Origin of the sequence: Streptomyces sp. NPDC042638 (assembly GCF_040647235.1) — a bacterium.
In the GTDB taxonomy this organism is placed as follows: Bacteria; Actinomycetota; Actinomycetes; order Streptomycetales; family Streptomycetaceae; genus Streptomyces; species Streptomyces rameus.
The window spans coordinates 61,184-117,821 of the sequence record NZ_JBEZBT010000007.1 but is presented as its reverse complement, the minus strand read 5'-3'; the positions used below and the strand labels follow the sequence as shown (position 1 = coordinate 117,821).

The 56,638-nt window shown below is 71.9% G+C and carries 49 protein-coding genes and 1 tRNA gene (1 of these 50 only partly in view); 28 read left to right on the top strand and 22 right to left on the bottom strand.

Going from position 1 to position 56,638, the window contains the following annotated elements; all coding sequences use genetic code 11:
• The 4 genes in view from paaD to paaA are tightly spaced (at most 26 nt apart) and all read right to left on the bottom strand, a layout consistent with a single transcriptional unit that may run on beyond the window.
• Positions 1-525 carry the 5' portion of a 1,2-phenylacetyl-CoA epoxidase subunit PaaD gene (gene paaD / locus AB0B40_RS08750; protein WP_345047300.1) on the bottom strand. 6 nt of this gene lie to the left of the window's left edge, so only the first 525 of its 531 coding nucleotides appear in the window; its start codon is at positions 523-525; its stop codon lies off the left edge, out of view.
• Entirely contained in the window at positions 519-1,220 is a 702-nt protein-coding gene (gene paaC / locus AB0B40_RS08745; RefSeq protein ID WP_345047436.1) for a 1,2-phenylacetyl-CoA epoxidase subunit PaaC, read from the bottom strand. Before paaC ends, paaD begins: the two co-directional genes overlap by 7 nt.
• 26 nt (positions 1,221-1,246) lie before the next feature.
• Positions 1,247-1,534 (bottom strand): 1,2-phenylacetyl-CoA epoxidase subunit PaaB, encoded by a 288-nt coding sequence (gene paaB, locus AB0B40_RS08740; protein WP_345047302.1) that lies wholly within the window; start codon positions 1,532-1,534, stop codon positions 1,247-1,249.
• On the bottom strand, positions 1,531-2,547 hold the full coding sequence (gene paaA, locus AB0B40_RS08735) for a 1,2-phenylacetyl-CoA epoxidase subunit PaaA (protein WP_345047303.1): 1,017 nt from the start codon (positions 2,545-2,547) through the stop codon (positions 1,531-1,533). The genes paaB and paaA overlap by 4 nt, the downstream gene beginning before the upstream one ends.
• 478 nt (positions 2,548-3,025) lie before the next feature.
• Here paaA and AB0B40_RS08730 point away from each other — a divergent pair, with 478 nt between their 5' ends.
• Genes AB0B40_RS08730 through AB0B40_RS08720 form a run of 3 tightly spaced genes read left to right on the top strand, consistent with a single transcriptional unit; the run spans position 3,026 to position 5,831 of the window.
• The gene (locus AB0B40_RS08730) at positions 3,026-3,832 is read left to right on the top strand and encodes a DUF5819 family protein (protein WP_362263612.1); all 807 of its coding nucleotides are present in this window, start codon (positions 3,026-3,028) and stop codon (positions 3,830-3,832) included.
• Positions 3,829-5,040: an HTTM domain-containing protein gene (locus tag AB0B40_RS08725; protein WP_362263583.1), complete on the top strand. Its 1,212-nt coding sequence runs from the start codon at positions 3,829-3,831 to the stop codon at positions 5,038-5,040. The genes AB0B40_RS08730 and AB0B40_RS08725 overlap by 4 nt, the downstream gene beginning before the upstream one ends.
• Complete coding sequence (locus tag AB0B40_RS08720; RefSeq protein WP_345047306.1) at positions 5,037-5,831, top strand: TrmH family RNA methyltransferase; 795 nt, start codon at positions 5,037-5,039, stop codon at positions 5,829-5,831. The genes AB0B40_RS08725 and AB0B40_RS08720 overlap by 4 nt, the downstream gene beginning before the upstream one ends.
• On the opposite strand, the gene paaN is transcribed toward AB0B40_RS08720, so the two are convergent.
• A complete protein-coding gene (gene paaN, locus AB0B40_RS08715; RefSeq protein ID WP_362263582.1) occupies positions 5,828-7,519 on the bottom strand; it encodes a phenylacetic acid degradation protein PaaN in 1,692 nt (563 codons plus the stop codon). The genes AB0B40_RS08720 and paaN overlap by 4 nt on opposite strands.
• 148 nt (positions 7,520-7,667) lie before the next feature.
• Between paaN and AB0B40_RS08710 the strand changes: the two genes are divergently transcribed.
• The gene (locus AB0B40_RS08710; RefSeq protein WP_362263581.1) at positions 7,668-9,182 is read left to right on the top strand and encodes a 3-hydroxyacyl-CoA dehydrogenase; all 1,515 of its coding nucleotides are present in this window, start codon (positions 7,668-7,670) and stop codon (positions 9,180-9,182) included.
• Positions 9,179-9,766: a TetR/AcrR family transcriptional regulator gene (locus AB0B40_RS08705; RefSeq protein WP_345047310.1), complete on the top strand. Its 588-nt coding sequence runs from the start codon at positions 9,179-9,181 to the stop codon at positions 9,764-9,766. Before AB0B40_RS08710 ends, AB0B40_RS08705 begins: the two co-directional genes overlap by 4 nt.
• 2 nt (positions 9,767-9,768) lie before the next feature.
• Here AB0B40_RS08705 and AB0B40_RS08700 read toward each other — a convergent pair whose 3' ends face one another.
• Positions 9,769-10,269: an Lrp/AsnC family transcriptional regulator gene (locus AB0B40_RS08700; RefSeq protein WP_362263580.1), complete on the bottom strand. Its 501-nt coding sequence runs from the start codon at positions 10,267-10,269 to the stop codon at positions 9,769-9,771.
• A 175-nt stretch (positions 10,270-10,444) separates the two neighbouring features.
• Between AB0B40_RS08700 and pdhA (AB0B40_RS08695) the strand changes: the two genes are divergently transcribed.
• The 7 genes from pdhA (AB0B40_RS08695) (at position 10,445) to AB0B40_RS08665 (ending at position 18,528) form a co-directional block, all read left to right on the top strand.
• On the top strand, positions 10,445-11,620 hold the full coding sequence (pdhA, locus tag AB0B40_RS08695) for a pyruvate dehydrogenase (acetyl-transferring) E1 component subunit alpha (RefSeq protein ID WP_362263579.1): 1,176 nt from the start codon (positions 10,445-10,447) through the stop codon (positions 11,618-11,620).
• The gene (locus AB0B40_RS08690; RefSeq protein WP_345047314.1) at positions 11,617-12,621 is read left to right on the top strand and encodes an alpha-ketoacid dehydrogenase subunit beta; all 1,005 of its coding nucleotides are present in this window, start codon (positions 11,617-11,619) and stop codon (positions 12,619-12,621) included. The genes pdhA (AB0B40_RS08695) and AB0B40_RS08690 overlap by 4 nt, the downstream gene beginning before the upstream one ends.
• On the top strand, positions 12,621-14,039 hold the full coding sequence (locus AB0B40_RS08685) for a dihydrolipoamide acetyltransferase family protein (RefSeq protein ID WP_362263578.1): 1,419 nt from the start codon (positions 12,621-12,623) through the stop codon (positions 14,037-14,039). The genes AB0B40_RS08690 and AB0B40_RS08685 overlap by 1 nt, the downstream gene beginning before the upstream one ends.
• A gap of 70 nt (positions 14,040-14,109) precedes the next feature.
• On the top strand, positions 14,110-15,021 hold the full coding sequence (locus AB0B40_RS08680) for an NTP transferase domain-containing protein (protein WP_345047317.1): 912 nt from the start codon (positions 14,110-14,112) through the stop codon (positions 15,019-15,021).
• Positions 15,018-16,424 (top strand): molybdopterin molybdotransferase MoeA, encoded by a 1,407-nt coding sequence (locus AB0B40_RS08675; protein ID WP_362263577.1) that lies wholly within the window; start codon positions 15,018-15,020, stop codon positions 16,422-16,424. Before AB0B40_RS08680 ends, AB0B40_RS08675 begins: the two co-directional genes overlap by 4 nt.
• The gene (locus AB0B40_RS08670) at positions 16,421-17,518 is read left to right on the top strand and encodes a potassium channel family protein (RefSeq protein WP_362263576.1); all 1,098 of its coding nucleotides are present in this window, start codon (positions 16,421-16,423) and stop codon (positions 17,516-17,518) included. Before AB0B40_RS08675 ends, AB0B40_RS08670 begins: the two co-directional genes overlap by 4 nt.
• Before the next feature lie 29 nt (positions 17,519-17,547).
• A complete protein-coding gene (locus AB0B40_RS08665; protein ID WP_362263575.1) occupies positions 17,548-18,528 on the top strand; it encodes an NAD(P)H-quinone oxidoreductase in 981 nt (326 codons plus the stop codon).
• Positions 18,529-18,550: 22 nt separating this feature from the next.
• Here AB0B40_RS08665 and AB0B40_RS08660 read toward each other — a convergent pair whose 3' ends face one another.
• A complete protein-coding gene (locus tag AB0B40_RS08660; RefSeq protein WP_345047322.1) occupies positions 18,551-19,309 on the bottom strand; it encodes a hypothetical protein in 759 nt (252 codons plus the stop codon).
• Positions 19,310-19,453: 144 nt separating this feature from the next.
• Between AB0B40_RS08660 and AB0B40_RS08655 the strand changes: the two genes are divergently transcribed.
• Positions 19,454-19,999 (top strand): bacterial proteasome activator family protein, encoded by a 546-nt coding sequence (locus AB0B40_RS08655; RefSeq protein ID WP_345047323.1) that lies wholly within the window; start codon positions 19,454-19,456, stop codon positions 19,997-19,999.
• Between the two features lie 127 nt (positions 20,000-20,126).
• On the opposite strand, the gene AB0B40_RS08650 is transcribed toward AB0B40_RS08655, so the two are convergent.
• Positions 20,127-21,776, bottom strand: coding sequence for a protein kinase (locus tag AB0B40_RS08650; RefSeq protein ID WP_362263574.1), 1,650 nt, complete (start codon positions 21,774-21,776; stop codon positions 20,127-20,129).
• 343 nt (positions 21,777-22,119) lie between these two features.
• Between AB0B40_RS08650 and AB0B40_RS08645 the strand changes: the two genes are divergently transcribed.
• Complete coding sequence (locus AB0B40_RS08645; RefSeq protein WP_345047326.1) at positions 22,120-23,772, top strand: protein kinase; 1,653 nt, start codon at positions 22,120-22,122, stop codon at positions 23,770-23,772.
• 85 nt (positions 23,773-23,857) lie between these two features.
• On the opposite strand, the gene AB0B40_RS08640 is transcribed toward AB0B40_RS08645, so the two are convergent.
• Complete coding sequence (locus tag AB0B40_RS08640) at positions 23,858-24,874, bottom strand: phosphotransferase (RefSeq protein WP_345047328.1); 1,017 nt, start codon at positions 24,872-24,874, stop codon at positions 23,858-23,860.
• Between the two features lie 760 nt (positions 24,875-25,634).
• Between AB0B40_RS08640 and pdhA (AB0B40_RS08635) the strand changes: the two genes are divergently transcribed.
• From pdhA (AB0B40_RS08635) to AB0B40_RS08625, 3 genes are read left to right on the top strand one after another with little or no spacing between them, the layout of a single operon-like run.
• Complete coding sequence (pdhA, locus tag AB0B40_RS08635; RefSeq protein ID WP_345047330.1) at positions 25,635-26,843, top strand: pyruvate dehydrogenase (acetyl-transferring) E1 component subunit alpha; 1,209 nt, start codon at positions 25,635-25,637, stop codon at positions 26,841-26,843.
• Position 26,844: 1 nt separating this feature from the next.
• Complete coding sequence (locus tag AB0B40_RS08630) at positions 26,845-27,822, top strand: alpha-ketoacid dehydrogenase subunit beta (protein WP_345047331.1); 978 nt, start codon at positions 26,845-26,847, stop codon at positions 27,820-27,822.
• A 10-nt stretch (positions 27,823-27,832) separates the two neighbouring features.
• A complete protein-coding gene (locus AB0B40_RS08625) occupies positions 27,833-29,242 on the top strand; it encodes a dihydrolipoamide acetyltransferase family protein (protein WP_362263573.1) in 1,410 nt (469 codons plus the stop codon).
• Positions 29,243-29,279: 37 nt separating this feature from the next.
• Here AB0B40_RS08625 and AB0B40_RS08620 read toward each other — a convergent pair whose 3' ends face one another.
• The 3 genes from AB0B40_RS08620 to AB0B40_RS08610 all read right to left on the bottom strand — a co-directional run bounded on the left by AB0B40_RS08620 (position 29,280) and on the right by AB0B40_RS08610 (position 30,688).
• On the bottom strand, positions 29,280-29,477 hold the full coding sequence (locus AB0B40_RS08620) for a hypothetical protein (RefSeq protein ID WP_345047334.1): 198 nt from the start codon (positions 29,475-29,477) through the stop codon (positions 29,280-29,282).
• A 2-nt stretch (positions 29,478-29,479) separates the two neighbouring features.
• A tRNA-Glu gene (locus AB0B40_RS08615) sits at positions 29,480-29,551 on the bottom strand.
• 234 nt (positions 29,552-29,785) lie between these two features.
• On the bottom strand, positions 29,786-30,688 hold the full coding sequence (locus AB0B40_RS08610) for a D-alanyl-D-alanine carboxypeptidase (protein ID WP_345047335.1): 903 nt from the start codon (positions 30,686-30,688) through the stop codon (positions 29,786-29,788).
• Between the two features lie 186 nt (positions 30,689-30,874).
• On the opposite strand from AB0B40_RS08610, the gene AB0B40_RS08605 reads away from it, so the two are divergent.
• Positions 30,875-31,549: a GntR family transcriptional regulator gene (locus AB0B40_RS08605; RefSeq protein ID WP_345047336.1), complete on the top strand. Its 675-nt coding sequence runs from the start codon at positions 30,875-30,877 to the stop codon at positions 31,547-31,549.
• Positions 31,546-32,856 (top strand): MFS transporter, encoded by a 1,311-nt coding sequence (locus AB0B40_RS08600; RefSeq protein ID WP_345047337.1) that lies wholly within the window; start codon positions 31,546-31,548, stop codon positions 32,854-32,856. Before AB0B40_RS08605 ends, AB0B40_RS08600 begins: the two co-directional genes overlap by 4 nt.
• Positions 32,857-33,001: 145 nt before the next feature.
• On the opposite strand, the gene AB0B40_RS08595 is transcribed toward AB0B40_RS08600, so the two are convergent.
• A complete protein-coding gene (locus AB0B40_RS08595; protein WP_345047338.1) occupies positions 33,002-33,826 on the bottom strand; it encodes a maleylpyruvate isomerase family mycothiol-dependent enzyme in 825 nt (274 codons plus the stop codon).
• Positions 33,827-34,009: 183 nt separating this feature from the next.
• On the opposite strand from AB0B40_RS08595, the gene AB0B40_RS08590 reads away from it, so the two are divergent.
• Complete coding sequence (locus AB0B40_RS08590) at positions 34,010-34,828, top strand: carbon-nitrogen family hydrolase (RefSeq protein WP_345047340.1); 819 nt, start codon at positions 34,010-34,012, stop codon at positions 34,826-34,828.
• Between the two features lie 47 nt (positions 34,829-34,875).
• Here AB0B40_RS08590 and AB0B40_RS08585 read toward each other — a convergent pair whose 3' ends face one another.
• Positions 34,876-35,370 carry an LURP-one-related family protein gene (locus AB0B40_RS08585; RefSeq protein WP_345047342.1) on the bottom strand — a complete coding sequence of 165 codons (495 nt, stop codon included), beginning with the start codon at positions 35,368-35,370 and terminating at the stop codon, positions 34,876-34,878.
• 311 nt (positions 35,371-35,681) lie between these two features.
• Between AB0B40_RS08585 and AB0B40_RS08580 the strand changes: the two genes are divergently transcribed.
• The 4 genes from AB0B40_RS08580 (at position 35,682) to AB0B40_RS08565 (ending at position 40,600) form a co-directional block, all read left to right on the top strand.
• Positions 35,682-36,536 (top strand): calcium-binding protein, encoded by an 855-nt coding sequence (locus AB0B40_RS08580; protein WP_362263572.1) that lies wholly within the window; start codon positions 35,682-35,684, stop codon positions 36,534-36,536.
• A 67-nt stretch (positions 36,537-36,603) separates the two neighbouring features.
• Positions 36,604-36,747, top strand: coding sequence for a hypothetical protein (locus AB0B40_RS08575; protein WP_345047344.1), 144 nt, complete (start codon positions 36,604-36,606; stop codon positions 36,745-36,747).
• A gap of 34 nt (positions 36,748-36,781) precedes the next feature.
• Positions 36,782-38,347 carry a recombinase family protein gene (locus AB0B40_RS08570; RefSeq protein ID WP_362263571.1) on the top strand — a complete coding sequence of 522 codons (1,566 nt, stop codon included), beginning with the start codon at positions 36,782-36,784 and terminating at the stop codon, positions 38,345-38,347.
• Between the two features lie 384 nt (positions 38,348-38,731).
• On the top strand, positions 38,732-40,600 hold the full coding sequence (locus AB0B40_RS08565) for an NHL domain-containing thioredoxin family protein (protein ID WP_362263570.1): 1,869 nt from the start codon (positions 38,732-38,734) through the stop codon (positions 40,598-40,600).
• On the opposite strand, the gene AB0B40_RS08560 is transcribed toward AB0B40_RS08565, so the two are convergent.
• The 4 genes from AB0B40_RS08560 to AB0B40_RS08545 all read right to left on the bottom strand — a co-directional run bounded on the left by AB0B40_RS08560 (position 40,588) and on the right by AB0B40_RS08545 (position 45,018).
• Positions 40,588-40,842: a DUF6458 family protein gene (locus AB0B40_RS08560; protein ID WP_161288512.1), complete on the bottom strand. Its 255-nt coding sequence runs from the start codon at positions 40,840-40,842 to the stop codon at positions 40,588-40,590. The genes AB0B40_RS08565 and AB0B40_RS08560 overlap by 13 nt on opposite strands.
• A gap of 66 nt (positions 40,843-40,908) precedes the next feature.
• Complete coding sequence (locus AB0B40_RS08555) at positions 40,909-42,207, bottom strand: M18 family aminopeptidase (protein ID WP_345047350.1); 1,299 nt, start codon at positions 42,205-42,207, stop codon at positions 40,909-40,911.
• 93 nt (positions 42,208-42,300) lie between these two features.
• Positions 42,301-44,127, bottom strand: coding sequence for an acyl-CoA dehydrogenase (locus AB0B40_RS08550; protein ID WP_345047439.1), 1,827 nt, complete (start codon positions 44,125-44,127; stop codon positions 42,301-42,303).
• 132 nt (positions 44,128-44,259) lie between these two features.
• Positions 44,260-45,018, bottom strand: coding sequence for an alpha/beta fold hydrolase (locus AB0B40_RS08545; protein ID WP_362263569.1), 759 nt, complete (start codon positions 45,016-45,018; stop codon positions 44,260-44,262).
• Between the two features lie 135 nt (positions 45,019-45,153).
• Between AB0B40_RS08545 and AB0B40_RS08540 the strand changes: the two genes are divergently transcribed.
• The 3 genes from AB0B40_RS08540 (at position 45,154) to AB0B40_RS08530 (ending at position 48,042) form a co-directional block, all read left to right on the top strand.
• Complete coding sequence (locus AB0B40_RS08540) at positions 45,154-45,630, top strand: SseB family protein (RefSeq protein WP_362263568.1); 477 nt, start codon at positions 45,154-45,156, stop codon at positions 45,628-45,630.
• A 148-nt stretch (positions 45,631-45,778) separates the two neighbouring features.
• Complete coding sequence (locus tag AB0B40_RS08535; protein WP_362263567.1) at positions 45,779-46,750, top strand: pirin family protein; 972 nt, start codon at positions 45,779-45,781, stop codon at positions 46,748-46,750.
• Positions 46,751-46,953: 203 nt separating this feature from the next.
• The gene (locus AB0B40_RS08530; protein ID WP_345047356.1) at positions 46,954-48,042 is read left to right on the top strand and encodes an AI-2E family transporter; all 1,089 of its coding nucleotides are present in this window, start codon (positions 46,954-46,956) and stop codon (positions 48,040-48,042) included.
• A gap of 547 nt (positions 48,043-48,589) precedes the next feature.
• Here the strand turns inward: AB0B40_RS08530 and AB0B40_RS08525 are convergent.
• Positions 48,590-50,725 (bottom strand): SpoIIE family protein phosphatase, encoded by a 2,136-nt coding sequence (locus AB0B40_RS08525; protein WP_362263566.1) that lies wholly within the window; start codon positions 50,723-50,725, stop codon positions 48,590-48,592.
• A 177-nt stretch (positions 50,726-50,902) separates the two neighbouring features.
• On the opposite strand from AB0B40_RS08525, the gene aspS reads away from it, so the two are divergent.
• Entirely contained in the window at positions 50,903-52,666 is a 1,764-nt protein-coding gene (gene aspS / locus AB0B40_RS08520; RefSeq protein WP_345047359.1) for an aspartate--tRNA ligase, read from the top strand.
• Between the two features lie 91 nt (positions 52,667-52,757).
• Here the strand turns inward: aspS and AB0B40_RS08515 are convergent, their stop codons facing one another.
• From AB0B40_RS08515 to AB0B40_RS08505, 3 genes are all read right to left on the bottom strand, one after another.
• Complete coding sequence (locus AB0B40_RS08515) at positions 52,758-53,489, bottom strand: hypothetical protein (protein WP_362263565.1); 732 nt, start codon at positions 53,487-53,489, stop codon at positions 52,758-52,760.
• A gap of 194 nt (positions 53,490-53,683) precedes the next feature.
• On the bottom strand, positions 53,684-55,399 hold the full coding sequence (metG, locus tag AB0B40_RS08510) for a methionine--tRNA ligase (RefSeq protein WP_345047362.1): 1,716 nt from the start codon (positions 55,397-55,399) through the stop codon (positions 53,684-53,686).
• Positions 55,400-55,555: 156 nt separating this feature from the next.
• A partial coding sequence (locus tag AB0B40_RS08505) for a VWA domain-containing protein (protein WP_362263564.1) occupies positions 55,556-56,638 on the bottom strand: 1,083 nt, incomplete at its 5' end.

The window sequence follows — 56,638 nt, the reverse complement described above, 5'->3', positions numbered from 1 at the left end:
CTCCTTGAAGTGGTCGAACGGTTCGCGGCAGGCAAGGCAGCGGCGCAGCGCCTTGCACGCGGTGGAGGAGAACCGGCTCAGCAGCTCGGTCTCGGCCGAGCCGCAGTGCGGGCAGCGGACCGGTTCGGTCGCCGGGGTGTCCTGTGCGCGGGTCGGGCCCAGAGTGAGCGGAACCGGGCCGTCGTCGTGCCGCACCCTCGGGGGAGCGATTCCGAACTCGCGGAGTTTCTCGCGCCCTTCCGGGGTGATGTCGTCGGTCGACCAGGCGGGGGCGAGCACCGTGCGGACGGTGACCTCGCGCATGCCGTGGGCGCGCAGCACCCGCTCGATGTCGAGACTCATCGCCTCGACGGCCGGGCAGCCGGTGTAGGTGGGGGTCAGGTCGACCTCCACCGCGTCGGTGCCGTGCACGTGCACCGCGCGCAGCACGCCCAGCTCACGCAGGGTGAGCACGGGCAGCTCGGGGTCGGGCACCGCCCCGGCCAGCTCCAGCAGCTCCGCCTCCAGGGCGGTGTCCGTCACCATGTCGCCCCCGGATGGCTGCGGTGCAGGTGCTGCATCTCGGCGAGCATCCGGCCGAACGGCTCGGTGTGCAGGCCCTGCCGGCCGGCGCCCGCCGACCAGGCGCCGGTGCGCGGGCCTTCCGGGACGGTCAGACCGGCCCGGCCGAGCACGTCCGTGACCGACGTGAGCCAGTGGTCCTCCAGGGCCGGCCAGTCGGTGTCCAGGCCCTCGACCGGCTGGAACATCTCCCCGGTGAACCGCCACAGCGCGTCCGAGGCCCGCCGCATCCGCTCGTGGCTGGTCTCCGTGCCGTCGCCGAGCCGCAGCGTCCACTGCTCGGCGTGATCGCGGTGGTAGGCGACCTCCTTCACCGCCTTGGCGGCAAGCGGTGCGAAGGGACCGTCACCGGCGGCGAGTTCGCCGTAGAGCAGCTGCTGGTACGTGGAGAAGTAGAGCTGGCGGGCGATGGTGTGCGCGAAGTCGCCGTTCGGCTGCTCGACCAGCTGGAGGTTGCGGAAGGCGCGTTCCTCCCGGAGGTAGGCCAGTTGGTCCTCGTCGCCGGCCAGCGACAGCAGTACCCGGGCCTGTCCGAGCAGGTCCAGGGCGATGTTGGCGAGGGCGACCTCCTCCTCCAGGACGGGGGCGTGCCCGGCCCACTCCCCGAGGCGGTGGGAGAGGACCAGGGCGTCGTCGCCGAGGGCGAGCGCGGCGGTCACCGGGACGGTGCCGTGGCCGGTGGCGGTCACAGGTGCTTCACCCCTTCCGGGATCTCGTAGAAGGTCGGGTGGCGGTAGGGCTTGTCGGCGGCCGGCTCGAAGAAGGGGTCCTTCTCGTCCGGCGAGGTGGCGGTGATCGCGGCGGCCGGTACCACCCAGATGGACACGCCCTCGCCGCGGCGGGTGTACAGGTCGCGGGCGTTGCGCAGGGCCAGTTCGGCGTCGGGCGCGTGCAGGCTTCCGGCGTGGGTGTGGGAGAGGCCGCGCCGGGAGCGCACGAAGACCTCCCACAGGGGCCAGTCGGTGGTGCTCATGCTCGCGTCGCTCCCGTCTCACCGGTGTCGCCGGTGTGCTTGGCCGCGTATGCCGCGGCGGCTTCCCGTACCCAGGCGCCCTCGTCGTGGGCACGCCTGCGCTGGGTTATCCGCTGGTCGTTGCAGGGGCCGTTGCCCTTGAGGACGTCCCAGAACTCGGTCCAGTCGATCGGGCCGAAGTCGTAGTGCCCCCGCTCCTCGTTCCACCTCAGCTCGGGGTCGGGGAGGGTGAGGTCCAGGGACTCGGCCTGGGGGACACAGATGTCCACGAAGCGCTGGCGCAGTTCGTCGTTGGAGTGGCGCTTGATCTTCCACTCCATCGACTGGGCGGAGTGCTGGGACTCGTCGTCGGGCGGGCCGAACATCATCAGTGACGGCCACCACCAGCGGTCCACGGCGTCCTGGGCCATGGCGTGCTGCTCGGGCGTGCCCTTGCTGAGGGCCAGCAGCAGCTCATAGCCCTGGCGCTGGTGGAAGGACTCCTCCTTGCAGATCCGCACCATCGCGCGGGCGTACGGACCGTAGGAGCAGCGGCACAGGGGGACCTGGTTGGTGATCGCGGCGCCGTCCACCAGCCAGCCGATCGCACCGACGTCGGCCCAGGTCAGGGTCGGGTAATTGAAGATCGAGGAGTACTTCTGGCGGCCGGTGTGCAGTTTGTCGAGCAGTTCGTCGCGGCCGGTGCCGAGGGTCTCCGCCGCGCTGTACAGGTACAGGCCGTGGCCGGCCTCGTCCTGGACCTTGGCCATCAGGATCGCCTTGCGGCGCAGCGAGGGCGCGCGGGTGATCCAGTTGGCCTCCGGCTGCATGCCGATGATCTCGGAGTGCGCGTGCTGGGCGATCTGCCGGACCAGGGTCGCGCGGTAGGCGTCGGGCATCCAGTCGCGCGGTTCGATGCGCTCGTCGGCGGCCACGGCCACGTCGAAGGCGTGCTGATAGGCCGCCGTGTCGACGGTGTCCGGCGCGCCGTCCGCCGGTGTTCCGGCCGTGCGCTGCGCGGCTGCTGTGGCCATGCGGTCCCCCTGACCTCGGGCTCTGCGGTGAGCACTGTCCGTTCGCTTCGTCCCGACCGATCGTTCGGTCCATGCGCATCCATGGTGTGCCGGGCCGCCACGGGGTGTCAACCGCTGTGGAAAACTCGGCGGAGCAGCCTGTGGACAGGGCCCCGAGCGGGCCGGAGGCACGCCGGGCGGCCGGCGTGCGGCCCCCGGGCGGCCGGGCGGCGAGGGCCCCGGGCCGTGCCGCGTGGCGAGGACCACCTCCGTCGGCCCGTACCCGGGGCTGCGCCCGGTGCCCGGGGCTGAGTACCGTTCCGTGCGAGCGCCCCGACGTGGCGCTCGGGAAGCCTGCGGCGCCCGCGACGGCGCCGCGCCACCGGGCCGTCCCGCTCGGCCGAGCCGCTGAGGCGGACGGCCGGGCCGAACGACCGAGCTGAACGACCGAGCTGAACGACGAGCTGACCGTATGAGCCGAGACGGGGGACGGGACGGAATGGACGCGTACGACGAGGACTCGCGGGGCCCACAGGCCCTCGACGGGTCGGCCGGGACGCGTCTCCCGGAAGAACCCCCGGAGCGCGCGGGGGGCCCGGAGCGCCCCGAGAGCCCGGAGCGCCCGGAGTGCCCGGAGTCGGATCCGCCGTCCCCGCCCCGCGCCGGCGTCGCCGCGCTCTCCCCCCGCTACCAGATCGCCGCGGCGCTGGCCCTCGCCGTCGTCGGCGTCGCCGGCTGTGTGCACCTGCTGATGGTGTTCCTCAGCCTGGCGCCCGCGAACACGGTGACGAAACAGCACGGCCAGGCGGTACAGGACTGGGTCTATCCGGAGTTCGAGCAGAACTGGAAGCTGTTCGCCCCCAACCCCCTCCAGCAGAACATCGCCGTACAGGTCCGCGCCGAGGTGCGGATGCGTGACGGCGGCCTGCGCACCACCGGGTGGACCGACCTGTCCGCCCAGGACGGCGCCGCCATCGACGGCAACCTGGTGCCCAGCCACACCCAGCAGAACGAGCTGCGCCGGGCCTGGGACTTCTTCGCCTCCACGCACGGTGCCGACAACCGTCCCGTGGGCATGCGCGGCTCGCTGTCCGAGCAGTACCTGCGCCGCATCGTGGTGATGCGCCTGTACCGGGACGATCCGACGAGCCGAGGAGGCGTGATCCAGCGCGTGCAGGTCCGTTCCAGCACCACCAATGTGCGGCCGCCGTCGTGGAGCCGTGAGCAGATCTCCGTCAAGCCGGTCTACCGCCTGCTGCCCTGGTGGTCCCTCACGTCCGACGAGGCCGCGGGAGGTGTGCGGTGAACGGTCCCTCCCTCCCCTTGTCCCGCGGTATCGCGCGGGTGACCGAGGCGGCCCTCGGGCCGTACCAGAGCGCCGTCATACGGATCGGCTTCGCCGGTACCTGGCTGCTGTTCCTGCTGCGTGAGTTCCCCCACCGCCAGGAGCTGTACGGTCCCTCCGGGCCGTGGGGCTGGAACCTCGCCAAGGAGCTGACCGGCGACAACCACGCCTTCACGGCGCTGCTGTGGTCCGACGGACAGCTCTGGTTCGAGTGCTGCTACGCGCTGGCCGTCCTCGCCGCCGCGGCCCTGATGCTCGGCTGGCGCACCCGGACCGCCTCCGTGCTGTTCATGGTCGGCGTGCTGTCGCTGCAGAACCGCAGCGTCTTCGTCGGCGACGGCGGCGACAACGTTCTGCACCTGATGTCCATCTACCTGGTCTTCACGCGCTGCGGACAGGTGTGGTCCCTCGACGCCCGCCGCGCGGCACGCGACGCCGCGGCACGCGCGCGTGGGGCACACGTGCCCGCCGACCGGACGGGGCCGGTGCTGTGGGCGGTGCTCGGCCTGGCTCTCGGCACGGCGACCCTGACCGGGCGGTTCGACGGCGACTGGCTGGTCCCGACGCTGCTGTGGACGTCCTGGGCGGCCCTCGGCCTGTGGTGGGCCGTCGGACGCCGGGAGGCCTGGCGCGAGCCCCGGACCCTGCTGGACGTGCTCGCCAACGTCCTGCACAACGGAGCCCTGGTCGTGATCATGGCCGAGGCGTGCCTGATCTACGCCACGGCCGGCTGGTACAAGATCCAGGGCTCGCGCTGGCAGGACGGCACCGCGGTCTACTACCCGCTGCACCTGGACTACTTCTCCCCCTGGCCCGGACTCGCCGACCTCATGTCCTCCAGCGGCACGATCATGTTGATCGTGGCCTACGGCACGGTCATGGTGCAGGTCGCCTTCCCGTTCACCCTGTTCAACCGGCGGGTGAAGAACGTCCTGCTGGTGCTGATGATGACCGAGCACGCGGTGATCGCGGTCGTCCTCGGCCTGCCGTTCTTCTCGCTGGCGATGATCGCCGCCGACGCGGTCTTCCTGCCGACGTCCTTCCTGCGCCGGCTCGGCGATCTGTCGGCACGCGCGCGGGGACGGCTCGCCCGGCACCCCGGCCGTACGGTCCCGGCGCCGCGCTCCCCGGAGGAGAGCACGGCCGACCACGTAGGGTTCACCGCATGACCGACCCGCTGAGCGGCTGGCGTGCGCACGCGGAGGGGGCCGTCTTGCTCGACGGCTTCCACGCCCTGAAGCACGCGCTGCGCTTCGGCGCCGAGGTGCCGTTCGCCGTCACCACCGACCGGGCGGCCGCACTGGCCCTCGCCGAGGAGCTGGCCGGGGACGTACACGCCACTCTGGACGACCTGCTGACGGAGGTGTCCGAGCAGGAGTACGCCACCCTCGTGCCGCGCCCCCATCCGACCGGCGTGGCCGCCCTCGCGGTACGGCCGTCCCGCGAGGCCGGTCTGCGCGCGCTCGCCCGTACGCCCCGCACCGCCCCCGTCGTGGTCCTGGACAACCCGCGCAACCTGGGCAACGCCGGCGCCGTGATCCGGCTGGCGGCCGGCTTCGGGGCGACCGGCGTGGTCACCACGGGCACGCTCGACCCCTGGCATCCCACAGTGGTACGCGGCGGCGCGGGCCTGCACTTCGCCACCGCCGTGGAACGCCTCGCTGTCGCCGAGCTGCCCGCCGGACCGCTGTTCGCCCTTGATCCGGAGGGCGAGGACATCCGCGGCGTCCGGCTGCCCGACGACGCCGTGCTGGCCTTCGGCTCGGAACGCACCGGCCTGTCGGCACAGCTGCGCGCCCGCGCCGACCATCTGCTGGCACTGCCGATGCGCCCCCAGGTCTCCAGCTACAACCTGGCCACCAGCGTGGCGATGGCGCTCTACCACTGGAGCGCGACCGGGGGCGCACCCGCCGCCCAGGGTCCTTGCGGGAGGACCCTGGGGCCTCTCCGGAACCCCTAGGCCTCCCGTCGCACCTCCACCATCCGGAAGCGGTTGGCCACGAACGCGCTGTCGGTGAGGGCCGCGTTCGCCGCCGGGTTGCCGCCCGAGCCGTGGAAGTCGGAGAAGGCGGCCGTCTGGTTGACGTAGACCCCGCCGGTGAGGTTCAGGGAGAGCTGGGCGGCCTCCTCCAGGCAGACCTCCTCGACGGCCCGTTCGGTCCCGGCGTCCGTGGTGTACGCGCCGACCGTCATCGCGCCCTTCTCCCGGACCGTACGGCGCAGCAACTCCACCGCGTCCGTCACCGAGTCGACGGCGACCGCGAAGGAGACCGGGCCGAAGCACTCGCTCATGTAGGCGGCCTCGGCGTCCGGCTTGGCGCCGTCCAGCTTGACGATGACGGGGGTGCGGACCACCGCGTCCGGGAACTCCGGGTTGGTGATCTCGCGGGAGGCCAGGGCGACCTCGCCGAGACCGGCCGCGGCCTCCAGGCGCGCCTTGACGTCCGGATTGACGATCGCGCCCAGCAGGGCGTTCGCGCGCGCGTCGTCGCCGAGCAGGCCGTCGACCGCGCGGGCGAGGTCGGCGGTGACCTCGTCGAAGGTCTTGGGGCCCTGGTCGGTGCCGATGCCGTCGCGGGGGACGAGCAGGTTCTGCGGGGTCGTGCACATCTGGCCGCTGTACAGCGACAGGGAGAACGCCAGGTTGGACAGCATGCCCTTGTAGTCGTCCGTGGAGTGCACGAGCACCGTGTTGACGCCGGCCTTCTCCGTGTAGACCTGCGCCTGGCGGGCATTGGCCTCCAGCCAGTCACCGAAGGACGTCGAACCGGTGTAGTCGATGATCCGGATCTCGGGGCGGGTGGCGAGGGTCTTGGCGATGCCCTCGCCGGGGCGCTCGGCGGCCAGGGCCACCAGGTTCGGGTCGAAGCCGGCCGCGGCCAGCACGTCCCGGGCGGCCTGGACGGTCAGCGCGAGCGGCAGCACCGCGCGCGGGTGCGGCTTGACCAGGACCGCGTTGCCGGTGGCCAGGGAGGCGAACAGGCCCGGGTAGCCGTTCCAGGTCGGGAAGGTGTTGCAGCCGATGACCAGGGCGGTGCCGCGCGGGACGGGTGTGAACCGCTTGGTGAGGGTCAGCGGGTCGCGCTTGCCCTGCGGCTTGGTCCACTCCGCCGTCCCGGGCGTGCGGACCTGCTCCGCGTACGCGTAGGCGACCGCTTCCAGGCCGCGGTCCTGGGCGTGCGGGCCGCCGGCCTGGAACGCCATCATGAACGCCTGTCCGCTGGTGTGCATGACGGCGTGCGCGAACTCGTGCGTCCGGTCGCTGATCCGCTTCAGGATCTCCAGGCAGACCACCGCCCGGGTCTCCGGCCCCGCGTCCCGCCAGGCCCGCTGCCCGGCCCGCATCGCCGGAAGCAGCACGTCGACGTCCGCGTGCGGGTACGTCACGCCCAGCTCGACGCCGTACGGCGAGACCTCGCCGCCCACCCAGTCGTCCGTGCCGGGCTGGCCCAGGTCGATCCGGCTGCCCAGCAGGGCGTCGAAGGCGGCCTTGCCCGCCGCCGCGTCCAGGCTGCCGTTCTCGCCGTAGGCCTTCGGGTGCTCGGGGTGCGGGGACCAGTACGCGCGCGTACGGATCGCTTCGAGTGCCTGGTCCAGGGTGGGCCGATGCTTCTCGATCAGCTCGTGCGCGGTCAGTTCGGCGGCCATGCGGGACCAACTCCTCGTCTGGAGAGCTCTTCGTCGAGTCCGTGACCTGGGCAGGGGCTGCCAGTCAGAGATAGAGTAACCGAACGATCGGTCGGGACAAGGGGGTCCGGCGCATCTGTGGAAAACGCCGTGCGGGAGGATCGCGCACATGACAGCACTCGACCTCAGCAGCCCCGTGGCCGTCGTCGGCACCGGCACCATGGGTCAGGGAATCGCCCAGGTCGCGCTGGTCGCCGGCCATCCCGTGCGGCTGTACGACGCCGTTCCCGGGCGGGCCCGGGACGCGGCCGGAGCGATCGGCGCCCGCCTCGACCGGCTCGTGGAGAAGGGCCGGCTCGCCGCTGACGACCGGGACGCGGCCCGTGCCCGCCTCAGGCCCGCGGACGGCCTCGCGGAGCTGGCCGACTGTGCCCTGGTCGTGGAGGCCGTCCTGGAGCGGCTGGACGTCAAGCAGGAACTCTTCGGCCGGCTGGAGGAGATCGTCGCCGAGGACTGCCTGCTCGCCACCAACACCTCCTCGCTGTCGGTGACGGCCATCGGCGGCCCGCTGCGCCACCCGGGCCGTCTCGTCGGCCTGCACTTCTTCAACCCGGCGCCGCTGCTGCCGCTGGTCGAGGTGGTCTCCGGGTTCGCCACCGACGTCACGTCGGCCACGCGCGCGTACGAGACGGCCCGTGTCTGGGGCAAGACACCGGTGGCCTGCGCGGACACCCCCGGCTTCATCGTCAACCGCATCGCCCGCCCCTTCTACGCCGAGGCGTTCGCCGTCTACGAGGCGCAGGCCGCCGACCCGGCGACCATCGACGCGGTCCTGCGCGAGTGCGGCGGCTTCAGGATGGGCGCCTTCGAACTGACCGACCTGATCGGCCAGGACGTCAACGAGTCCGTCACCCACTCCGTGTGGCAGTCCTTCTTCCAGGACGTGCGCTTCACCCCCTCCCTGGCCCAGCGGCGGCTGGTGGAGTCGGGCCGGCTCGGCCGCAAGAGCGGGCGCGGCTGGTACGACCACGCCGACGGCGCCGACCGGCCCGAGCCGCACACCGCCGACAAGGAGCAGCCGCCCGCCTACGTGGTCGCCGAGGGCGACCTGGGCCCGGCGGCCGGGCTGCTCACCCTGGTCCGCGAGGCGGGCATCCAGGTCCGCGAGGAGGACGAGGACAACGGCTCCCGGCTGGTGCTGCCCAGCGGCGGCCACCTGGTCCTCGCCGACGGCCAGACCTCCGCGGAGTTCCGGGACGTCGTCCACTTCGACCTCGCCCTGGACTACCGCACGGCCACCCGGATCGCCCTGTCCGCCTCCCAGGACACCTCGCCGCACACCCTCGCCGAGGCGACCGGGCTGTTCCAGGCCCTCGGCAAGGAGGTCAGCGTCATCGGGGACGTCCCCGGCATGATCGTCGCCCGCACGGTCGCCCGGATCATCGACCTCGCCCACGACGCCGTCGCCAAGGGCGTGGCCACCGAGGAGGACATCGACACCGCGATGCGCCTGGGCGTCAACTACCCGCTCGGCCCATTCGAATGGGACCGCCGGCTCGGCCGCGAGTTCGCCTTCGACATCCTGGACGAGATGCACGAGCGTGACCCCTCCGGACGCTACGCGCCCTCCCTCGCGCTCTACCGCCACGCGTACGCCATCGACAAGCGGGAGGGCTCCGTATGACCACCGCCAGACGCGACACCTACACGCCCGAGACGCTGCTCTCCGTCGCCGTGCGGGTCTTCAACGAGCGCGGTTACGACGGCACCTCCATGGAGCACCTGTCCAAGGCGGCCGGCATCTCCAAGTCGTCGATCTACCACCACGTCAGCGGCAAGGAGGAGTTGCTGCGCCGGGCCGTCAGCCGTGCCCTGGACGGCCTGTTCGCCACCCTGGACGAGGAGCACGCGCGCGTGGGGCGGCCCGCCGACCGGCTGGAGCACGTCGTGCGCCGCATGGTCGAGGTGCTCATAGCCGAACTGCCCTACGTGACGCTGCTGCTGCGGGTGCGCGGCAACACCGAGACCGAGCGGTGGGCGCTGGAGCGCCGCCGCGACTTCGACCACCGCGTCGCCGAGCTGCTGAAGGCGGCGGCGGCCGAGGGTGACGTGCGCGGTGACGTGGAGGTCCGCCTGGCCACCCGGCTGGTCTTCGGCATGATCAACTCCATCGTGGAGTGGTACCGGCCGGACGCGCGGGGCGCGAGCGGCCGGGAGGTGGCCGACGCCGTCGTCCGGCTGGTCTTCTCGGGGCTGCGCGAGGCCTGACCTCAGGTGTCCGGCTCCAGGTCCTCCTCCTCGAACACCAGCAGCGTGCGGGTGCTGAGCACCTCGGGGATCGCCTGGAGCCGCGTCAGCACCAGCTCGCGCAGCGCCCTGTTGTCGGGTGTGTGCACCAGCAGCAGCACATCGAAGTCGCCGCCCACCAGGGCGATGTGCGAGGCGCCGGGCAGCAGCCTGAGCCGTTCGCGGACCGTGCGCCAGCTGTTCTGCACGATCTTCAGCGTGATGTACGCGGAGGTGCCGTGGCCCGCCCGCTCGTGGTCCACCCGGGCGCTGAAGCCGCGGATCACCCCGTCCTCGACGAGCCGGTTGATACGCGCGTAGGCGTTGGCGCGCGAGACGTGGACGCGTTCGGCGACGGACCGTATCGAGGCCCGGCCGTCCGCCTGCAGGATCCTGAGGATGTCCTGGTCGATGGCGTCCAGCGGACGCGGCGGCGCAAGCGTGACACGTTCCTGCGGCTCTTCGGCCATTTGTTCAGGCTCCATGTCCCCCCGCTCCCTCGCCGTGGACGTCCTGCGTTCATTCCAGGCTGTGCAGAACCGTTTGTCCACAGCCTGGAGGGGCCTGTAGCCAAAATGTGCCGGCGACCGAACAATCGGTAGGTGAGACGGGTCACAGCCGACTCGTCTCCCGTAGCCGCTCCCACGAGGAGGTGCCGTCATGACGGTTCTGGAGCAGCGGGGCGCGTACCGGCCATCGCCGCCGCCCGCCTGGCAGCCCCGTATGGACCCCGCGCCGCTGCTGCCCGACGCCGAGCCCTACCGCGTCCTCGGCACCGAGTCGGCCGCGAAGGCCGACCCCGGCCTGCTGCGCCGGCTGTACGCCGAGCTGGTGCGCGGGCGCCGGTACAACACGCAGGCCACCGCCCTGACCAAGCAGGGCCGGCTCGCCGTCTACCCGTCCAGCACCGGCCAGGAGGCCTGCGAGGTCGCCGCCGCCCTGGCGCTTCAGGAGCGCGACTGGCTCTTCCCCAGCTACCGCGACACGCTCGCCGTCGTCGCCCGGGGGGTGGACCCGGTCGAGGTGCTCACCCTGCTGCGCGGCGACTGGCACAACGGCTACGACCCCTACGCCCACCGGGTGGCCCCCCTCAGCACCCCGCTGGCCACCCAGCTGCCGCACGCCGTCGGCCTCGCCCACGCCGCCCGCCTCAAGGGCGACGACGTGGTCGCGCTCGCCATGGTCGGCGACGGCGGCACCAGCGAGGGCGACTTCCACGAGGCACTGAACTTCGCCGCCGTCTGGCAGGCGCCGGTCGTCTTCCTGGTGCAGAACAACGGCTTCGCCATCTCCGTCCCGCTCGCCAAGCAGACCGCCGCGCCCTCCCTGGCGCACAAGGCCGTCGGCTACGGCATGCCGGGCCGGCTGGTCGACGGCAACGACGCCGCGGCCGTGCACGAGGTCCTCGCCGACGCCGTACGGCACGCGCGCGCGGGCGGCGGACCCACCCTGGTCGAGGCGGTGACGTACCGCATCGACGCCCACACCAACGCCGACGACGCCACCCGGTACCGGGGCGACGCCGAGGTCGAAGCCTGGCGCGCCCACGACCCGGTCGAGCTGCTGGAACGCGAACTGACCACGCGCGGGCTGCTGGACGAGGCCGGTGTGGAGGCCGTCCGGCAGGACGCCGAGACGATGGCCGCCTCCTTGCGGGAGCGCATGAACCGGGACCCCGAACTCGACCCGATGGACCTCTTCGACCACGTCTACGCCGAGACGACGGCGCAACTGCGCGAGCAGCGCGCCCTGTTGCGGGCCGAGCTGGAGGCCGGGCAGGAGCAGCACGGCGAGCACGGCGAGGAGCCCGGCGCGCGGGAAGGCGGCGCCCGATGACGACCGTCGCCGTCAAGCCCGCCACCATGGCGCAGGCCCTCACGCGCGCGATGCGCGACGCGCTGGCCGCCGACCCCACCGTGCACGTCATGGGCGAGGACGTCGGCACCCTCGGCGGTGTCTTCCGCGTCACCGACGGCCTCGCCAAGGAGTTCGGCGAGGACCGCTGCACCGACACCCCGCTCGCCGAGGCCGGCATCCTCGGCACCGCCGTCGGCATGGCCATGTACGGCCTGCGGCCCGTGGTGGAGATGCAGTTCGACGCCTTCGCCTACCCGGCGTTCGAGCAGCTGATCAGCCATGTCTCCCGGATGCGCAACCGCACCCGCGGCAGGATGCCCCTGCCGATCACCGTGCGCGTCCCCTACGGCGGCGGCATCGGCGGCGTCGAGCACCACAGCGACTCCTCCGAGGCCTACTACATGGCGACCCCGGGGCTCCATGTCGTCACCCCGGCCACCGTCTCCGACGCCTACGGACTGCTGCGCCAGGCCATCGCCTCCGACGACCCGGTCGTCTTCCTGGAGCCCAAGCGGCTGTACTGGTCGAAGGACACCTGGAACCCCGAGCGGCCGACGGAGGTCGAGCCCATCGGCCGGGCCGTGGTGCGCCGCTCCGGCCGCAGCGCCACCCTCGTCACCTACGGTCCCTCGCTGCCGGTCTGCCTGGAGGCCGCCGAGGCCGCCCGGGCGGAGGGCTGGGACCTGGAGGTCGTCGACCTGCGCTCCCTGGTGCCGTTCGACGACGAGACGGTCTGCGCGGCCGTGCGGCGCACCGGCCGCGCGGTCGTCGTGCACGAGTCCACCGGGTTCGGCGGGCCGGGCGGCGAGATCGCGGCCCGGATCACCGAGCGCTGCTTCCACCACCTGGAGGCGCCGGTGCTGCGTGTCGCCGGGTTCGACATCCCGTATCCGCCGCCCATGCTGGAGCGGCACCACCTGCCCGGCGTCGACCGCATCCTGGACGCCGTGGCCCGGCTGCAGTGGGAGGCCGAGGGCTGATGGCTCAGGTGCTGGAGTTCAAGCTGCCCGACCTCGGGGAGGGACTCACCGAGGCGGAGATCGTCCGCTGGCTGGTCCAGGTCGGTGACGTGGTCACCGTCGACCAGCCGGTGGTCGAGGTCGAGACGGCCAAGGCGATGGTCGAGGTGCCCTGCCCCTACGGCGGCGTGGTCACCGCGCGCTTCGGCGAGGAGGGCACCGAACTGCCCGTCGGCTCTCCGCTCCTGACGGTCGCCGTGGGCGAACCGGCGGCGGAGCCGGAAGGCTCGGGCAACGTCCTGGTGGGCTACGGCACCCAGGCCCCGGCGGCACGCCGGCGCCGGGTCCGGGCGGCCACGACCGCAGCCGACGGGCGGGCGCGGCCCACCGGGAGGGCGGGTACGGCCACCGGCAACGGGCAGGCCCCGAAACCCGGCATCACCGCGACGGCACCCCCCACGCGCGGGACCGCACCGGCCACGGCGCGGACACCCGCGGCCCCGCCGGTGTCCGCGGCCGTGCCGGTGTCCGCGGCCGTGCCGGCCGAGGGCCCGGTCCCCGTGATCTCCCCCCTCGTGCGCAAGCTCGCCCGGGACAACGGCGTGGACCTGCGGCGGCTGACCGGCTCCGGACCGGACGGGCTCATCGTGCGCGCGGACGTCGAGGACGCGCTGCGGACCGGCACCGCGCCCGCCCGCACGGCCGGCGACCGGGCCGTACCGGCCGCCGCGGTCGCCCCACGTGCCGAGGGCGAGGTCCGGATCCCGCTCAAGGGCCTCCGCGGTGCCGTCGCCGACAAGCTCTCCCGCAGCCGCCGGGAGATCCCGGACGCGACCTGCTGGGTCGACGCCGACGCGACCGAGCTCATGCGCTCCCGGACCGCGATCAACGCCGCGGGAGGCCCGAAGATCTCCCTCCTGGCGCTGCTCGCCCGCATCTGCACGGCCGCCCTGGCCCGGTTTCCCGAGCTGAACTCCTACGTCGACACCGAGGCTCGCGAGATCGTCCAGCTCGGCCACGTCCACCTCGGGTTCGCCGCGCAGACCGAACGCGGGCTGGTCGTGCCGGTCGTCCGGGACGCCCACGCGCGCCACGCCGAATCCCTGACCGCCGAGTTCGCCCGGCTCACCGAGGCCGCCCGCACGGGCACGCTGACCCCCGCGGAACTCACCGGCGGAACCTTCACGCTGAACAACTACGGCGTGTTCGGCGTCGACGGCTCCACCCCGATCGTCAACCACCCCGAGGCGGCCATGCTGGGCGTCGGCCGCATCGTCCCCAAGCCGTGGGTGCACGAGGGCGAGCTGGCCGTCCGCCAGGTCGTACAGCTCTCGCTCACCTTCGACCACCGGGTGTGCGACGGGGGCACGGCGGGCGGCTTCCTGCGCTATGTGGCGGACTGCGTGGAACAGCCGGCGGTGCTGTTGCGCACGCTGTGAGAGACGCGCGGGCGCACGCCGTGGCGTCCGACAGGTCCGCAAGGAGGGGCCGGCAGGACATACTCGGGGGGTGACCGAGACCGCACCCGCCGTTTTCGGGGCGCCCGCGCCGTACGACGCCGTCGTGCTGGCCGGCGGCGCCGCCCGGCGGCTCGGCGGGGCCGACAAACCCGGGCTCCGGGTCGGGGGCCGCGCGCTGCTCGACCGGGTGCTCACGGCCTGCGCGGACGCCCGGACGACCGTCGTCGTGGCCGCTCCCCGGCCCACCGTCCGGCCGGTGCGCTGGGCGCGCGAGGAGCCGCCCGGCGGCGGACCGGTCGCCGCGCTGGAGGCCGGCCTGCGGTGCGCCACCGCAGGCCACACCGTCGTGCTCTCCGCCGACCTGCCCTTCCTCGAAGGGGACACGGTGGGAAGGCTGCTGACCGCCCTTCAGGACAGCGGTGCCGACGGCGCGCTGCTCACCGACGCCGACGGCCGGGACCAGCCGCTCGTGGCCGCCTACCGCACCGCGGCCCTGCGCCACGGCCTGACCGCCCTCGCCGCCACGCACGGCGGCCTGACCGGCCTTCCCCTGCGCCGGCTGACCGGCGCCCTGCGTCTCACCCGCGTTCCGGACCCACTCGCGTCGTTCGACTGCGACACCTGGGACGACATCGCCAACGCCAGGGCACGGATCAGGGAGCATGGGTACGTGTTGGATGAATGGATCTCCGCAGTCAAGGACGAACTGGGTATCGACCTGGACGTCGACACCGGCGTCCTGCTCGACCTGGCCCGTGACGCCGCACACGGCGTGGCCCGCCCCGCCGCGCCGCTGACGACCTTCCTCGTCGGCTACGCGGCGGCGAAGGGCAAGGGCGACCCCGAGGCCGTCGCCGAGGCCGCCCGCAGGATCGCCGCACTCGCCCTCCGCTGGGAAGAGGAGAGCGACGGCGGCAAAAACGAGAACAAGGGGGGCCCGAGCGCCCCGGACGCCGGATGACCGCCCCCGGCACCCGGGCGCAGACGCCCGCCGAGGACACGGACGACCTCGACGTCGAGGAGGCCCTGGCGCTGGTGAGAGAAGGCCCCCGGGAGAACCGGGACGACGGCGCGGACGACGGCACGGGCCGGCCGCCCGGGCCGCCCCCGCAGCCCTCCGGTGAACGGCCCGCCGAGCGGCACAGGGCCGTTCCCTGGCCCCGGGCCCGGGAGACCGCCGCCCGGGCCGCGCGGACCCAGGGCCCGAAGGGCACGGGCGGCGCCCGACGCGTCCCCGTCTCCGTGCCCCTCGCCGACGCCCTCGGACTGGTCCTGGCCGCCGCCCTCGACGCGCTCACCGACCTGCCCTCCTTCGACACCTCCGCGATGGACGGCTGGGCGGTCGCCGGGCCCGGCCCCTGGCAGGTACGGGACGAGGGGGTGCTCGCCGGACACGCGCAGCCCGAACCGCTCACCGACGGCGAGGCCGTGCGTATCGCCACCGGCGCCCGGATCCCCGCCGACACCACCGCCGTCCTGCGCACCGAACACGGCCGGATCGACGCCCAGGGGCGGCTGCACACCACCCGCGAGATGCTCCACGGCCAGGACATCCGGCCCCGCGGCCAGGAGTGCCGCATCGGCGACCAGTTGCTGCCCGTGGGCACCCTGGTCACTCCCGCCGTCCTGGGCCTCGCTGCGGCGGCCGGCTACGACACGGTCACCGTCGTCCCGCGTCCCCGTGCCGAAGTCCTCGTCCTCGGCGACGAGTTGCTGACCGAGGGCCTGCCGCACGACGGGCTGATCAGGGACGCGCTCGGCCCCATGCTGCCCTCCTGGCTGCGCGCGCTCGGGGCAGAGGTCATCGCGGTCCGCCGGATCGGCGACGACGCCCAGGCGCTCCGCAAGGCGGTCACCGGGTCCAAGGCCGACCTGATCATCACCACGGGCGGCACCGCGGCCGGGCCCGTCGACCACGTCCACCCGATCCTGGAACGCATCGGCGCCGAACTCCTCGTCGACGGCGTCAAGGTGCGCCCCGGCCATCCCATGCTGCTGGCCCGCACCAAGGACCACCAGCACCTCGTCGGCCTGCCCGGCAACCCCCTCGCGGCCGTATCCGGCCTGCTCACGCTCGCCGAACCGCTCCTTCGTACCCTCGCCGCCCGCCCCGCCCCCGAGCCGTACAGGCTGCCGCTCAGGGAGGCGGTGCAGGGGCACCCGTACGACACCCGGCTGATCCCCGTGGTGCTGCGCGGGGACCATGCCGTGCCGCTGCACTACAACGGCCCGGCCATGCTCCGGGGCATCGCCGCCGCCGACGGGCTGGCCGTCGTACCTCCGGGCGGGGCCCGGCAGGGTGAGGAGGCGGAAGTGCTGGACCTGCCGTGGGCCGCGGCCGGGATCGGGGTGTGTTTCACGTGAAACTTCCGGGTCACGACGCCATCGCCCGCCAAGCGGGCGAACACCTGGTGACCCAACGGGTGAAACTCCCGAGAAAAGTGGTGGAGCGCCCGATCCGCCAGGTCGTCCAGCGGCTGATCATGGCCCTGGTGGTGCTGGTCGCCACCGCGTTCGTCGTCTACGTCGACCACGACGGCTACCACGACAACTCCGACGGCTCCGTCGACCTGCTCGACGCCTTCTACTACGCGACCGTCACCCTCTCCACCACCGGTTACGGCGACATCACCCCGGTCAGCGACGGTGCCCGGCTCACCAACATCTTCGTCATCACGCCCCTGCGCGTGCTGTTCCTGATCATCCTCGTCGGCACCACGCTGGAGGTCCTCACCGAGCGCACCCGTGAGGAATGGCGCCTGAACCGCTGGAGGTCCACCTTGCGTGACCACACCGTCGTCATCGGCTTCGGCACGAAGGGGCGGTCGGCCATCCAGACCGTCTGCGCCACCGGGCTGAGGAAGGAGCAGGTGGTCGTCGTCGACCCCAGCTCCAAGGCGGTCGACGCGGCGACCGCGGAGGGGTACGCGGGGGTCATGGGCGATGCCACCCGCAGCGAGGTGCTCAAGCGCGCCGAGGTCCACAAGGCCCGGCAGATCATCATCGCCCCGCAGCGCGACGACACCTCGGTCCTCGTCACCCTGACCGCCCGCCAGCTCAACCGCAGCGCCAAGATCGTGGCCGCCGTCCGCGAGGAGGAGAACGCCCCGCTGCTCAAACAGTCCGGCGCCGACGCCGTCATCACCAGCTCCGGCGCGGCCGGCCGGCTGCTCGGACTGTCCGTGCTCAGCCCGGCCGCCGGCATGGTGATGGAGGACCTCATCCAGCAGGGCAGCGGCCTGGACCTGGTCGAGCGCCCGGTCGTCCGTGGTGAGGCGGGCAAGAGGCCGCGTGAGACCGACGACCTCGTGGTGAGCGTCGTCCGCGGACACCGGGTGCTCGGCTACGACGATCCGGCCATCGGCACCCTCCAGCTGACCGACCGGCTCATCACCATCGTCCGGGCCGGCCCGGACGCCCGGGTGACCCCGGACACCCGCCCCCTGCCGCACGAGTGACGGGACCGGTGGGGAGTAGCGTCATCGGCATGCATGCGATCACGATTCCCGAACCTGGTGGACCGGAGGCACTGGTGTGGGACGAGGTCCTCGATCCGGTGCCCGGCGAGGGCGAGGTGCTGGTCGAGGTGGTGGCCAGCGCCGTCAACCGCGCCGACATCCTGCAGCGTCAGGGCTTCTACAACCCGCCGCCCGGCGCCTCTCCCTACCCCGGCCTCGAATGCTCCGGCAGGATCGCCGCGCTCGGCCCCGGTGTCTCCGGCTGGGCCGTCGGCGACGAGGTGTGCGCGCTGCTCGCGGGCGGCGGCTACGCCGAGAAGGTGGCCGTACCGGCCGGGCAGCTGCTGCCCGTGCCCGAGGGTGTCGATCTCACCCGGGCGGCGGCGCTGCCCGAGGTGGTCTGCACGGTCTGGTCCAACGTGTTCATGATCTCCCACCTGCGTCCGGGTGAACGGCTGCTGGTGCACGGCGGCTCCAGCGGCATCGGCACGATGGCGATCCAGCTCGCCAAGGCCGTCGGCGCCGAGGTCGCGGTGACCGCCGGCACCAAGGAGAAGCTGGACTGCTGCGCCGAGCTGGGCGCGGACGTGCTCATCAACTACCGCGAGCAGGACTTCGTCGCCGAGATCAGGCAGGCCAGCGACGGTGCGGGTGCCGACGTCATCCTCGACAACATGGGCGCCAAGTACCTGGACCGCAACGTCCAGGCCCTCGCCGTCAACGGGCGGCTCGCGATCATCGGCTTGCAGGGCGGTGCGAAGGGGGAGCTGAACATCGGCGCGCTGCTCAACAAGCGGGCCGCGATCAGTGCGACCTCGCTGCGCGCCCGGCCGCTGAGCGAGAAGGCGGCCATCGTCGCCGCCGTGCGCGAGCACGTGTGGCCCCTGATCGCCGCAGGGCAGGTCCGCCCGGTGGTGGACCGTGAGCTGCCGATGCAGGAGGCGGCAGAGGCCCACCGCCTGGTGGAGGAGAGCGGTCACATCGGGAAGGTGCTGCTGGTGGCGCCGTAGCGGCTGGGCCGGTGCCGGGCGGTCAGTTCCTGCGCAGTCGCAGGCCCAGGAGCGCCAGCCCCAGGCCCAGGCCTATGAGGACCAGGCCGCTGCCCAGCGGGAGGATCCGCAGGACCGGCTCCGCGGGGGCCTCGCCCTGCTGGGCCGCCTGCTGGGTGTCGGACTGCGGCGCAGGCGTGGCGGGGTCGAGTCCGGATTCCGCGGGCGACTGGGAGGCGGCCGGCAGGTTCGTGGTCTCCGGCTCCGCCGGCTGTGCGGCGGGAGTGGCTGTGGCCAGGTCGTCGTCGCCCTCCACCTCGGTCGCGAGCCCGTCCGCCCGGCCCGGCCGCATCCGCCCCTCACCGGGCCTGCTGCCCGCCCGGGACGGTGACGCGGAGGTGAGGGAGAGGTAGGGGCGCACCGACGCCGAGGCGGAGTCGGACGGCACGGGCACGGGCGAGTCGTGGTGCGCCGGACCTGCGGAGGCGGACGGCTCCGGGCTCGGGCCGTCGTCGCCCGGCCGTTCCCGCTCCGGGTGCCCGCGGACCGGGGCGGGGTGCCGGGGCGGGGAGTGGTCCGGGGACGCGTGCCGCGTCGGCGCCGGCTGCTCCTCCCCGTGTCCCCTGGCGGACGCGCGGGCGGGGCCCGGCTCGGCGGTGTACGCGGCTGTGCTGCCGTACGCGGCGGCGGCGCCGTACACCGGCACGGCCGTCGCCGTCAGGACGACCAGCAGCCGCAGACAGCGGAGCGTGAGTCGCTGGCGTGGAGTCACGTCGGTGACCTCCCGGAACCCAGGTGCCATGACCTACGGATAACCAACGGAAACAAGCCTCACATTGAGCGCTTGATGGGGCATTTCGGATTGAGCCGACAGGTCTAAACGGTGGATCAACGCCACGAGGGGGCACCACGGTGATGAGCTGTCCGCGTGCGAGAGAATGGCGGCATGGAGATGCCGAGGAACGAACGGTCGCCCGAGAATCCCCAGATCCTGGTCGTGGGCCAGGACGGTATGGCGCTCGGCGGCGGCGGTGGCGGGGACGACGGCTCCCGTGAGACCCCGCTGACGGAGCAGGTCGAGCAGCCGGCCAAGGTCATGCGGATCGGCAGCATGATCAAGCAGCTCCTGGAGGAGGTGCGCGCGGCTCCCCTCGACGAGGCCAGCCGGGTCCGGCTGAAGGAGATCCACGCCAGCTCGGTGAAGGAGCTGGAGGACGGCCTGGCCCCGGAACTGGTCGAGGAACTGGAACGGCTCTCCCTGCCGTTCACCGACGAGGCCACCCCGAGCGACGCGGAACTGCGGATCGCGCAGGCGCAGTTGGTGGGCTGGCTGGAGGGCCTCTTCCACGGGATCCAGACGACGCTGTTCGCCCAGCAGATGGCCGCGCGGGCCCAGCTGGAGCAGATGCGCCGCGCGCTCCCGCCGGGCGTCTCCGGCCACGAGGGCGGCGACGACCCCATGGGCGGCCGCTCGGGCGGACCGTACCTGTAAGCAGCCCGCCGGCCCACTCGGCCGGAGCACCGGACACGACACACGCAGGGCCCGGCGGACGACCGCCGGGCCCGACCTATTCGCCGGGCCGCCGGAGCCGGCGGGGGCTACGCCCGGGTGCGGGTCACTACGCGGGATTGCCCGTCGACACACTCAGCTCGATGGTGCCCACGTTCTTCGGGTCGACGTCGGTGCCCTGGGCGGGGAACTGGTTCATGACCGTCCCGTCGCCCCAGGTGTTGTCGTCCTGCTGCTTGATGTCCCACTTCCAGCCCGCGGCCTGGAGGCACTCCTTCACGGAGTCGATGTCCTTGAACCGGAAGTCGGGCATCTGGGCCTTCTTCGGGTCGGTGTAGGACTCCTGCGGATCGGTGCACTTCTGCTTGTCGATCCGCCGGGTGTGGTCCGGACCGCGATATCCCGCACGGTGGGACGCGGACTGCGAGGCCGCCGAGCCGCCGCCCTGCGCCTCGTCGGTGCCACCGCCGGCGTTCTTCAGGGACAGCGCGACGATCAGCCCGGCGACCACGATGGCCGCCATCGCGACCGCGGCGATGACCCTCGGCCGCTTGTCCCGGACGCGCACGCCGGGCCCCCCGGCCGTGGCCGGGGAACCCGCGTACGGCGGCGGGGTCTGCGGGCCGTAGCCGACGGGAGGTGTCGGGTACCCGGCTGCCGCGGGAGGGGGCTGGTACGCGCCCTGCTGCGGATAGCCGTAGGAAGGGGCGGGCGCCGGGTGGCCGTACGGGCTGGGGGCCGGAGCCGGCTGGTACGGCGTCTGCACCTGGCCCTGGGGCGCCGAGGGCGCCTGGCCGACCGGCGGGAACACCGCGGAACCGACACCCGCCCCGCTCTGCCGCGGCCCGGCACCCGGCACGATGCTCGGCGGGGCCGCCTGGAAGGAGGCCGCGACGCGCAGGCACTCGGCACGCATGGACTCGGCGGTCGGGAAACGCTCGTTCGGGTTCTTCTTCAGCGCGCGGGCGACCAGCGCGTCCACGGCGGGCGGCAGCGCACGGTTGACCGAGGAGGGCGCCACCGGCTCCTCCTGCACGTGCGCGTACGCGATCGCCAGCGGCGAGTCGGCGTCGAACGGCAGCCGTCCGGTGACCAGTTGGAAGAGCATGATGCCGACCGAGTACAGGTCGGAGCGGGCGTCCACGCTCCGGCCCAGTGCCTGCTCGGGCGAGAGGTACTGCGGGGTGCCGACGACCATGCCGGTCTGCGTCATCGAGGTGACGCCGGACTGCATGGCGCGGGCGATGCCGAAGTCCATCACCTTGACCACGCCACGCCTGGTCGTCATCACGTTGCCCGGCTTGATGTCGCGGTGGACCAGCCCCATCTCGTGGCTGATCTCCAGGGCGGCGAGCACGTCGGCGGTGATCCTCAGGGCCTTGTCGGCGGGCATCGCGCCGTACTGCCGGATGTCCTCCTCCAGGACCGAGCCCAGCGGCCGGCCCTCGACGTACTCCATGACGATGTACGGCGTCGCCGTGCCGGTCAGCTCGTCCTCGCCCGTGTCGAAGACGGACACGATGTTGGTGTGCGTGAGCTTCGCCACGGCCTGCGCCTCGCGGCGGAAGCGCTCGCGGAAGGCCTGTTCGCGGCCCAGTTCGGTGTGGAGCGTCTTGATGGCGACCTGGCGGTCCAGCACCGTGTCGTACGCCAGGTGCACCGAGGCCATGCCGCCCTCGCCCAGCAAGTCGCGCAGCTGGTAGCGGCCACCGGCCAGCGCTTGCCCCGCGTACCGGCCGTGTGCGCCGTCCTGGCTCATCTCTCCGCGTCCCCCACTGGCCGTCCGGCGCCGTCGACCAGCGGACAGGCCTTGATCGAATCTCTCATTCCCGGCCAAGTCTGCCCCAGGGCCCCGGCACGTCAAGCTCGGTGCCCGTTCCGTGACCGTACGGGCAGGAAGCGTCGCGCAAGCGTTACAGGTGATGTACGACCGGCACACAGAATTTGCACGACAGCGCCTGCTACAGGTTTCATGGCCGGTCCGTCACGGGTCGGTCCCGGTTGCCGTTCCGAACCGGCGGCCCCCATGGAGGCTGTAGCGTGGCCGACGGAGACCGTGACAACACCGCGCGCACCGCGGGCAGAAACGACGGCGAGGACTGATGGCACAGACGCAGCGCTCTCAGGGCCCGTCCGACCCCGAGGCGACTGGCGGCGGCGTGTCGGACGCGCCGGAGCTGTGGGGCAACGGCGGGCTCGTCGGCGACGGCCGGTACCGGCTGACGCACCGGCTGGGCCGGGGCGGCATGGCCGAGGTGTTCGCGGCCGAGGACGTCCGCCTGGGCCGCACGGTCGCGGTCAAGCTGCTCCGCGCGGACCTGGCCGAGGACCCGGTCTCCAAGGCGCGCTTCACACGCGAGGCGCAGTCGGTCGCGGGCCTCAACCACCACGCGATCGTCGCCGTGTACGACTCCGGCGAGGATGTGGTGGGCGGCCAGTCCGTGCCGTACATCGTCATGGAGCTGGTCGAGGGCCGGACCATCCGCGACCTGCTGCTGAACGCCGAGGCGCCGGGCCCCGAGCAGGCCCTGATCATCACCTCCGGCGTGCTGGAGGCGCTCGCCTACTCGCACCAGCATGGCATCGTGCACCGTGACATCAAGCCGGCGAATGTCATCATCACCCACAGCGGCGCCGTCAAGGTGATGGACTTCGGCATCGCCCGCGCCCTGCACGGCGCGTCCACGACGATGACGCAGACCGGCATGGTCATGGGCACCCCGCAGTACCTCTCCCCGGAGCAGGCGCTCGGCAAGGCCGTCGACCACCGCTCCGACCTGTACGCGACCGGCTGCCTGCTCTACGAACTCCTCTCGCTGCGGCCCCCGTTCACCGGTGAGACCCCGCTGTCGGTGGTCTACCAGCACGTCCAGGACATGCCGGTACCGCCGTCGCAGGTCGCCGACGGGACCTGCCCGCCCGAGCTGGACGGCCTGGTCATGCGCTCTCTCGCCAAGGAGCCCGACGACCGGTTCCAGACGGCCGAGGAGATGCGCGGCATGGTCCAGTACGGCCTGCAGATGCTGTACGAGCAGGGCGGCCACACCGGCACCTGGAACACCGGCCCGGTCCAGACGCACGACGGCCGGCACACCCCGGCGGGCGGCTTCGCCGGGACGACCGTCATGCCCCACTCCACGGAGGGGGCCGGCACCGCGCAGATCCCGCAGCCGATCCTGCCCGCCGGCTACGGCAACGGCGACGACGGCGGTTTCGAGGGGCACGGCAACAAGGGCAGCGGGCGCGGCAAGCTGGTGGTGCTGGCCGTGCTCGCCGTCATCGCGATCGCGGCGGGCGTCGCGCTGGCGCTGAAGGGCGCGGGCGGCAACGGCGGCAGCGGCACCGACACCAAGCCGAAGACGACGCACTCCAAGAGCACGAAGGACACGTCGCCCTCCCCGACCCCGTCCGACAAGAACCAGACCGACCAGCCCACCGATACCTCCACGGACACCGGCTCGGACACGGGCACCGGGTCCGGCTGGCCGCCGGCGACCACGCCGTCCTACAGCCAGTCGCAGTCGGCCAGTTCCACCCCGAGCGACGAGCCCTCGAACCCGGAGCCCTCGCAGTCGCAGCCCACGAACCCGACGGACGGCGGGACCACGGCCGGCGGCGACACGACCGACGGGACCACCGACGGGGGGACCACCGACGCCGGCGCCACCGACGGCGGAGCCACGCAGGGCGGCACCGGCACCACCACCGACGGGACCACGACGGACGGCACCTCGGGCGCCACCGCCGGCGGTTGAAGGACGCCCACGGCGGCCGGGACGGCGCCGGCCGGCCCGGGCGGCCCGGCCTGATCCGAGGGTGTCCGCGGCGGGCCGCCCCGGCTCACTGCACGAACGCGTCGCACACCGCGTCGTACTCGCGCGTCCACCACACCGCGAGTGCCGACGCGGCCGGGAACTGGCAGTCCGCGCGCGTGTCGCCGCGCTCGTAGTGCCAGCGCAGCATCCAGAAGTCGTTCAGCCGCTCCCACCACACCCGGTGCACGGCCGCCGCCAGCTCCGAGGGCGTGGCACCGGCCGCGCGCCGGTACGTGCGTGCGTAGGCACGCACCTTCGGCAGGTCCAGCGTCCCGCCGGGCCGGACGAAGAAGATCACGGCGGCGCGGACCGCCTCCTCCGCGCGCGGCTGCACGCCGAGCCGGTCCCAGTCCACGATGGCGGCCGGGGCGTCGTCCTTGTAGAGCAGGTTGAACGGGTGGAAGTCGCCGTGCACCCAGCCCACCGAGCCGCCGCGCGGCGGGCGCCGGCCCGCGTGCTGCTCCAGGAGCGCGCGGCGCTCCAGCAGCCGGTGCCGGGCGAGTTCGTCGAAGGCGTCGGCGGGCCGGTGCCGGCGTACATGCGCGAGCAGGTCGTCGATGAGGGCGAAGGTGTCCGCCGGGTCGGCGCTCTCCACGGGGTGCGGGCTCGTCGCCGGACGCGTGCGTCCCTTGGGGGGCATCACACGCTCCAGACAGGCGTGTACGGCCCCCAGGAGCGCTCCGAGGCGGGCGCTCTCCCCGCGGGTGAGCTGACCGCCGTGACGGTGCCTGCCGTCGATCCAGGGGTGCAGTGCGTAGGCGTGGCCGCCGACGACGGCGACCGTGCGGCCCTCCCGGTGCGCGAGCGGCGGGGCGACCGGGACGCCGAGGTCGGCCAGGCGCTGGGTGGCCCGGTGCCGGCGTTCGATGGCGGCCGGGTCGGCGGTGTCCGGGTCGAAGTGGTGTTTGAGGAAGTAGCGGCCGCGTGTGGTGCACAGCCGGTAGCCGCGGTTGAGCAGTCCCTGGTCGACCGGCTCACAGGTGAGGGCGGTACCCGCCGCATACAGGCGGAGCAGGGCGCCCAGAGGGGGCGCATGGGGCACAACGGGGGGTACACATGAGCGCGGCACGCGCCAGATGGTAGGGCACGCGCGGCCCCTGTGAGCTGGGCCTTGTCACAGCCAGTCGCCAATGGTCGCTTTCAGTCATCGCGCGGGCTTTTCCGCCTGCATACGGGCGACAAGGGCAGCGGCCGGAGAGGGTGTCACCGCATTCCGGATTCGGTGAGCGGGCCCGAGGCGGAATTCTTGATCGTCTTTCTCCGTCGGATGACCGGATGACCGGACGCCAGGAAGGAGGCCGGAAGGAGCCGGAAGGAGCCGGAAGGAGCCGGAAGGAGCCGGAAGGAGCCGGAAGAAGGCCGGAAGGACGCCGGAAGGACGCGGGAAGGACGGCCGGACGGAGGACATCTCCTCTACGTCGCGGCGTGCGGTCTCCTGGCTATCGCGCGGAAAAACCCCTATATTTCCCGCTTCGCGCACGAGGTACGTCTCACATGGAACTCTTCCCGGGACCCGGGTGGGCGAGATAACGTGCGGTTGCTCCGGACGGCCGCAACGCTGTGACCAGCGCGCTTTCGCATTGCCTCGATTTACTTGGAAATCCAAGCAAAATCGCAGGTCAAACGAGGTTTCACAGAAATGTGAGGCACTGGGTAACGTAATGGTTGCAGGGCGCTCGCCGGGGCACCTGTCACGCCTGTTCCCGGCCGAGTGGCACCCACCCCGTGCCCGGTGGTCGACAACAGGTGAGCCGCACTGGCCTACCGGCAACCCCGGGGGCCGGAACGACGGAGGAGCACACGTGACCGTGGAGAGCAGTGCCGCGCGCCAGCCGCGACGCAGCGCCGCAGGCAAGGCCGGCACCACCGGCAGCAGTACCGGAGCCACCGGCACCAAGCGCACCACCCGCAGTACCGCGAAGAAGAGCGCCGACCCCGAACTCGTGCAGTTGCTGACCCCGGAGGGCAAGCGGGTCAAGAACGCCGAGTACGACGCCTACGTCGCCGGCATCACCCCCGAAGAGCTGCGCGGCCTCTACCGCGACATGGTGCTCACCCGTCGCTTCGACGCCGAGGCCACCGCCCTGCAGCGCCAGGGCGAACTGGGCCTGTGGGCCTCCCTGCTGGGGCAGGAGGCGGCACAGATCGGCTCCGGCCGGGCCACCCGCGAGGACGACTACGTCTTCCCGACCTACCGCGAGCACGGCGTCGCCTGGTGCCGCGGGGTCGACCCGACCAACCTGCTCGGCATGTTCCGCGGCGTGAACAACGGCGGCTGGGACCCGAACAGCAACAACTTCCACCTCTACACGATCGTCATCGGCTCCCAGGCGCTGCACGCCACCGGCTACGCCATGGGCATCACCAAGGACGGCGCGGACTCGGCGGTCATCGCCTACTTCGGCGACGGCGCCTCCAGCCAGGGCGACGTCGCCGAATCGTTCACCTTCTCCGCGGTCTACAACGCCCCGGTGGTGTTCTTCTGCCAGAACAACCAGTGGGCGATCTCCGAGCCGACCGAGCGCCAGACCCGCGTCCCGCTCTACCAGCGCGCCCAGGGGTACGGCTTCCCCGGCGTCCGCGTCGACGGCAACGACGTGCTGGCCTGCCTCGCGGTCACCAAGTGGGCGCTGGAACGCGCCCGCAGCGGCGAGGGCCCCACCCTCGTGGAGGCGTACACCTACCGCATGGGCGCCCACACCACCTCCGACGACCCCACCCGCTACCGGGGCGACGAGGAGCGGATGGCCTGGGAGGCGAAGGACCCGATCCTGCGCCTTCGCCGGCACCTGGAGGCCTCAAACCACGCGGACGAGGGATTCTTCGCGGAACTCGAGGCCGAGTCCGAGGCGTTGGGCAGACGAGTGCGCGAAGCGGTCCGCGCCATGCCCGACCCGGACCGCTTCGCCATCTTCGAGAACGCGTACGCGGACGGGCACGCGCTCGTCGACGAGGAGCGCGCCCAGTTCGCCGCATACCAGGCGTCGTTCGCCGATGAAGGGGGTCACTGAGATGGCCGAGAAGATGGCGATGGCCAAGGCCATCAACGAGTCGTTGCGCCATGCGCTGGACACCGACCCCAAGGTGCTGGTCATGGGCGAGGACGTCGGCAAGCTCGGCGGTGTCTTCCGGGTGACGGACGGCCTGCAGAAGGACTTCGGCGAGAGCCGGGTGATCGACACCCCGCTCGCCGAGTCCGGCATCGTCGGCACCGCCATCGGCCTGGCCCTGCGCGGCTACCGCCCGGTGGTGGAGATCCAGTTCGACGGCTTCGTCTTCCCGGCCTACGACCAGATCGTCACCCAGCTCGCGAAGATGCACGCGCGCTCGCTGGGCAAGGTCAAGCTGCCGGTCGTCGTCCGCATCCCCTACGGCGGCGGCATCGGCGCGGTCGAGCACCACTCCGAGTCCCCCGAGGCGCTGTTCGCGCACGTGGCGGGCCTGAAGGTGGTCAGCCCGTCCAACGCCTCGGACGCGTACTGGATGATGCAGCAGGCCATCCAGAGCGACGACCCGGTGATCTACTTCGAGCCCAAGCGGCGGTACTGGGACAAGGCCGAGGTCGACTTCGAGGCGATCCCGGCCCCGCTGCACAGGGCGCGCGTGGTCCGCGAGGGCACCGACCTCACCCTGGCGGCCTACGGCCCGATGGTGAAGCTCTGCCAGGAGGTCGCCGACGCGGCGGCCGAGGAGGGCAAGTCCCTGGAGGTCCTGGACCTGCGCTCGGTCAGCCCCCTCGACTTCGACGCCGTCCAGTCCTCGGTGGAGAAGACCCGCCGCCTGGTCGTGGTGCACGAGGCGCCGGTGTTCTTCGGCTCCGGCGCGGAGATCGCCGCACGGATCACCGAGCGCTGCTTCTACCACCTGGAGGCACCGGTCCTGCGGGTCGGCGGCTACCACGCCCCGTACCCGCCGGCCCGCCTGGAGGAGGAGTACCTGCCCGACCTCGACCGCGTGCTCGACGCCGTCGACCGCTCGCTGGCGTACTGAGGAGAGGGTCGTGACGACGATGACAGAAGCGTCCGTACGCGAGTTCAAGATGCCCGACGTGGGCGAGGGACTCACCGAGGCGGAGATCCTCAAGTGGTACGTCCAGCCGGGTGACACGGTCACCGACGGCCAGGTCGTCTGCGAGGTGGAGACCGCCAAGGCGGCGGTGGAGCTGCCCATCCCCTACGACGGCGTGGTCCGCGCGCTGCACTTCCCCGAGGGCACCACGGTGGACGTGGGCACGTCCATCATCGCGGTGGCCGTGGCCGGTGCCGGGGGTGCCGCACCGGAGGCGCCCGCCGAGCAGCCGAAGCCGGAAGCGGCTGAGCCGGAGGAGGAGCCGAAGCCGCAGGGCCGCCAGCCGGTCCTCGTCGGCTACGGCGTGGCCACCTCCGCCACCAGGCGCCGCCCCCGCAAGGGCCCCGAGGCCACGGTCCCGGCACAGGCGGCACAGGCCGTCCAGGCGGAGCTGAACGGCCACGACGGCGCGGTCACCGACAAGGCCCGCCCGCTGGCCAAGCCGCCGGTGCGCAAGCTGGCCAAGGACCTGGGCGTCGACCTGGCCGCGATCGTCCCGTCCGGCGCGGACGGCATCATCACCCGCGAGGACGTCCACGCGGCGGCCACGGCCACCACCGCTCCCGAGCCGGTGGTGAAGACCCCCGCCGCCGTCCGCCCGGCCCCGGCCCCCGCGGCCCCTGCCGCGACCTTCGACGGCGCGCGTGAGACGCGGGTCCCGGTCAAGGGCGTGCGCAAGGCGACGGCTGCGGCGATGGTCGGTTCGGCGTTCACGGCGCCGCACGTCACGGAGTTCGTGACGGTCGACGTGACCCGCACGATGAAGCTGGTCGAGGAGCTGAAGCAGGACAAGGACATGCAGGGCCTGCGGGTCAACCCGCTCCTGCTGATCGCCAAGGCCCTGCTGGTCGCCATCAAGCGCAACCCGGACGTCAACGCGTCCTGGGACGAGGCCAACCAGGAGATCGTGCTCAAGCACTACGTCAACCTGGGCATCGCGGCGGCGACTCCGCGTGGGCTGATCGTGCCGAACATCAAGGACGCCCACGCCAAGACGCTGCCACAGCTGGCGGAGTCGCTGGGCGAGCTGGTGTCGACGGCCCGCGAGGGCAAGACCTCGCCGGCCGCGATGCAGGGCGGCACGGTGACCATCACCAACGTGGGCGTCTTCGGCGTCGACACGGGCACCCCGATCCTCAACCCGGGGGAGTCGGCGATCCTCGCGGTCGGCGCGATCAAGCTCCAGCCGTGGGTCCACAAGGGCAAGGTCAAGCCGCGCCAGGTCACCACGCTGGCGCTGAGCTTCGACCACCGCCTGGTGGACGGCGAGCTGGGCTCGAAGGTGCTGGCTGACGTGGCGGCCGTCCTGGAGCAGCCGAAGCGGCTGATCACCTGGGCGTGAGCCGAGAGGGCCGCGCACCCGTCCCCGGGCGCGCGGCTCAGCCCTCGCCGGCGGTCAGGCGGCCGTTCGCCATGCCGTCCAGGACGGCACGCCGCCGGCGCCCGCGTTCCCGCGCGCCCCGGCGGGTGTCCGGGTTCCCGTGCGTGGCGGCGGTACGGAGTGCGGCGGCCAGTCGGCCGGCCGCGTAGCCGGGGTTCGCCTGGGCGAGGGGCTGCTGCTCAGCGTCGTCGTTCATAGCCGACGTGGCGGGTTCCGCCCCCGCGCCCTCCGGGCTGAGAGCCCGGTGCTCTGCTGCTGAGCTACACGTCGATGGGCCGACGGCAGACAGCCACAGCCGGTGCGTACGAACGGATTTTCCGTCCGGATGCGGACATGAGCGGCTCCCGGCCCGGTCATGGGTGCCGGCGCAGCGCAAAGGGCCCGCCGCGTGCGCGACGGGCCCCCGGGGCTTGACCGTGTGTCAGCGGAGCCGGCTGTGCGTCAGCCGGCCGGGCCGACTGTCGCCGGCCGAACCGACTGGGTGTCAGCCGAGCCGACTGGGTGTCAGCCGAGCCGGGCGAAGCCGTAGGTGAGGAGCTTCTTGGCGTCCGCCTCGCGCTGGGCGATGGAGGAGGAGGCGAGGACGGTGCCGATGACCGTCTTGCCGTTCCGGGTCGCGGCGAAGACCAGGCAGTACTTGGCCTCCGGGCCGGAGCCGGTCTTCACGCCGATGGTGCCGCTGTAGCTGCTGAGCAGCCCGTTGGTGTTCTTCCACGGGGCCATCGTGCGGGTGCCGCCCGACTTGGTCCTCGTCGTGGCGGTGTACGTCTTCGTCTTGACGACCGTGCGGAACGTGGAGTTCTTCATCGCGCTGCTGGCGATCTTCGTCAGGTCGCGCGGCGTCGAGTAGTTGTCGCCGTTGCCGATGCCGTCGAAGGAGTCGAAGTGGGTGTGCGTCAGACCCAGGTTCCTGGCAGCGGTGTTCATCTTGCCGATGAAGTTCTTCACGCGCGCCGGGCGGGTGGTGCCGGTACCGAACTTGTCGGCGAGCGCGTAGGCGGCGTCACAGCCGGACGGCAGCATCAGGCCGTACAGCAGCTGGCCCACCGTCACCTTGTCACCGACGATCAGGTGCGCCTGGGAGGCGTTGTTCCTGACGACGTAGTCGCTGTACGCCTTGTCGATCGTGACCGTGCTCTTCAGGTTGAGGTGCGGCTGTGCGAGCACGACCTTGGCGGTCATGATCTTGGTGGTGGAGCCGGTGGCGAATTGCGTGTCCGCCTTCTTCAGGAACAGCGACGAGCTGTTGGAGTTGTTCATGAGGTACCCGCCCTTGGCCACGATCGATGGCGTGGCGACGGCCTGCGCGGGCGCTGCGGTGAGGGCACCGGTGGCGAGCAGCGCACCGGAGGTGACGGCGACGGCGGCGGCTCGACGGAGGCGGGTGCCCGTAATGCCGGTAATCAACGTGATGTACCTCGAAGTCTTGAATGCCCCTGATGTGCGGCCGAGTTGGGTGGGGTGAAAGGGAGCCGCATGTGTGTGACACGTAAGTAGCACAGAAGGTTGTGCGGCCGCTGCGAGAGGCGTTCATCACGTCCGCATGATGGACGGCCCTGCCGCATGCGTACGTGATGTATCTATCCTGTGGGCATGAAAACGGCCGTCGAGCAGCCCGCCCCGCAGTCCCTCAAGCCGCCGCCCGCCGCCGAGCGCGTGTACGCCCACGTCAAGCAGGGAGTGCTCGACCGCCGCTACGAGGGCGGCACCCTGCTCACCGAGGGTGAGCTGGCCGAAGCCGTCGGGGTCTCCCGCACGCCGGTCCGGGAGGCGCTGCTGCGGCTGGAGGTGGAGGGTCTCATCCGCCTCTACCCGAAGAAGGGCGCCCTGGTCCTGCCGGTCTCCGCCCAGGAGATCGCCGACGTGGTGGAGACCCGGCTGCTGGTGGAGGGACACGCGGCCCGTAAGGCCGTACCCGCCCCGCCGGGCCTGCTGGAGCGGCTGACCGGGTTGCTGGAGCAGCAGAAGGCGCAGGCCGAGGCCGGTGATCTGGCCGCCGCCGCGGTCACCGACCGCTGCTTCCACGCCGAGATCGTGCGCAGCGGGGGCAACGAGATCCTCTCCCGCCTCTACGACCAGCTGCGCGACCGCCAGCTGCGGATGGGCGTGGCCGTCATGCACTCGCACCCCGACCGGATCGCCAAGACGCTCGCCGAGCACGAGGAGATCCTCCAGGCGCTGCGCGCCGGGGACGCGGAGGCGGCTGTCGCGGTCGTGCACCGGCATGTGAGCTGGTTCTCGCACCTCGCCCGGGGTGAGGTCCGATGAGCGCTCACGAGCGCAACGCCACCCTCCCGGGTGACCCGCCGGGCGGACGCCGGGCCGTCGCCGTGTGGTCCATAGGTGTGGCCGTCTACTTCGTCGCCGTCATCTTCCGTACGTCACTGGGTGTGGCCGGCCTCGACGCGGCCGACCGCTTCCACGTCAACGCCTCCGCCCTCTCGACGTTCTCCATACTCCAGCTGCTGGTCTACGCGGGCATGCAGATACCCGTCGGCCTGCTGGTGGACCGCCTCGGCACCAAGAAGGTGCTGAGCATCGGGGCCGTGCTGTTCACCGCCGGGCAGCTGGGCTTCGCCTTCTCCCCCTCGTACGGCACCGCGCTCGCCTCCCGGGCGCTGCTGGGCTGCGGCGACGCGATGACCTTCATCAGCGTCCTACGGCTCGGCACCCGCTGGTTCCCGGCCCGGCGCGGGCCGCTGGTCGCGCAGCTCGCGGGGCTGGTCGGCATGGCCGGCAACCTGGTGTCCACACTGGTCCTGGCCCGGCTGCTGCACAGCATCGGCTGGACCCCGGCGTTCGCGGGCAGCGCGCTGGCGGGCGCCGTCGTCCTGGTCCTGACCCTGCTGTTCCTCAAGGACCATCCCGAGGGGCAGGAACCGGAGCCGTCCGCCCACCGGGGCGCGGCCTACGTCCGCCGGCAGATCGCCGCGGCCTGGCGCGAGCCGGGCACCCGGCTGGGCCTGTGGGTGCACTTCACCACCCAGTTCCCGGCGATGGTGTTCCTGCTGCTGTGGGGTCTGCCGTTCCTGGTCGAGGCGCAGGGCCTCAGCCGCGCCACGGCCGGCGAGCTGCTCACCCTCGTCGTCCTGTCCAACATGGTGATCGGCCTGGTCTACGGCCAGATCGTCGCCCGGCACCACGCGGCGCGGCTGCCGCTGGCGCTGGGCACGGTGGGCGCCACCGCGCTGCTGTGGGCGGTGACGCTGGCGTATCCGGGGGAGCGTGCGCCGATGTGGCTCCTGCTGGTGCTGTGCGCGGTGCTGGGCGCGTGCGGGCCGGCGTCGATGCTCGGGTTCGACTTCTCCCGGCCCGCGAATCCGCCCGAGCGGCAGGGCACGGCGTCCGGCATCACCAACATGGGCGGCTTCATCGCCTCCATGACCACGCTGTTCGCGATCGGCGTGCTGCTCGATGCGACCGGGGACGACTACACCGTGGCCTTCTCGGCCGTGTTCGTCCTCCAGGCGCTCGGCGTCAGCCAGATTCTGCGGCTGCGGGGGCGGGCGGCCCGGCGGGAGCGTGAGCGGCTGGTCGCCAGCCGCGTGGAGACGGTGCACGTGCCCGCGGCTTGAGCGCGTTCCGCCGGGTGAGCGCGTTCCTCGGGTGAGCGCGTTCCGCCCGCCCGGGTGCCCCCGCTTCCGGCCGACGGGCCGCCCGACCGGCTCGTAGGGGTACCCGCCCGTCGGCGGACGGACGCGGCGGTCCCGTCCGAAGGCGCTACGGCGTCACCGTGAAGTGGTGCAGGATCGCCGATGCCAGGTCCTGGTCGCCCTCCGTCTTCACCCGGTCCGCCACCGCCTCGGGAGTGACGCGGCCACACGCCAGACGGACGTAGGTCTCCCAGTCCAGGACGAGGGTGGCGGCGGGGCCGAGGGCGGGGGCGGTCTCCACCGTGCCGCGGCCCTGGATGTCGACGCGGACGGTGCGCAGGAACTCGACCGGGCCGTGCACGTCGATCACGACCGCCGAACTGCGGGGGGCGTCCGCCTTCTTCGCCACGACCTTCGGCAGCGCCTCCAGCAGCACGTCCCGGGTGACGTGGGCGCCCGGCGAGTCCAGGTTGCCGGGGCGGCCGAGGGCCGTGCGCAGGTCCTGCTCGTGCACCCAGACATCGAACGCACGGGCACGGTAGGCCTGCTCCAGCGTGATCTCCGTGCTCAGCGGCCCGCGTACCAGGGTGCCGGGGTCCCGGGACTCGTTGCGCAGCTGGCGGTTGCGCCGGATGACCGTGTACTCCAGCTCGGCCGTCATCTCCGGCGCCGTGTGGTGGCGGCGGACGTCGACCTGCATCTCCATGTAGCGCTGGTGCTCGGTGGTGACGTGGAACAGGTCGCGCGGCAGGGCGTGGATGGGGCGCGGATCGCCCAGCATCTCGCAGTCCAGGCCGATGACATGGGACACGATGTCCCTGACCGACCAGCCGGGGCAGGGCGTCCGCCGGTTCCACTCGCCCTCGACGAGCGACTGCACCATCTCGGATATCGCTTCGATGGAGTGCGTCCAGGCATCGGCGTAGGGCTGGAGGGTGGGATGCAGACTCACGGAACGGGACCCCTCGGCGGTCGGTACACGGGCAGGTTGTGGCGGCAATGCCAGCGGGCGGCGGCTGCACTTCGGCGGGTGTCTTGAGAGGCTAAGTTACGCTGCTGAAAGGCACCCCGGCAGTGCTTTCGTGTGACGATCGTAGGCCCGTGTGGACGGCTCGAATGCCAGGACGGTGGTAGTGTGCGCGCCTCGCTGATCCAGATCGACGTGGACGAGGGGGAACCGGTCGACTCCCGGCGGCGGCGCGTGGCCGCGCTGGTGCGGGAGCAGAGCGGGGCCGACCTCGTCGTCCTGCCCGAACTGTGGACCACCGGCGCCTTCGCCTACGAGGAGTTCGGCAGCGAGGCCGAGCCGCTCGAAGGGCCGACGTACGAGGCGATGGCCAAGGCGGCGAGCGACGCGGGCGTGTGGCTGCACGCCGGCTCCATCCCCGAGCGGGCGGCGCCCGGCAGCGGCCTCGCCGCGGACGAGGGGTCTCTCTACAACACGTCTCTCGTCTTCTCCCCCTCCGGTGAACTGGCCGCGGCCTATCGCAAGATCCACCGCTTCGGCTTCGACAAGGGCGAGGCCGTGCTGATGGGGGCGGGCCGTGACCTGGTGACGGTGCGGCTGCCCGGGACCACGCTCGGCGTGGCCACCTGCTACGACCTCCGTTTCCCCGAACTCTTCCGCGGACTGGTCGACGCCGGCGCCGAGACGCTGGTGGTCCCGGCGGGCTGGCCCGAGCGGCGACGCGCGCACTGGACGCTGCTGGCTCAGGCGCGGGCGGTGGAGAACCAGGCGTTCGTGCTCGCGTGTGGAACGGCCGGGACCCATGCCGGAGTTCCGCAGGCGGGTCACTCGATCGTGGTGGATCCGTGGGGCGAGGTGCTCGCGGAGGCCGGCGCCGGCGAGGAGGTCCTCACGGTCGACATCGACCCGGCGAAGGTGGCCGCGACCCGCGAGCAGTTCCCGGCGCTGAAGGACCGGGTCCTGGGCCTGGAGCCACCCCGGCGGTGAGGCCGGCACGCCTGCGGTGAGGCCGGCACGCCGGCGCCCGCCCCGGCTCAGTCCTCCTCCCCTTCCTTCTCGGCGAGGTGGATGACACACACCGCCACCGCGATCACCAGCGCCGGGTCGGCGTCCTCCCGTACGACGTCGACGCCGTACGTGTCGCGGACGGTCAGCCAGCGGCGGGAGATCACCGCGAGGAGTTCGCCGTCGTACTCGACGGCGAACTCCCGGTCCATGATCTTGCCGCTGACGTCCAGTTCGGTGCCGTCCACCAGGGCGACCCGGTAGTGGTTGCGCAGCAGGGACAGCCGCTTGCGCCTGATCCTGGCCAGGGGCTCGCCGTCCCGTTCGATCACCATGGTGTCGCGCAGGGCGAGCATCTTCTGGTGAATGTCGATCAGGACCCGCCCCTGGGCGTCCTTCAGCTCGAAGGTGTCCCGCAGGCGCATCGCCTTGCCGTCGACGAGGAACACCTTCCGGCCCTGCTCGTCCTCGATCCACCAGTCGTCACCGATGCCGAGGATGCGGTCGCGCACGAGGAATCTCATACGGAGGATGCTTCCCCGGGGCGGGCGGATCGTCACGGAAGCGGGAGAAGGCGGCGCAGTCGTACCCGGCCGGCCGCGGGCCGCGGGACCCGTCGGGCACCGGCCGCTCCGCGGGGCGCCGCCGCGAGCGCGGACGCGGCCACGGGCCACGAGGCGTCCTGGCCGGATGCCGTCATCCACCCGTACACCAGGTGTTCGACAAATGAACTTCGGCCTATGCCAAGGGAGTTGACCAACCAGGGGGCCACTGCCCGAGTCGAACGGTACGGAAGTCGGCACACCGAACCGTCCGTTCCTCCCGGAGGTCCACCATGTCCCCTCGTCCTGACCGCCGCCGCCCGGTGCGCGCCCTCGTCCTGGCCGTCGGCACGGCCGCTCTGGCGGCGCCGTTCGCCCTGACCGGCACCGCGGGCGCCGCCACGGCGTCGGCCACCGCCGAGGTCAACCAGTACGACTGGCAGCTCACCTACCAGGCCGCCGCCGGCCAGACCAACAAGGCGGCGGTCACCGCGTCCCTCACCGCCGACCGGACCGGCATCACCTACGTGATCGACGACGTCGTCCCGATCACGGCGGGCCACGACTGCGCCTACCCGGACGGCGCCGATCACACCAAGGTCTCCTGCACGGTCACCAGCGTGGACAGCCAGGACCCCTACGCGGCCCTGGTCATGAACCTCGGCGACCGCAACGACACCGTCGCGTACAAGAACGCCACCGGCCAGGTCTACGCCTACGCCGAGATCTCCCTGGGCGCGGGCAACGACAAGGCGACCGACACCGGCCGCCTCGACGGCGCCTACGTCTCGGGCGACGCGGGCGACGACACCCTCAGCGTGGGCAGGTCGGGCCTGGCCTGGGGCGGGGACGGCAACGACACGGTCAACGCGGGCGGCGGCGACAACATCGCCAAGGGCGGCAAGGGCGACGACGTCCTGCGCGGCGGCGCCGCGGGCCAGGACCTCGCCGGCGACGACGGCGACGACACGGTCTACGGCGGGTCCGGCGCCGACACCCTGTACGGCGGCAAGGGCGACGACGTCCTGTTCGGCAACAGCGGCGACGACACGCTGTACGGCAACAGCGGGAACGACAGGCTGTACGGCGGCCAGGGCCGCGACAAGCTCTCCGGCGGCCCCGGCCGGAACGTGGTCCACCAGGACTGACGGCGCCCGGCCGGGGTTGTCCACAGGCGCCGGGCGGTCTGCCGGCGCCGGATGGCACCCTTGAGTCATGACCGACTCCGCACCCCGACGTGCCCGAGTACGCGCCCCCGAGCTGATCGGCAAGGGCGGCTGGCTGAACACGGGCGACCAGCACTACACCCTCGCCGACCTGCGCGGACGCATAGTCGTCCTGGACTTCTGGATTTCCTGAACCGATGTGAGCACTTCTCGCTAGCGTCGGGAAGGTGCACCAACACACCACGGCTGACCTGTACTTGCGCCTGTCCCTGGACCGGGAGGGCAAGACTGCGATCGACCGCCAGGAAGCCGACTGCCGCGCATGGGCGGAGCGCAACGGACTGACCGTCCGCAAGGTCCATATCGACCGTGGACGTTCCGGTTACAAGAACGTCAGCCGCAAGGGGTTCGATGCGGCGATCACAGCAGCCACGGCCGGCGTCGTGGGCGTTCTGGTCGTCTGGAAGCTCGACCGCCTGTCCCGCAAGGGCATCGGCGAGGTCGGAAAGGCGCTGGACGACATAGGCCGGGTCGGCGGGCGGCTGGTCTCTGTCATGGACGGCCTCGACACGCAGGACGACAGTGCCCGCGTCACCATCGCGATGTTGGCGGAGCTCGCGCGTAATGAGTCACGCAATCTGGGAATGCGCGTGGGCAGTGCCAAGCGGTACCTGCGGCGGCGAGGGCAATGGATCGGCGGACAGCCGCCCTACGGGCTCCTGGTGGACCCGGAGACGAAGAAGCTCGTCCACGACCCCGAGACCGCCGTGTACGCCCGCCTGATCGCCGACGAAGCACTGTCCGGGAAGGCTCTCGTTCACATCGCCCGCCTGCTGAACGAGCGCGGGGTGGAGTCGGCCCGCGGAGGCGAGTGGAACTCGTCCAGTGTCATGCAGCTCCTTCGCTCACCAGCCTTCGCCGGACTCATGCCGCAGACCGAGTACGAGGAGCAGGCAGACGGGACACGCAAGTACATGAACCGGGTCTCCCCCTACCGAGACCCCGAGACGCTCGAAACGGTGAGCATCGGCGAGGGGATCATCACGGTCGGGGAGCGCGAGCTCATCCTCCGCCAGCTCGAGGCGCGGACGTTCCCTCTGGCGGGAAAGCGGCACGGCCACAAGCAGGGCAAGTCGCTTCTCACGGGCTTGGCGCGCTGTGGGCTCTGCGGCGCCCGGATGAGCAAGGCCGGCACGTCGTACCAGTGCTCCAGCCACCGGATGGGGCGAGGATGCTCCGGCGTCTCCGCCCGCATGGAGAGCATCGACGACTACGTGACCCGGGCGTTCCTGTCACGCCTGCCGTCCCTGGAGCCCCAGGACCCGCTGCTCGCTGTGATCGCCGATCGCTGGGTGCGGAGGGAGGACCCGGAGGTTTTCGCGAAGCAGGACGCGATCGAGGCGGAGATCGTGGACGAGGAAGCCCGTCTGGCGGACCTGGAGGAGGCCAGGTACGTCCGTGGCGAGTTCACCGGCGCAGACGCGATCGACCGGTACGACCGGCTCGCAGGACGCCTTCGTACCCGGATCGAGGGGTTGCGCGCAGACCTGCTTCGGATGCCTGCCCCTTCCGTGGACATCTCTCCGCTCCTGGACGCGGGCCGGCTGCGTGAAGCCTGGGAAGCCGACGATGCGGCCGGAAGACGTGAACGCCTTGGCCTCGCAATCGATCGAGTAGAAGTCCAGCGAGGCAGAGTGGGTGTGAGGTTCAGCGGTGACGAGCGCTGCCGGATCGTCTGGGCGACCAGAGACGAGGCTGGGGCGGAGTCAACGGGTGACGAAGTGACGGAATGACGGTCGAAGCCCGTTACCTCTTCAAGTTCGGGGCCATCGGAGGGCCGGCATGCGCATATCGACCGCTGAAGGCGCGAGAGCGACAGCGTCAAGGCCCTGCAAAGCCCGCCGAACGCCCCATGACGCCGCCCGGAGGGCAGCGCAGCACCACGAGCCTTCGCACTCGGCACCCCTGATTCGAGCTGGTCTCGGGCTACCGGTAGAGCTGCCGCTGCGAACCGATCCAGAGCCCCTACCGGCGGTCGGTTCACTGGCCGGACCGGGCATATGACCTACCTCCGGGATTTTCGGAGGTTGCCGTGGTGGAGCGGATCCCATAGCTGCGAGGGAACGGCGTCGTACGGCCGTGACCCGGTGTTCATGGGCCAATGGCAAGCTTGAAACATGAACGATGCTGCCCCGGCGCCCACCCCTGCGCCCGCACCCCGCAAGCGTGCCCGAGTCCGTGCCCCCGAGCTGGTCGGCAAGGGCGGCTGGATCAACACCGGCGGGAAGGACCTGAAGCTCGCCGACTTCCGAGGTCGCACATTGATCCTCGACTTCTGGACCTTCTGCTGCATCAACTGCCTGCACGTCCTGGACGAGCTGCGCGAGCTGGAGGAGAAGCACCGGGACACGCTCGTGGTGATCGGGGTGCACTCGCCGAAGTTCGTGCACGAGGCCGAGCACCAGGCGGTCGTGGACGCCGTGGAGCGCTACGGCGTGGCCCACCCGGTCCTGGACGACCCGGATCTGGCCACCTGGAAGCAGTACGCGGTGCGGGCCTGGCCGACTCTCGTGGTGATCGACCCCGAGGGGTACGTCGTCGCCCAGCACGCGGGCGAGGGACACGCGCACGCCATCGAGCGCCTGGTCGAGGAGCTGGAGGCCGAGCACGCGGCGAAGGGCACCCTGCGCCGCGGTGACGGCCCCTACGTGCCGCCGGAGCCGGAGCCGACCACCCTGCGGTTCCCCGGCAAGGCGCTGCTGCTGCCGTCGGGGAACTTCCTGGTCAGCGACACCACCCGGCACCAGCTGGTGGAGCTGGCCGAGGACGCCGAGACCGTCGTACGGCGCCTCGGCTCGGGCACGCGCGGGCTGGCCGACGGCGGCCCCCGGGAGGCGGCCTTCAACGAGCCGCAGGGTCTCGCGCTCCTCGACGACGGCTCGGTGGTGGTCGCCGACACCGTCAACCACGCCCTGCGCCGGCTGGACCTCGCCACGGGCGAGGTGACCACCCTGGCCGGCACCGGCAGGCAGTGGTGGCAGGGGTCGGCGACGTCCGGCCCGGCCCGCGAGGTCGACCTCTCCTCACCCTGGGACGTGGCGCTCTTCGGCGGCAAGGTCTGGATCGCGATGGCGGGCGTCCACCAGCTGTGGACGTACGACCCGGCCACGGGGACCGTCGCCGTGGCGGCCGGCACCACCAACGAGGGACTGGTGGACGGACCCGGTGCCGAGGCGTGGTTCGCCCAGCCCTCCGGCCTGGCTGCCACCGCCGGCCGGCTGTGGCTCGCCGACTCCGAGACGAGCGCCCTGCGCTGGGTGGACCCGGACGGGCAGGTGCACACCGCCGTCGGTACCGGCCTGTTCGACTTCGGCCACCGCGACGGTGCCGCGGACCAGGCTCTCCTGCAGCACCCGCTGGGCGTCACCGCCCTGCCGGACGGCTCGGTCGCCGTCGCCGACACCTACAACCACGCCCTGCGCCGCTACGACCCCGCCACCGGCGAGGTCACCACGCTGGCCACCGATCTGCGCGAGCCCAGCGACGCCGTCCTCGTCGGCGAGGACATCGTGGTCGTGGAGTCGGCCCGGCACCGGCTGACCCGCCTGCGTCTGCCCGAGGAGGCGGTGCGGGTGGAGTCGGTGGCCCACCGCACCCGCCGGGCGGCCACCGAGGTCGCCCCCGGGCGCCTCAGCCTCGACGTGATCTTCCAGGCGCCCACGGGGCAGAAGCTCGACACCCGCTACGGCCCCTCGACCAGGCTGCTGGTCTCCTCCACCCCGCCCGAGCTGCTGCTCAAGGGCGCGGGAGCGGACACGGACCTGTCCCGCGAGCTGGAGCTGGACCCGGCCGTCCCGGAGGGCGTCCTGCACGTCTCCGCGATGGCCGCGAGCTGCGACGACGACCCTGCCAACGAGTACCCCGCCTGCCACGTCCACCAGCAGGACTGGGGCGTCCCGGTCCGCCTCACCGAGGGCGGGGCGGACCGCCTGCCGCTCGTGCTGGCGGGCATGGACGAGCGGGAGGCGGCGCCTCAGACGCCGTAGCCGTCGGAGTAGCCGTCGACACGGTGGTGGTGGTGCGGTTCCTCCTCGACGACCGGCGTCGTCGGCGGCACCACCACACGGCGGCGCCGGGCGATTCCGCTGAACGTCGCGACGCCGATCAGGCCCACGGCCATCAGGATCAGGCCGACGACGGTGACGTTGACGCCGTGCATGTGCCAGTCCGTCGCGAACGTGAGGATGGCCCCCACGGCTATCAGGATGATGCATCCGCCGAGCCCCATGAGGCTTCGCCTCCCCTTCCGGTTCCGGAACCTCCGGTGCCGTCCGGGTACCCGGCGAAAGCCGAACTAGCCCTCCAGGAAGGCCGTCAGGGCGTTCGCCAGCAGGAACGGGTCGTCGGCGCCGCACAGTTCACGCACACTGTGCATGGAGAGGATGGCGACGCCGATGTCGACGGTGCGGATGCCGTGCCGGGCCGCGGTGATGGGGCCGATGGTGGTGCCGCACGGCATGGAGTTGTTCGAGACGAAGGTCTGGAAGGGGACGTTCGCCTTCTCGCAGGCCGCGGCGAACACCGCGCGGCCCGAACCGTCCGTGGCGTAGCGGTTGTTGACGTTGACCTTGAGGATCGGGCCGCCGTTGACCCGCGGGTGGTGCGTCGGGTCGTGCCGCTCGCCGTAGTTGGGGTGCACGGCGTGGCCCGTGTCGGAGGACAGACAGACCGAGTCGGCGAAGGAGCGGGCCCGGTCCTCGTACGACCCCCCGCGCGCGAGGACCGAGCGCTCCAGCACCGTGCCGAGCAGCGGGCCGTCCGCGCCGGTGTCCGACTGGGAGCCGTTCTCCTCGTGGTCGAAGGCGGCCAGTACGGGGATGCGGGTCAGGGGGGTGCCGGAGGTTGCAACGGCGGCGAGGGCGGCGGCGCCGGCGTGCACGGACAGCAGGTTGTCCATCCGCGGACCGGCGACCAGCTCCCGGTCCCGGCCGAGGTAGGCCGGCGGCTCCACCGGGTGCGCCATCAGGTCCCAGCCGGCCACCGAGCCCGCCGCCAGCCCGGATTCCCGCTCCAGGAAGGCGATGAGATCGCCCTCCAGCACATCGTCGCCGAGGCCCCACACCGGCTGCATGTGCCGCTGCTTGTCGAGCTTGAGTCCCTCCGCGCTGACCGAACGGTCCAGGTGGATGGCGAGCTGCGGCACCCGCAGCAGCGGCCGGTCCACGTTCACCAGGACCGAGGAGCCGTCGCGCAGGGTCAGCCGGCCGGCCAGGCCGAGATCCCGGTCCAGCCATGAGTTGAGCAGCGGGCCGCCGTAGATCTCCACGGCGACCTGGCGCCAGCCGTGCGCCCCGCTGTCCGGGCGCGGCTTGACCCGCAGGCTCGGCGAGTCGGTGTGCGCGCCGATGATGTGGAACGGCGTGTGCGGCTCGGCGCCCTCGGGCACGTACCAGGCAACGATCGCGCCGCCGCGCAGCACGTACCGGCCGCCGTGCGTCCCGTCCCAGGCGTCCGTCTCCGCCACCTGACGGAACCCTGCCTTCTCCAGCCGCTCGGCGGTGTTCGCCACGGCGTGGTACGGCGACGGCCCGGCCGCCAGGAAGGACATCAGGTCGTCGGTGTGGCCGCGGTCGAAGCGGGCTGCTGCGCTCATGGGATTCACCTTAACGACGTGTACGGGCCCGCTCCCGGAAAGGAGCGGGCCCGTGACAGGAATCGACGGGGACGTCCGTAAACGTCTGAACCTTTAGAAAGCGGCCTCGTCCAGTTCCATCAGGTCCAGCTCGACGCCCGAGGCGATCTTGCGGGCGAGCGTGACGCCCGGCAGGACGTTCGCCGCGAAGAACTTCGCCGCGGCGATCTTGCCGGTGTAGAACGCCTTGTCCCTGGCAGAGGCCGTGGTCAGCTTCTCGGCGGCGATCGCGGCGCCCTTGAGGAGCAGGTAGCCGACGACGACGTCACCGGAGGCCAGCAGCAGGCGGGTGGTGTTCAGGCCGACCTTGTAGATGTTCTTGGTGTCCTGCTCGGTGGCGGCGAGGTCGGTCAGCATCAGGCCGACGATCGCCTCCAGCTCCACGGCCGCCTTCGCCAGGTGCTCGCGGGCGCCGGCCAGCTCCTCGCCGCCGGTGCCGAGCGCCAGGAACTTCTTGATGTCCTCGGCGAGGGAGTTCAGCGCGGCACCCTGGTTGCGGACGATCTTCCGGAAGAAGAAGTCCTGGCCCTGGATCGCCGTGGTGCCCTCGTACAGGGTGTCGATCTTGGAATCCCGGATGTACTGCTCGATCGGGTACTCCTGGAGGAAGCCGGAGCCGCCGAAGGTCTGCAGCGACTGGGCGAGCTGCTCGTAGCCCTTCTCGGAGCCGTAGCCCTTGACGATGGGCAGGAGCAGGTCGTTCAGCGCCTCCTCGGCGGAGGCGTCCTCGCCGTTCGCCTCCTTGAGCTGGATGGCGTCCTGGATGGAGGCGGTGTAGAGGACGAGGGCGCGCATGCCCTCCGCGTACGCCTTCTGCGTGATCAGCGAGCGGCGCACGTCGGGGTGGTGGGTGATGGTGACCTTGGGTGCGGTCTTGTCCATGAAGTTGGCCAGGTCCGGGCCCTGCACGCGCTCCTTGGCGTACTCCAGCGCGTTCAGGTAGCCGGTGGACAGCGTGGAGATCGCCTTCGTGCCGACCATCATGCGGGCGAACTCGATGATGCGGAACATCTGGCGGATGCCGTCGTGCTTGTCGCCGATCAGCCAGCCCTTGGCGGGGTGCTTGTCGCCGAAGGTCATCTCGCACGTGTTGGAGGCCTTCAGGCCCATCTTGTGCTCGACGTTGGTGGCGTAGACGCCGTTGCGCTCGCCCAGCTCGCCGGTCTCGAAGTCGAAGAGGTACTTCGGGACGAGGAAGAGGGACAGGCCCTTGGTGCCGGGGCCGGCGCCCTCGGGACGCGCGAGCACGTAGTGGAGGATGTTCTCCGACATGTCGTGCTCACCGGAGGTGATGAAGCGCTTCACGCCCTCGATGTGCCAGGAGCCGTCCTCCTGCTGCACGGCCTTGGTGCGGCCGGCGCCCACGTCCGAGCCGGCGTCCGGCTCGGTGAGGACCATGGTGGAGCCCCACTGCTTCTCGGTGGCGACCTTGGCTATGTGCTTCTGGACCTCGTTGCCCTCCTCGAAGAGGATGCCGGCGAACGCGGGGCCGGAGGAGTACATCCACACGGCCGGGTTGGCGCCCAGGATCAGCTCGGCGTAGGCCCAGATGAGGGAGCGCGGCGAGGTGGTGCCGCCGATCTCCTCGGGCAGGCCGAGCCGCCAGTACTCCGAGTCCATGAAGGCCTGGTAGCTCTTCTTGAAGGACGCCGGGACGGGCGCGGTGTTGGTCTCCGGGTCGAAGACCGGCGGGTTGCGGTCGGCGTCGGCGAAGGACTCGGCCAGCTCGTTCTCGGAGAGGCGGGTCAGCTCCTCCAGGACGCTCTTGGCGGTCTCGACGTCCATCTCCTCGAAGGGGCCGGTGCCGTACACCTTGTCGCGCCCCAGTACCTCGAAGAGGTTGAACTCGATGTCGCGGAGATTGGACTTGTAGTGCCCCATGGCGACGGCTCCGTAGAGGGATCGGCGAGGCACTGACTCCTCGCACCTAGTTCACGTACCAACAAGTAGCAATGATGATGCTACCCGTCGGTAATAAGAAGCAACCCCTGCCCGGCCAAGTGTGAGAAGGGTCTACTCCCGCGCGCCCGTGAGCAGCGTCGCCCACCGGTCCGGCTGTTCGGCAAAGGGAAGGTGACCGCCCGGTATCTCCACCAGCCGGGCTCCCCGTATCCCCGCCGCCACCGCCCGGTGCAGCCGGGGCGGCACCAGGGAGTCGTCGGCAGGTGAGACGACCAGTGCGGGTGCGCCGATCCGGGCCAGGTCCGCGGTCACGTCCAGCCGCTCCACCAGCTCCACCTGCTCCGGAGTGCCCGCCGGGGCGCCCGCCCCCGTCTCCCGCACGGCCGCCTCCACCTCCTGCGGGGTCATCGCGTCCAGGGCGGCCGGGCTCAGGGCGCGCGCGAGCAGGAACCGCCCGAGCATGTCCTGCTCGCCGGCCTCGGCGAGCCCCCGCCACACCCGGGCGGCCAGCCGGAGTCCGGTGTCGGCGCGGGCGAACGGCGCGGTCAGGACGAGCGAGGTCACCCGCTCCGGGTGCCGGGCGGCCAGCCGGAGCGCCACCGCCCCGCCCAGTGAGTATCCCGAGACGGCGAACCGCCGTGCCCCGGCCGCGTCGGCGGCGAGGAGCAGCTGGTCGGCCAGCGCGTCCAGGTCCAGCGGGCCGGTGGCGCGTGGAGTGCCGCCCGCGCCCGGCCAGTCGACGCCGACCACCGCGTACCGGCTCGTCAACCGGTCCATGACCGGGCCGTAGTTGGCCGCGGTCGAGCCGCCCGCGCCGTGCGCGAGGAGCAGGAAGGGGCGGGAGTCGGTGCTGGAGCCGGACATGGTCATGGGGCACCCCCGGGGCGTACGGAACGGCCGCCATCTGTAGCGGCCGATACAAAAACCGTACCCCAATTCCCTAGCGACCGCTACATAAGTTTCCCGGGCGCCCGCCCGGGGCGGAGCTGTCGGTACGCTTGCGCCATGTACGGCTACGACCAGAACGTGGGTGCTCAGCAGCAGTACGCCCCGCCGCAGCAGCAGATGCCGGGCGGTGTCGGCGGGTACGGCCAGCAGCCGCCGCTCTACCCGGAGCCGTCACCGCCCTCCCTCGCGGACGCGGTGCGTGCCTTCACCACGGGCCAGATGGCCGCCGAGGACTTCCAGCAGATCTTCGCCACGTCGAAGGTGTACTGCCCGCGCGGCGACAGCCCCGGCTTCCTCGCCCTGCACAACACCCAGCAGCCGGTGATCCCGATGTTCACCTCGCTCAAGGAGCTGCGCCGGTACGCGGGCAAGGAGTCCAAGTACTTCGTCATCACCGGCGCGGAGGTGATCGACCTGCTGCCGACCGGCTACGGCTTCGTCCTGGACATGGAGGGTGAGCACCGGATGGTGTTCGACGCGAAGGCGGTCGAGCAGATGGTGGACTTCGCGATGCGCCGGATGTACGGCGGCTGAGTCCGTCCCTTCCGTCGCCGGGGGTCGACCACCGTGCCGGCGTGGTCCGTAGGGGTGGCCCGGGGGAATTACCTCCGGGCTTTCTTCGTTAGGGCTGGCAGGAAGTTCAACGCTCAACTAATGTGGGCGTACCAAGGAGGTTCCCACCATGCCTGCAGTGACCGTCGAGAACCCGTTGACGCTGCCCCGCGTGACCGCTCCCACCGACGCCGTGGCACGCCCCGTGCTCACCGTCACGACCGCCCCGAGCGGTTTCGAGGGTGAGGGCTTCCCGGTGCGCCGGGCGTTCGCCGGGATCAACTACCGTCACCTCGACCCGTTCATCATGATGGACCAGATGGGTGAGGTGGAGTACGCGCCGGGTGAGCCCAAGGGCACCCCCTGGCACCCCCACCGCGGCTTCGAGACCGTCACCTACATCATCGACGGGACCTTCGACCACCAGGACTCCAACGGCGGCGGCGGCACCATCACCAACGGCGACACCCAGTGGATGACCGCGGGCTCCGGCCTGCTGCACATCGAGGCCCCGCCGGAGTCCCTGGTCGTGTCCGGCGGCCTCTTCCACGGCCTCCAGCTGTGGGTGAACCTCCCCGCCAAGGACAAGATGATGGCCCCGCGCTACCAGGACATCCGCGGGGGCAACGTCCAACTGCTCACCACCCCCGACGGCGGCGCGCTCCTGCGCGTCATCGCCGGCGAGCTGGACGGTCACCAGGGCCCGGGCATCACGCACACGCCGATCACGATGATCCACGCGACGATCGCCCCGGGTGCCGAGATCACGCTCCCCTGGCGGGCGGACTTCAACGGCCTGGCGTACGTCCTCGCGGGCCGCGGCAGCGTCGGCAGCGAGCGCCGCCCGGTCCACACGGGCCAGACGGCCGTCTTCGGCGCCGGCTCCTCGCTGACCGTCCGCGCGGACGAGCGGCAGGACTCCCACACCCCGGACCTGGAGGTCGTCCTCCTCGGCGGACAGCCCATCCGCGAGCCGATGGCCCACTACGGCCCGTTCGTCATGAACACCAAGGACGAGCTGATGCAGGCATTCGAGGACTACCAGAAGGGCCGGCTGGGCACGGTCCCGGCGGTGCACGGGATGACCGAGGGCGGACTCTGAGTCTTCCCGGTACCCGGCCGGTCAGCGCACCGGCCGGGTACCGGAAGAGAGCCGGTTCGCCGGCCGAGCGCGTGCCGTCGTAGAGCGAGACGTCCGGTCCGCGGAAGGTGAGACCCGTCCGGCGGCAGGCGTTCCCGCCTCCTTCTCACCCGCCCGGCCTCGCGCGGCAGGACAGCCGGCGGGGTTCGTGATCGGCTGGAGTCGTGCGTCTGCTGCCCGAACCCGTTCGCCGGCTCGCCGCCTGGTGCGCCGTGCTGCTGCTCGTCGCGGGGGTCGGCTGGATCGGGGTGCGGCTGTGCGGGGAGCTGCGTACGGCCGTCACGCCGGTGCTGCTGGCTCTGCTCGGTACGGCGCTGCTGGGGCCGCTGTACCGGTGGCTGGTGCGCAGGGGGGTGCAGCGGTCGGTGGCGGCCGGGCTCACCTGCGTCGCCGTCCTGGCAGTCGTCGGCGGTGCCGTCTACATCGTCGTCGCCGCGCTCATCAACAGCGGCGGGCAGATCATCGCCTCGCTGCGGGCGGCGGCCAAGGGCGTCGCGCGGCACTTCGGGTCCGCCGGGACCGGGCTGGACGACCTCGCCGCCAAGGCGCGCGAGCTGCTGGGCAAGTTCGGCGCAACGGCCGCGTCCAACGTCATCAGCGGCGTCAGCGTCGTCGCCGAGAGCATCGCGATGGCCGTGCTCGCGCTGCTGCTCGTCTTCTTCTTCCTGCGTGACTCCCACCGGGCCATGGCGGCCCTGCGCTCCCTCGCGCCCGGCGACACCGCCGACACCCTGGAGGCCATCGCCCGGCGGGCCTTCGCCGGGGTGGAGGGGTTCATGCGCGGGACGACCGTCATCGCCCTCATCGACGCCCTGTGCATCACCGTCGGCCTGCTGGTCCTGCGGGTGCCCGGCGCGGTGGGGCTCGGCGCGCTCGTCTTCGTCGGCGCCTACATCCCCTACCTGGGTGCCTTCATCTCCGGCGCGGTCGCCGTGCTGGTCGCACTCGCCGACCGGGGGTTCGTCATCGCGCTGTGGGCGTTCGGGGTGGTGCTCGCGGTGCAGGTGCTGGAGGGCCATGTGCTGCAGCCGGCGATCCAGAGCCGGACCGTGCAGATGCACCCGGCCGTGGTGATGCTGGCGATCACCGCGGGCGCCTCCGTCGCGGGCATCCTCGGCATGCTCCTCGCGGTCCCGCTGACCGCGGCGGCCTTCGGCGTCGGAGCGGAGCTGCGCGAGCGCTACGGCGAGGCGGCCGAGCCCGCCGACGGGGCGCCGCCCGGCGCGTCCCCCGACACCCGACGTCAGCCGTAGGACGCGCCCGCGCCCCGCAGCACATCCCCTACGCCCCGCCGCCGGGCGCAGGCGCGCCCCGGACGCACCATCCCCCCACGCGCCGTCGCCGTCTCCCCCCCACGCGCCCTCGCCGTCCGCCCGCAGCCCCGCCCGGGCCCCCGGCGTCAGCCCATCCCGTCGGTGTCCGCCCACGCGTCCCATCGGTGTCCGCCCGCACGTCCCGCCGGCGTCCGTACGGGCGCCCCGCCGGTGTTCGTACGCCCCCGGAGCGCCATCCCCCTCGCTCGGCCGCACGTCTGCCCGCTCGCCCCACACGTCTGCCCGCTCGTCCCGTACGTCCGCCCGCACCCCCTGCCTGCGCACGCCCCGCCCAGGCGCTGCCGTCGTCCGTATGCACACCCCGCCGGTGTCCGTACGCGCCCCGGCGCACCACCCCCCCACGCCCGTCGGCGTACGCCCCGCCCGCACGCGCCGTCCGGTCGCCGGACGGCGCCGGGCCCCGTCGGGCCTTGCCGTAACCTCCGTGCCCCCGGCCCTGTCCCCTCAGCCGCCCTGCCCCCGCCCGTTACGCCTCGGCCGGTGTGGTCGTCGGTTCGCAGAGTTCGAACCAGATGCTCTTGCCTTCGCCCCGCGGTTCCACCCCCCACGCGTCCGCGAGGTGTTCGATCAGCATCAGGCCGCGGCCGGAGGAGGCCAGCTCGCCGGGGCGGCGCCGGTGCGGCAGGTCGTCGCCCGTGTCGAAGACCTCCACCCGCAGCCGCCGCACGGCCTCCTCACCGGTGACCTCGGCGAGCAGCAGCGCGTCGGCGTCGGTGTGCACCAGCACGTTGGTGACCACCTCGGAGACCAGCAGCACCGCCGAGTCCACCTGCTCGGCGGAGTTCCAGTCGTGCAGCAGGTCGCGCAGGTGCTGGCGGGCCTCGGCGATCCGGTCCGGCTCGTCCTGCGCCACCGACAGCAGGGTGCGCCGTACCGTGTGCCGTACCGTGACGGCGTCGCCGCAGCCGCAGCCCTCTCCCGGCCGGCACAGCAGCAGCAGCGCGATGTCGTCCTCACGCCGGTCGGCCAGCGGGCCGGTGGTGTGGTGCGAGGACGGCCCGTGCACCGCCTGCACCAGCACGTCGGCCAGGGACTCCAGGTCACCCTGGTGGTCCTCCAGCGTGGCGCGCAGCCGGCGCCAGCCGCTCTCCATGTCGTGCCCGCCGGTCTCGATCAGGCCGTCGGTGCACAGCATCAGCGTCTCGTCGGGTTCGAGAGTGAACCGGGTCGTCGGGTAGTCGGCGTCCGGGTCGATGCCCAGCGGCAGTCCGCCCGCCGTCGGACGCATCATCACCGTGCCGTCCGCCATCCGGATCACCGGGTCCGGGTGCCCGGCCCGGGCGATCTCCAGCCTGCCGGTCGCCGGGTCGGCCTCCGCGTACAGGCAGGTCGCGAAGCGCAGGTCGGCCAAGGGGTCGTCGCCGGAGGCCAGCGTGACACCGTGCAGGAAGCGGGAGGCGCGGGAGAGGACGGCGTCCGGGCGGTGCCCCTCGGCGGCGTAGGCGCGCAGCGCGATCCGCAGCTGGCCCATGAGCCCGGCCGCGCGTACGTCATGGCCCTGGACGTCGCCGATGACCAGCGCGAAGCGGCCGGAGGGCAGCGGGATCATGTCGTACCAGTCGCCGCCGACCTGGAGGCCGCCGCCGGTCGGGATGTAGCGGGCGGCCACCTGTATCCCCGGGATGTCGGGGCCGAGCGACGGCAGCATGGAGCGCTGGAGGCCGTCGGTCAGCTCTTGCGCGGTCTCGGCGGCACCGGCCCGGGTCAGCGCCTGGGCGAGCATCCGGGCGACCGTGGTCAGGACCGCGCGTTCGTCGGGCGTGAACGCCACCGGGTAGGTGAAGCCGGCCATCCAGGCGCCCATCGTGCGCCCGGCGACCGTCAGCGGCAGGAACGCCCACGAACGGCGGCCGAAGACCTGGGCGAGCGGCCAGGTCACCGGATAGCGCTCCTTGTACTCCTCCGGGGAGGACAGGTAGACGGCCCGGCCGGTGCGGACCACCTCGGTGGCCGGGTAGTCGGTGTCCAGCGGCATGTGGGAGAAGGGGTTCATGTCGCCGGGCTGGTGTCCGTGCTGGCCCGTGATCGTCAGCCGGTCGCCCTCCACCCCGAACACCACGAGCCCGTCCGGGGTGAAACCCGGCATCGACAGGCCGCCCGCCACCCGCAGCACCTCGGCGGTGGACCGCGCCTCGGCCAGGGCGCGGCCCGCGTCCAGCAGGAACGCCTCCCGGGAGCGCCGCCAGTCGCCGGTGACCGCGCTGCGGGCGGCTGCCGTGCCCGGGGTCGGCTCGGTCACCTCCTGGAGGGTGCCGATCAGCTCGTATCCCTGGCGTTCGGGGTCGTAGGACGGCTTGGACCGGCTGCGCACGACCCGCAGGATGCCGCCGTCGCCGTCCGTGACCCGGATGCGCACCTCGGCGAGGGTGTTCTCGGCGACCGCCAGCCGCACCACACCGGTGATCTCGTTCCAGTCGACCGGGTGCAGCCGTGCCCGGGTCTGTGCCTCCGTGAGGGTGGTCGGCTCCGCGGGCAGGCCGAGCAGCCGCGCCGCCTCCGCGTCCACCGTGACCAGCCCGGCGGCCGTGTCCCAGTGCCACAGCCCGGTCGCGAGAGCGGCGAGGACGTCCTCGACCGACGGGAGAGGCTCGCCAGTGCGCATTGCCCTACTTTATGAAGATTCGCCGGGAGCCTGCCACCCTGGTTCCGGCGGACGGTAACGGTGGGGCGCCGATCTTGGCGTGCCCGGTACCCTTGACGGGTCCGGGCCCCGTGCCCGTTCCCGCCGGTCCGCAGAGCCGGCGGGAGAGAACCCCACCACGAAGGACGATGAACGACGATGCATCGGTACAGGTCCCACACCTGCGGCCAGCTCCGCGCCTCTGACGTCGGCACCGACGTCCGGCTGAGTGGCTGGCTGCACAATCGGCGCGACCTGGGCGGCATCCTCTTCATCGATCTGCGCGACCACTACGGCATCACGCAGCTGGTCGCCCGCCCCGGCACCCCCGCGTACGAGGCTCTGGACAAGGTCTCCAAGGAGTCCACCGTCCGTGTCGACGGCCGCGTTGTTTCACGTGGAACCGAGAACGTGAACCCCGACCTGCCCACCGGCGAGATCGAGGTCGAGGTTGCCGAGGTCGAGCTGCTCGGCGCGGCACAGCCCCTGCCCTTCACCATCAACGCCGAAGACGGGGTCAACGAGGAGCGGCGCCTGGAGTACCGCTTCCTGGACCTGCGCCGTGAGCGCATGCACCGGAACATCATGCTGCGTACGGCGGTCATCTCGGCGATCCGCCACAAGATGACGGCGCTGGGCTTCAACGAGATGGCGACGCCGATCCTGTCCGCCACCTCCCCCGAGGGCGCCCGCGACTTCGTCGTGCCCTCCCGCCTGCACCCCGGCAAGTTCTACGCGCTCCCGCAGGCCCCGCAGCAGTTCAAGCAGCTGCTGATGATCTCCGGCTTCGACCGCTACTTCCAGATCGCGCCCTGCTTCCGCGACGAGGACGCCCGCGCCGACCGCTCGCCGGGCGAGTTCTACCAGCTCGACGTCGAGATGAGCTTCGTCGAGCAGGAGGACGTCTTCCGGCCGATCGAGCAGCTGATGACCGAGCTGTTCGAGGAGTTCGGCGGCGGCCGGCATGTCACCTCCCCGTTCCCGCGCATCCCGTTCCGCGAGGCGATGGCCAAGTACGGATCCGACAAGCCGGACCTGCGCGCCAAGCTGGAGCTGGTGGACATCACCGATGTCTTCGAGGGCTCGGAGTTCAAGGCGTTCGCCGGAAAGCACGTGCGCGCCCTGCCTGTCCCGGCTGTCCAGGACCAGCCGCGCAAGTTCTTCGACCAGCTCGGCGACTTCGCCGTCACGCTGGGCGCGAGGGGCCTGGCCTGGGTCCGCGTCGGTGAGGACGGCGCGCTGTCCGGCCCGATCGCGAAGTTCCTGACCGAGGAGAACGTCGCCGAGCTGACCAAGCGGCTCTCGCTCGCCCCCGGCCACGCCGTCTTCTTCGGCGCGGGCGAGTTCGACGAGGTCTCGAAGATCATGGGCGCGGTCCGCGTCGAGGCCGCCAAGCGGGCCGGCCACTTCGAGGAGAACGTCTTCCGTTTCTGCTGGATCGTCGACTTCCCGATGTACGAGAAGGACGAGGAGACCGGCGCGATCGACTTCTCGCACAACCCCTTCTCCATGCCGCAGGGCGGCCTGGAGGCCTTGGAGACCCAGGACCCGCTGGACATCCTGGGATGGCAGTACGACATCGTCTGCAACGGCGTCGAGCTGTCCTCCGGCGCGATCCGGAACCACGAGCCGGAGATCATGCTCAAGGCCTTCGAGATCGCCGGTTACGACCGTGAGACCGTCGAGGAGAAGTTCGCCGGCATGCTCCGCGCGTTCCGCTTCGGCGCCCCGCCGCACGGCGGCATCGCCCCGGGCGTGGACCGTATCGTCATGCTCCTCGCGGACGAGCCGAACATCCGCGAGACGATCGCCTTCCCGCTCAACGGCAACGCCCAGGACCTGATGATGGGCGCGCCGACCGAGCTGGAGGAGTCCCGCCTGCGCGAGCTGCACCTGAGCATCCGCAAGCCGCAGCCCAAGTAACTAAATAAGTAAGTCCCGGCCGTGCGTGCCGATCTGTCCTGACTCGCTCTTGACGATCGGCGCGCACAGCCGTTTCCGGGCCCGGTGACCGCTATTCCGGACCCGGGCTTCCGGAGTCCTCGTCCGGCTCCTCGTCGGATTCGTCCTCTGGTTCCTCGTCCGGGGACGCGCCGTCCTCCAGCAGCCGCTCGGCGATGTCGTCGGACCAGTGCTGGGCCCAGGCGCGCAGGGCGGTGATCCGGGCGTCGTCCAGCCCGTACCGGACGAAGTCGCGGTCGGAGTAGAAGTCCGTGCCCGTCAGCCGGGACTGCAGGGTGGGCAGGTCGAACGGGTCGTGGGCGTGCCGGCGGCCGAGTTCCTCCAGTTCGGGCAGCGAGAACCGGGCCGCGGCGGCCTGCGCGTCGATGAGGTCGACGGCCGCGCCCCGGTCGTACAGGGCCCGGATCTTCGTGCCGACGGCGTCCTCCAGGGAGAGCGTCGGACCGTACCCGGTGAGGTCCGGCGGCTGCCAGAAGGACTCCCGGTGCAGGGCGACGGCGCAGGGCTCGCCGGTCGGCGGGTCGGTGACCGTCAGCTGTGCGGTGCGCGCGGTGACCGCGCCGGGCCGCACCTGCCGTCCCCGTGCCTCCAGGGCCGCGCCCACGGCAGCGGCGATGTGCTCCATGGCCTCGGAACTCTCGGTGGCGAGGTCCAGGTTGGCGTGCGGGCGGCGGAGCAGTCCGTGCGCCTGGAGGGCGTAGCCGCCGGCCAGGACCGGGCCGTAGGGTCCGGCCGCGGAGACGGCGTCCGCGAGAAGCCTGCGATGGGGTTCGGGAATGTCCACGGGAAGATCTTTTCCGGCTTCCTGTCACACATGCGCGACGACGGGGTTCACAGGGGTGTCCGGAGTCCGGAGATCACACGAGGGGACCCTCTCACGCGTACCGCCCGGATCACCGTCACCCCGCCCGTCCTGACGCGAGAGGGCGCCGAGCCCGGCCGGCTCGGCGCCCTCTCCACGCGGTTCGGCGTGCGCGATCAGTCTTCGGTGCCGCCGAAGCGCTCCTTGTACGTCTCCAGGTCCTCGTCCGTCAGCTTCGCGAACAGCACCGGAGGCACCGTGAACGGGGTGCCGGCGGGAACCGAGTCCAGGGCCTTCGCCTCGTCGGCGGTGACCCAGGCGGCGGTGTCGTCCGGGAGGGCGAAGGCACCGCGCATCGCCGCCGAGCTGGCCGGGATCAGCGGCTCGGAGACCACCGCGTACAGGTGGATGAGGTTCATCGCCGTACGCAGGGTGAGGGCCGCGCCCTCCTTGTCCGTCTTGATCTCCAGCCAGGGGGCCTTCTCCTCCAGGTAGGAGTTGCCGGCCGACCACAGGGCACGCAGGGCCGCGGCGGCCTTGCGGAACTGGAGGGCCTCCATGTGCTCCTCGTACTCGGCGAGGAGGCGGGCGATCTCCTCGCCCAGCTTCCGCTCCGCCTCGCCGGGCTCGCCGCCCGCCGGGACCTCCTCGCCGAAGCGCTTCCTGGAGAAGGACAGCACGCGGTTGACGAAGTTGCCGAGGGTGTCGGCCAGGTCCTTGTTCACCGTGGCGGTGAAGTGCTCCCAGGTGAAGGACGCGTCGTCCGACTCCGGGGCGTTGGCGATCAGGAAGTAGCGCCAGTAGTCGGCGGGCAGGATGGCCAGGGCCTGGTCGGTGAAGACGCCCCGCTTCTGCGAGGTGGAGAACTTGCCGCCGTAGTACGTCAGCCAGTTGAACGCCTTGACGTAGTCGACCTTCTTCCACGGCTCGCGCACGCCCAGCTCGGTGGCCGGGAACATCACGGTGTGGAACGGGACGTTGTCCTTCGCCATGAACTCGGTGTAGCGGACCGTGTCGTCCGCCTCGTACCACCAGGACTTCCAGTCCCGGCTGTCCGGGTCCTGGTCGGCCCACTCCTTCGTCGCGCCGATGTACTCGATCGGGGCGTCGAACCAGACGTAGAACACCTTGCCCTCGGCCGCCAGCTCCGGCCAGGTGTCCGCCGGGACCGGGACGCCCCAGTCCAGGTCACGGGTGATGGCCCGGTCGTGCAGGCCCTCGGTCAGCCACTTGCGGGCGATGGAGGAGGCGAGCTGCGGCCAGTCCGCCTCGTGCCGGGCGACCCAGGCCTCGACCTCGTGCTGCAGCTTGGACTGGAGCAGGAAGAGGTGCTTGGTCTCGCGGACCTCCAGGTCGGTGGAGCCGGAGATCGCCGAGCGCGGGTTGATCAGGTCGGTCGGGTCCAGCACGCGCGTGCAGTTCTCGCACTGGTCGCCGCGGGCCTTGTCGTAGCCGCAGTGCGGGCAGGTGCCCTCGACATAGCGGTCCGGCAGGAAGCGGCCGTCGGCCGGGCTGTAGACCTGGCGGATCGCCCGTTCCTCGATGAAGCCGTTCTCGTTCAGCTTGCGGGCGAAGTGCTGGGTGATCTCCCGGTTCTCCGGGGAGGAGCTGCGGCCGAAGTAGTCGAACGCGAGCGCGAAGCCGTCGTAGACCGCCTTCTGCGCGTCGTGCGCCTGCGCGCAGAACTCGGCCACGGGCAGGCCCTGCTCCTTGGCGGCCAGCTCGGCGGGGGTGCCGTGCTCGTCCGTCGCGCAGATGTAGAGGACGTCGTGCCCGCGCTGGCGGAGGTACCGGGAGTACACGTCCGCCGGGAGCATGGACCCCACCATGTTGCCCAGGTGCTTGATCCCGTTGATGTACGGAAGGGCGCTGGTGATGAGGTGTCGAGCCATCGTGGCTGCTCCCAGGTCGCTGCTTTTCTGCGGTTTCGAACCTTGAAATCGTAGCCGACACGGGTGGGCCGCCCGCTTCCCGTTTTACAGGGTGGAAAGGGGCGGCCCAGGCGTTACTCGGTGTGACTTACTCGGTGTGACTCGTGTGGTGCGTGGTCACGGGCGCCAGGCGGCGAGTACGCCCTCGTACACCTCGGTGTCGGTCAGCTCGCGGGGGCTGGGGCCCGCGTGGAAGAAGGACGTGTTGCCGGTCTTCAGCTTGCGGAGGTAGTCGAAGGCCTTGTTGTCGTGCTCGCCGAAGGCGACGAAGGAGAAGAACAGGGCGGGGTGGGACTCCGCCGCCGCGGTGAGGGCCTGGGTGGCGGGGGTCTTGGCGTCGGGGGCGCCGTCGGTCTGGAAGACGACGAGGGCCGGCGTGCCGGGGTCCGCGGTCTTCTCGTAGTGGGCGAGTACGGCCTCCACGGCGGCGTGGTAGCTGGTACGGCCCATGCGGCCGAGGCCGGCGTGCACGTCGTCGATCCTGGTTTCGTGGTCGGCGGTGAGGGTGAGGTCGGCGGTGCCGTCGACCTCGGTGGAGAAGAAGACGACGTGGACCGTGGCCTCGGGGTCGAGGTGGGCGGCGAGGGCGAGGGTCTGGTCGGCGAGGGCCTGGGCGGAGCCGTCCTTGTAGTACGGGCGCATGCTCGCGGAGCGGTCCAGTACGAGGTAGAGCTTGGCCCGGGTGCCGGTGAGGTCCGTCTTCCTGAGGGCGGCTGTGGCGGCCTTGTAGGCGGTGGTGAGGGAGGGGGTGCGGGTACGGACTCGGGTGAGCGGGGTGGCGGGCTGGGCCTTGCGGCCGGGGTCGGTTTCGCCTTCGGCGTCCGTGTTCCCACCCGCACCACCCGGCTCAGGCTCGGGTTCGCGCTCCGGCTCGGGTTCGGGTTCGGGTTCGGTTTTCGCCTCGGCTTCGCCTTCGGCGTCCGTGTTCCCACCCGCACCACCCGTGCGGGATTCGTCGTCGGCCGCGGGTGGCCCCTGTGGGGCGTCCTCGCCGTCGGCGGGTGACGGGGTGGTGGCCGTCTCGCCGGGCTCCGCCGCGGCTTCGCTCGCTGCTTCCGCTTCCGGCTCGGCCGCTGTTTCGCCCGCTGCCTCTGCCTCCGGCTCCGCCGCGGCCTTTGCCTCCGGCTCCGGCTCCGGCTCTGCCTCCGGCTCTGCCTCCGGCTCCGCCGCGGCCTTTGCCTCCGGCTCCGGCTCCGGCTC

Excerpts from the sequence above, each read along its gene's own strand:
- AB0B40_RS08720 (WP_345047306.1), top strand. The coding sequence starts at position 5,037 with ATGACCGACCCGCTGAGCGGCTGGCGTGCGCACGCGGAGGGGGCCGTC.
- AB0B40_RS08600 (WP_345047337.1), top strand. The coding sequence starts at position 31,546 with ATGAGCGCTCACGAGCGCAACGCCACCCTCCCGGGTGACCCGCCGGGC.
- AB0B40_RS08540 (WP_362263568.1), top strand. The coding sequence starts at position 45,154 with ATGTACGGCTACGACCAGAACGTGGGTGCTCAGCAGCAGTACGCCCCG.
- AB0B40_RS08690 (WP_345047314.1), top strand. The coding sequence starts at position 11,617 with ATGACGACCGTCGCCGTCAAGCCCGCCACCATGGCGCAGGCCCTCACG.
- aspS (WP_345047359.1), top strand. The coding sequence starts at position 50,903 with ATGCATCGGTACAGGTCCCACACCTGCGGCCAGCTCCGCGCCTCTGAC.
- paaB (WP_345047302.1), bottom strand. The coding sequence starts at position 1,534 with ATGAGCACCACCGACTGGCCCCTGTGGGAGGTCTTCGTGCGCTCCCGG.
- AB0B40_RS08730 (WP_362263612.1), top strand. The coding sequence starts at position 3,026 with ATGGACGCGTACGACGAGGACTCGCGGGGCCCACAGGCCCTCGACGGG.
- AB0B40_RS08585 (WP_345047342.1), bottom strand. The coding sequence starts at position 35,370 with ATGAGATTCCTCGTGCGCGACCGCATCCTCGGCATCGGTGACGACTGG.
- paaN (WP_362263582.1), bottom strand. The coding sequence starts at position 7,519 with ATGGCCGCCGAACTGACCGCGCACGAGCTGATCGAGAAGCATCGGCCC.
- AB0B40_RS08560 (WP_161288512.1), bottom strand. The coding sequence starts at position 40,842 with ATGGGGCTCGGCGGATGCATCATCCTGATAGCCGTGGGGGCCATCCTC.
- AB0B40_RS08565 (WP_362263570.1), top strand. The coding sequence starts at position 38,732 with ATGAACGATGCTGCCCCGGCGCCCACCCCTGCGCCCGCACCCCGCAAG.
- AB0B40_RS08650 (WP_362263574.1), bottom strand. The coding sequence starts at position 21,776 with ATGAGCCAGGACGGCGCACACGGCCGGTACGCGGGGCAAGCGCTGGCC.
- pdhA (WP_362263579.1), top strand. The coding sequence starts at position 10,445 with ATGACGGTTCTGGAGCAGCGGGGCGCGTACCGGCCATCGCCGCCGCCC.
- AB0B40_RS08710 (WP_362263581.1), top strand. The coding sequence starts at position 7,668 with ATGACAGCACTCGACCTCAGCAGCCCCGTGGCCGTCGTCGGCACCGGC.
- AB0B40_RS08620 (WP_345047334.1), bottom strand. The coding sequence starts at position 29,477 with ATGAACGACGACGCTGAGCAGCAGCCCCTCGCCCAGGCGAACCCCGGC.
- AB0B40_RS08550 (WP_345047439.1), bottom strand. The coding sequence starts at position 44,127 with ATGGGGCACTACAAGTCCAATCTCCGCGACATCGAGTTCAACCTCTTC.
- AB0B40_RS08525 (WP_362263566.1), bottom strand. The coding sequence starts at position 50,725 with ATGCGCACTGGCGAGCCTCTCCCGTCGGTCGAGGACGTCCTCGCCGCT.
- AB0B40_RS08660 (WP_345047322.1), bottom strand. The coding sequence starts at position 19,309 with ATGGCACCTGGGTTCCGGGAGGTCACCGACGTGACTCCACGCCAGCGA.
- AB0B40_RS08685 (WP_362263578.1), top strand. The coding sequence starts at position 12,621 with ATGGCTCAGGTGCTGGAGTTCAAGCTGCCCGACCTCGGGGAGGGACTC.
- AB0B40_RS08605 (WP_345047336.1), top strand. The coding sequence starts at position 30,875 with ATGAAAACGGCCGTCGAGCAGCCCGCCCCGCAGTCCCTCAAGCCGCCG.
- AB0B40_RS08665 (WP_362263575.1), top strand. The coding sequence starts at position 17,548 with ATGCATGCGATCACGATTCCCGAACCTGGTGGACCGGAGGCACTGGTG.
- AB0B40_RS08580 (WP_362263572.1), top strand. The coding sequence starts at position 35,682 with ATGTCCCCTCGTCCTGACCGCCGCCGCCCGGTGCGCGCCCTCGTCCTG.
- AB0B40_RS08535 (WP_362263567.1), top strand. The coding sequence starts at position 45,779 with ATGCCTGCAGTGACCGTCGAGAACCCGTTGACGCTGCCCCGCGTGACC.
- AB0B40_RS08700 (WP_362263580.1), bottom strand. The coding sequence starts at position 10,269 with ATGGAGCCTGAACAAATGGCCGAAGAGCCGCAGGAACGTGTCACGCTT.
- AB0B40_RS08555 (WP_345047350.1), bottom strand. The coding sequence starts at position 42,207 with ATGAGCGCAGCAGCCCGCTTCGACCGCGGCCACACCGACGACCTGATG.
- AB0B40_RS08675 (WP_362263577.1), top strand. The coding sequence starts at position 15,018 with ATGACCGCCCCCGGCACCCGGGCGCAGACGCCCGCCGAGGACACGGAC.
- paaA (WP_345047303.1), bottom strand. The coding sequence starts at position 2,547 with ATGGCCACAGCAGCCGCGCAGCGCACGGCCGGAACACCGGCGGACGGC.
- AB0B40_RS08655 (WP_345047323.1), top strand. The coding sequence starts at position 19,454 with ATGGAGATGCCGAGGAACGAACGGTCGCCCGAGAATCCCCAGATCCTG.
- AB0B40_RS08630 (WP_345047331.1), top strand. The coding sequence starts at position 26,845 with ATGGCCGAGAAGATGGCGATGGCCAAGGCCATCAACGAGTCGTTGCGC.
- AB0B40_RS08545 (WP_362263569.1), bottom strand. The coding sequence starts at position 45,018 with ATGACCATGTCCGGCTCCAGCACCGACTCCCGCCCCTTCCTGCTCCTC.
- AB0B40_RS08645 (WP_345047326.1), top strand. The coding sequence starts at position 22,120 with ATGGCACAGACGCAGCGCTCTCAGGGCCCGTCCGACCCCGAGGCGACT.
- AB0B40_RS08575 (WP_345047344.1), top strand. The coding sequence starts at position 36,604 with ATGACCGACTCCGCACCCCGACGTGCCCGAGTACGCGCCCCCGAGCTG.
- AB0B40_RS08705 (WP_345047310.1), top strand. The coding sequence starts at position 9,179 with ATGACCACCGCCAGACGCGACACCTACACGCCCGAGACGCTGCTCTCC.
- metG (WP_345047362.1), bottom strand. The coding sequence starts at position 55,399 with ATGGCTCGACACCTCATCACCAGCGCCCTTCCGTACATCAACGGGATC.